At 68.2% G+C, this 43,303-nt stretch carries 47 protein-coding genes, 4 tRNA genes and 1 pseudogene (1 of these 52 only partly in view); 17 read left to right on the top strand and 35 right to left on the bottom strand.

Annotated elements, in window-relative coordinates; all coding sequences use genetic code 11:
- Positions 1–574, top strand: a pseudogene (locus tag HLH34_RS11770) (ABC transporter substrate-binding protein); the annotation flags it as partial.
- Positions 575–603: 29 nt separating this feature from the next.
- On the opposite strand, the gene HLH34_RS11765 reads toward HLH34_RS11770, so the two are convergent.
- The 15 genes from HLH34_RS11765 to pdxH all read right to left on the bottom strand — a co-directional run bounded on the left by HLH34_RS11765 (position 604) and on the right by pdxH (position 15,821).
- Positions 604–957, bottom strand: a complete 354-nt coding sequence (locus tag HLH34_RS11765; RefSeq protein ID WP_183119760.1) for a hypothetical protein — start codon at positions 955–957, stop codon at positions 604–606.
- Positions 958–1,177: 220 nt separating this feature from the next.
- On the bottom strand, positions 1,178–2,110 hold the full coding sequence (locus tag HLH34_RS11760; protein WP_244959890.1) for a lysophospholipid acyltransferase family protein: 933 nt from the start codon (positions 2,108–2,110) through the stop codon (positions 1,178–1,180).
- Complete coding sequence (gene lpxK / locus HLH34_RS11755) at positions 2,107–3,090, bottom strand: tetraacyldisaccharide 4'-kinase (RefSeq protein ID WP_183119759.1); 984 nt, start codon at positions 3,088–3,090, stop codon at positions 2,107–2,109. Before lpxK ends, HLH34_RS11760 begins: the two co-directional genes overlap by 4 nt.
- Positions 3,090–5,051, bottom strand: a complete 1,962-nt coding sequence (locus HLH34_RS11750) for a glycosyltransferase N-terminal domain-containing protein (RefSeq protein WP_183119758.1) — start codon at positions 5,049–5,051, stop codon at positions 3,090–3,092. The genes lpxK and HLH34_RS11750 overlap by 1 nt, the downstream gene beginning before the upstream one ends.
- A gap of 85 nt (positions 5,052–5,136) precedes the next feature.
- Positions 5,137–5,640, bottom strand: coding sequence for a DUF934 domain-containing protein (locus HLH34_RS11745; protein ID WP_183119757.1), 504 nt, complete (start codon positions 5,638–5,640; stop codon positions 5,137–5,139).
- Entirely contained in the window at positions 5,627–7,330 is a 1,704-nt protein-coding gene (locus tag HLH34_RS11740) for a nitrite/sulfite reductase (RefSeq protein WP_183119756.1), read from the bottom strand. The genes HLH34_RS11745 and HLH34_RS11740 overlap by 14 nt, the downstream gene beginning before the upstream one ends.
- On the bottom strand, positions 7,320–7,658 hold the full coding sequence (locus HLH34_RS11735) for a DUF2849 domain-containing protein (RefSeq protein WP_183119755.1): 339 nt from the start codon (positions 7,656–7,658) through the stop codon (positions 7,320–7,322). Before HLH34_RS11735 ends, HLH34_RS11740 begins: the two co-directional genes overlap by 11 nt.
- A gap of 132 nt (positions 7,659–7,790) precedes the next feature.
- Entirely contained in the window at positions 7,791–8,885 is a 1,095-nt protein-coding gene (locus HLH34_RS11730) for a sulfate/molybdate ABC transporter ATP-binding protein (RefSeq protein WP_183119754.1), read from the bottom strand.
- On the bottom strand, positions 8,882–9,700 hold the full coding sequence (cysW, locus tag HLH34_RS11725) for a sulfate ABC transporter permease subunit CysW (RefSeq protein WP_183119753.1): 819 nt from the start codon (positions 9,698–9,700) through the stop codon (positions 8,882–8,884). The genes HLH34_RS11730 and cysW overlap by 4 nt, the downstream gene beginning before the upstream one ends.
- The gene (gene cysT / locus HLH34_RS11720) at positions 9,697–10,578 is read right to left on the bottom strand and encodes a sulfate ABC transporter permease subunit CysT (RefSeq protein WP_183119752.1); all 882 of its coding nucleotides are present in this window, start codon (positions 10,576–10,578) and stop codon (positions 9,697–9,699) included. Before cysT ends, cysW begins: the two co-directional genes overlap by 4 nt.
- A gap of 78 nt (positions 10,579–10,656) precedes the next feature.
- Positions 10,657–12,540 carry an adenylyl-sulfate kinase gene (gene cysC, locus HLH34_RS11715; RefSeq protein ID WP_183119751.1) on the bottom strand — a complete coding sequence of 628 codons (1,884 nt, stop codon included), beginning with the start codon at positions 12,538–12,540 and terminating at the stop codon, positions 10,657–10,659.
- 25 nt (positions 12,541–12,565) lie between these two features.
- Positions 12,566–13,360: a sulfate adenylyltransferase subunit CysD gene (gene cysD, locus HLH34_RS11710; protein WP_183119750.1), complete on the bottom strand. Its 795-nt coding sequence runs from the start codon at positions 13,358–13,360 to the stop codon at positions 12,566–12,568.
- Positions 13,361–13,407: 47 nt separating this feature from the next.
- Positions 13,408–14,091 carry a phosphoadenylyl-sulfate reductase gene (locus HLH34_RS11705; protein ID WP_264784404.1) on the bottom strand — a complete coding sequence of 228 codons (684 nt, stop codon included), beginning with the start codon at positions 14,089–14,091 and terminating at the stop codon, positions 13,408–13,410.
- Positions 14,092–14,259: 168 nt separating this feature from the next.
- Positions 14,260–15,144, bottom strand: a complete 885-nt coding sequence (locus HLH34_RS11700) for a universal stress protein (protein WP_183119748.1) — start codon at positions 15,142–15,144, stop codon at positions 14,260–14,262.
- Positions 15,145–15,221: 77 nt separating this feature from the next.
- Positions 15,222–15,821: a pyridoxamine 5'-phosphate oxidase gene (gene pdxH / locus HLH34_RS11695; protein WP_183119747.1), complete on the bottom strand. Its 600-nt coding sequence runs from the start codon at positions 15,819–15,821 to the stop codon at positions 15,222–15,224.
- A 166-nt stretch (positions 15,822–15,987) separates the two neighbouring features.
- On the opposite strand from pdxH, the gene fabI reads away from it, so the two are divergent.
- Entirely contained in the window at positions 15,988–16,827 is an 840-nt protein-coding gene (gene fabI, locus HLH34_RS11690) for an enoyl-ACP reductase FabI (RefSeq protein WP_183119746.1), read from the top strand.
- Positions 16,828–16,851: 24 nt separating this feature from the next.
- Positions 16,852–17,955, top strand: a complete 1,104-nt coding sequence (aroC, locus tag HLH34_RS11685) for a chorismate synthase (RefSeq protein ID WP_183119745.1) — start codon at positions 16,852–16,854, stop codon at positions 17,953–17,955.
- On the opposite strand, the gene HLH34_RS11680 is transcribed toward aroC, so the two are convergent.
- On the bottom strand, positions 17,927–18,358 hold the full coding sequence (locus HLH34_RS11680; protein ID WP_182943863.1) for an OsmC family peroxiredoxin: 432 nt from the start codon (positions 18,356–18,358) through the stop codon (positions 17,927–17,929). The genes aroC and HLH34_RS11680 overlap by 29 nt on opposite strands.
- Before the next feature lie 268 nt (positions 18,359–18,626).
- Between HLH34_RS11680 and metX the strand changes: the two genes are divergently transcribed.
- The 5 genes from metX (at position 18,627) to HLH34_RS11655 (ending at position 23,562) form a co-directional block, all read left to right on the top strand.
- The gene (metX, locus tag HLH34_RS11675; RefSeq protein ID WP_183119744.1) at positions 18,627–19,787 is read left to right on the top strand and encodes a homoserine O-acetyltransferase MetX; all 1,161 of its coding nucleotides are present in this window, start codon (positions 18,627–18,629) and stop codon (positions 19,785–19,787) included.
- 3 nt (positions 19,788–19,790) lie between these two features.
- A complete protein-coding gene (metW, locus tag HLH34_RS11670; RefSeq protein ID WP_183119743.1) occupies positions 19,791–20,396 on the top strand; it encodes a methionine biosynthesis protein MetW in 606 nt (201 codons plus the stop codon).
- A 3-nt stretch (positions 20,397–20,399) separates the two neighbouring features.
- Positions 20,400–21,320 (top strand): BadF/BadG/BcrA/BcrD ATPase family protein, encoded by a 921-nt coding sequence (locus HLH34_RS11665; RefSeq protein WP_183119742.1) that lies wholly within the window; start codon positions 20,400–20,402, stop codon positions 21,318–21,320.
- A 6-nt stretch (positions 21,321–21,326) separates the two neighbouring features.
- Positions 21,327–21,959, top strand: coding sequence for a nitroreductase family protein (locus HLH34_RS11660; protein WP_373318624.1), 633 nt, complete (start codon positions 21,327–21,329; stop codon positions 21,957–21,959).
- Between the two features lie 325 nt (positions 21,960–22,284).
- The gene (locus tag HLH34_RS11655) at positions 22,285–23,562 is read left to right on the top strand and encodes a DEAD/DEAH box helicase (RefSeq protein WP_183119741.1); all 1,278 of its coding nucleotides are present in this window, start codon (positions 22,285–22,287) and stop codon (positions 23,560–23,562) included.
- Positions 23,563–23,863: 301 nt separating this feature from the next.
- On the opposite strand, the gene HLH34_RS11650 is transcribed toward HLH34_RS11655, so the two are convergent.
- Positions 23,864–24,091: a hypothetical protein gene (locus HLH34_RS11650; RefSeq protein WP_183119740.1), complete on the bottom strand. Its 228-nt coding sequence runs from the start codon at positions 24,089–24,091 to the stop codon at positions 23,864–23,866.
- Between the two features lie 89 nt (positions 24,092–24,180).
- On the opposite strand from HLH34_RS11650, the gene HLH34_RS11645 reads away from it, so the two are divergent.
- Entirely contained in the window at positions 24,181–24,435 is a 255-nt protein-coding gene (locus tag HLH34_RS11645; RefSeq protein ID WP_183119739.1) for a hypothetical protein, read from the top strand.
- Positions 24,436–24,515: 80 nt separating this feature from the next.
- On the opposite strand, the gene HLH34_RS19435 is transcribed toward HLH34_RS11645, so the two are convergent.
- The 3 genes from HLH34_RS19435 to HLH34_RS11630 form a co-directional block, all read right to left on the bottom strand.
- Positions 24,516–25,094 carry an MAPEG family protein gene (locus HLH34_RS19435; RefSeq protein ID WP_204738786.1) on the bottom strand — a complete coding sequence of 193 codons (579 nt, stop codon included), beginning with the start codon at positions 25,092–25,094 and terminating at the stop codon, positions 24,516–24,518.
- 115 nt (positions 25,095–25,209) lie between these two features.
- Positions 25,210–25,299 (bottom strand) — tRNA-Ser (locus HLH34_RS11635).
- 111 nt (positions 25,300–25,410) lie between these two features.
- The gene (locus HLH34_RS11630) at positions 25,411–26,751 is read right to left on the bottom strand and encodes an MFS transporter (protein WP_183119738.1); all 1,341 of its coding nucleotides are present in this window, start codon (positions 26,749–26,751) and stop codon (positions 25,411–25,413) included.
- A 69-nt stretch (positions 26,752–26,820) separates the two neighbouring features.
- Here HLH34_RS11630 and HLH34_RS19195 point away from each other — a divergent pair, with 69 nt between their 5' ends.
- The gene (locus tag HLH34_RS19195) at positions 26,821–27,030 is read left to right on the top strand and encodes a hypothetical protein (protein ID WP_220792147.1); all 210 of its coding nucleotides are present in this window, start codon (positions 26,821–26,823) and stop codon (positions 27,028–27,030) included.
- 449 nt (positions 27,031–27,479) lie between these two features.
- Here the strand turns inward: HLH34_RS19195 and HLH34_RS11625 are convergent.
- From HLH34_RS11625 to HLH34_RS11600, 6 genes are all read right to left on the bottom strand, one after another.
- Positions 27,480–27,556, bottom strand: a tRNA-Arg gene (locus HLH34_RS11625).
- A gap of 31 nt (positions 27,557–27,587) precedes the next feature.
- Entirely contained in the window at positions 27,588–27,893 is a 306-nt protein-coding gene (locus HLH34_RS11620) for an ETC complex I subunit (RefSeq protein ID WP_183119737.1), read from the bottom strand.
- Positions 27,894–27,916: 23 nt separating this feature from the next.
- A tRNA-Pro gene (locus HLH34_RS11615) sits at positions 27,917–27,993 on the bottom strand.
- Between the two features lie 61 nt (positions 27,994–28,054).
- Complete coding sequence (locus tag HLH34_RS11610; protein ID WP_183119736.1) at positions 28,055–28,981, bottom strand: N-acetylmuramic acid 6-phosphate etherase; 927 nt, start codon at positions 28,979–28,981, stop codon at positions 28,055–28,057.
- 19 nt (positions 28,982–29,000) lie between these two features.
- On the bottom strand, positions 29,001–29,483 hold the full coding sequence (gpt, locus tag HLH34_RS11605) for a xanthine phosphoribosyltransferase (protein WP_183119735.1): 483 nt from the start codon (positions 29,481–29,483) through the stop codon (positions 29,001–29,003).
- On the bottom strand, positions 29,483–29,848 hold the full coding sequence (locus HLH34_RS11600) for a tRNA-binding protein (protein ID WP_183119734.1): 366 nt from the start codon (positions 29,846–29,848) through the stop codon (positions 29,483–29,485). Before HLH34_RS11600 ends, gpt begins: the two co-directional genes overlap by 1 nt.
- 119 nt (positions 29,849–29,967) lie before the next feature.
- On the opposite strand from HLH34_RS11600, the gene HLH34_RS11595 reads away from it, so the two are divergent.
- Positions 29,968–31,251 carry an MFS transporter gene (locus tag HLH34_RS11595; protein WP_183119733.1) on the top strand — a complete coding sequence of 428 codons (1,284 nt, stop codon included), beginning with the start codon at positions 29,968–29,970 and terminating at the stop codon, positions 31,249–31,251.
- Between the two features lie 77 nt (positions 31,252–31,328).
- Here HLH34_RS11595 and HLH34_RS11590 read toward each other — a convergent pair.
- Positions 31,329–31,404: transfer RNA gene (locus tag HLH34_RS11590), tRNA-Asn, on the bottom strand.
- Between the two features lie 93 nt (positions 31,405–31,497).
- Here HLH34_RS11590 and HLH34_RS11585 point away from each other — a divergent pair.
- Complete coding sequence (locus tag HLH34_RS11585; RefSeq protein WP_264784171.1) at positions 31,498–32,619, top strand: ABC transporter substrate-binding protein; 1,122 nt, start codon at positions 31,498–31,500, stop codon at positions 32,617–32,619.
- Positions 32,620–32,627: 8 nt separating this feature from the next.
- On the opposite strand, the gene HLH34_RS11580 is transcribed toward HLH34_RS11585, so the two are convergent.
- The 6 genes from HLH34_RS11580 to pncA form a co-directional block, all read right to left on the bottom strand.
- Entirely contained in the window at positions 32,628–33,503 is an 876-nt protein-coding gene (locus HLH34_RS11580) for an aromatic ring-hydroxylating oxygenase subunit alpha (protein WP_183119732.1), read from the bottom strand.
- Positions 33,504–33,512: 9 nt separating this feature from the next.
- Positions 33,513–34,451, bottom strand: a complete 939-nt coding sequence (locus tag HLH34_RS11575; RefSeq protein WP_183119731.1) for an ABC transporter permease — start codon at positions 34,449–34,451, stop codon at positions 33,513–33,515.
- The gene (locus HLH34_RS11570) at positions 34,448–35,518 is read right to left on the bottom strand and encodes an ABC transporter permease (protein ID WP_183119730.1); all 1,071 of its coding nucleotides are present in this window, start codon (positions 35,516–35,518) and stop codon (positions 34,448–34,450) included. Before HLH34_RS11570 ends, HLH34_RS11575 begins: the two co-directional genes overlap by 4 nt.
- On the bottom strand, positions 35,518–37,038 hold the full coding sequence (locus tag HLH34_RS11565) for an ABC transporter ATP-binding protein (RefSeq protein WP_204738810.1): 1,521 nt from the start codon (positions 37,036–37,038) through the stop codon (positions 35,518–35,520). Before HLH34_RS11565 ends, HLH34_RS11570 begins: the two co-directional genes overlap by 1 nt.
- Before the next feature lie 61 nt (positions 37,039–37,099).
- Positions 37,100–38,230: a BMP family ABC transporter substrate-binding protein gene (locus tag HLH34_RS11560; protein ID WP_183119728.1), complete on the bottom strand. Its 1,131-nt coding sequence runs from the start codon at positions 38,228–38,230 to the stop codon at positions 37,100–37,102.
- Between the two features lie 59 nt (positions 38,231–38,289).
- Entirely contained in the window at positions 38,290–38,895 is a 606-nt protein-coding gene (gene pncA, locus HLH34_RS11555; protein ID WP_183119727.1) for a bifunctional nicotinamidase/pyrazinamidase, read from the bottom strand.
- Positions 38,896–38,996: 101 nt separating this feature from the next.
- Here pncA and HLH34_RS11550 point away from each other — a divergent pair, with 101 nt between their 5' ends.
- From HLH34_RS11550 to HLH34_RS11530, 5 genes are all read left to right on the top strand, one after another.
- Positions 38,997–39,716: a Rieske (2Fe-2S) protein gene (locus tag HLH34_RS11550; protein ID WP_183119726.1), complete on the top strand. Its 720-nt coding sequence runs from the start codon at positions 38,997–38,999 to the stop codon at positions 39,714–39,716.
- Positions 39,713–40,342: a glutathione S-transferase family protein gene (locus HLH34_RS11545; RefSeq protein ID WP_183119725.1), complete on the top strand. Its 630-nt coding sequence runs from the start codon at positions 39,713–39,715 to the stop codon at positions 40,340–40,342. Before HLH34_RS11550 ends, HLH34_RS11545 begins: the two co-directional genes overlap by 4 nt.
- Before the next feature lie 240 nt (positions 40,343–40,582).
- Positions 40,583–41,035, top strand: coding sequence for a cupin domain-containing protein (locus tag HLH34_RS11540; protein WP_183119724.1), 453 nt, complete (start codon positions 40,583–40,585; stop codon positions 41,033–41,035).
- Positions 41,036–41,152: 117 nt separating this feature from the next.
- Positions 41,153–41,710: a VOC family protein gene (locus HLH34_RS11535; RefSeq protein WP_373318560.1), complete on the top strand. Its 558-nt coding sequence runs from the start codon at positions 41,153–41,155 to the stop codon at positions 41,708–41,710.
- On the top strand, positions 41,710–42,225 hold the full coding sequence (locus tag HLH34_RS11530) for a cupin domain-containing protein (RefSeq protein WP_408870988.1): 516 nt from the start codon (positions 41,710–41,712) through the stop codon (positions 42,223–42,225). The genes HLH34_RS11535 and HLH34_RS11530 overlap by 1 nt, the downstream gene beginning before the upstream one ends.
- Before the next feature lie 24 nt (positions 42,226–42,249).
- Here the strand turns inward: HLH34_RS11530 and HLH34_RS11525 are convergent, their stop codons facing one another.
- Together HLH34_RS11525 and HLH34_RS11520 are read right to left on the bottom strand one after the other, a co-directional pair.
- Positions 42,250–43,065: a site-2 protease family protein gene (locus tag HLH34_RS11525; protein ID WP_183119722.1), complete on the bottom strand. Its 816-nt coding sequence runs from the start codon at positions 43,063–43,065 to the stop codon at positions 42,250–42,252.
- A 136-nt stretch (positions 43,066–43,201) separates the two neighbouring features.
- On the bottom strand, positions 43,202–43,303 hold the 3' portion of the coding sequence (locus HLH34_RS11520) for a hypothetical protein (protein WP_220792146.1). 456 nt of this gene lie beyond the right edge of the window; 102 of the gene's 558 nt are visible here — the last part of the coding sequence; its start codon lies off the right edge, out of view; the stop codon is at positions 43,202–43,204.

Genomic DNA, 43,303 nt, shown 5'->3' with positions numbered 1-43,303 from the left:
AGCCGCCCCGCCGCCGCCCCGGCTGGGGGCGCCGCCGTTCGACGCCCTGTTGCTGGCCGATACCGGCCTGCAGCTGGCGATGGTGATCGACGCGCTGAATACGGTGCAGGTGGCCGGAACCCCGGCGGGGGCATCACCGGTTGCGGGGTCGCCGGCCGGCCCGCCGCAGGTTCGCCTGCTGGGATCGGAATTGTGGGGGGTGTTTGCCGGAAAGCTCGGCCGGTTGCAGGGGGCATGGTATGCGGCGCCCGATCCCGCCAGCCGCCAGCGCTTCATCCAGATCTTCATGGCGCGCTATCACCATATGCCCACGCCGCTGGCCGACCTGTCCTACGATTCTGCGGCGCTGGTGGGCGCGCTGGATCGCGCCCGGGCCGAGGGACAGCCGAACGGTTATACGGTCGAAGCCCTGACGCGGCCCGACGGATTTTCAGGGGTGGATGGGGTGTTCGGCCTGATGCCGGATGGTCGGACGCGGCGGGATATGGCGATCTTCCAGATCCAGCCCGGCGGCGGTGGGCGGATCGTTGTCCCGGCGGCAGGACGCCTGGCGCGGGACGGAAGCCAAAGCTGACCGCCGAAGGGGGCGGTCGCGCGGGGCGGTCAGGCCGCCGCCGTCGCCCCGCAGGCCAGGACCGGGCGAATGGCGTACAGCGCGGCCTCGAAGCTTTTGAACGCGCCCAGGCGATGGTCGCGCAGATGGTCGATCAGGACCCAGGTCATGCCCTCGGGCCGCACCAGATAGGCGGGATCGGCGTTTTCGCGGACCCAGACCAGCACATGTTCGATCAGGCCGTCATCCGACCGGGCGGCGACATCGACGTCGCACAGCCCCATGCAGGCGCCGGCATCCAGCCACCGCATCAGATATTCCCGATGCCGGGGCAGGAAACTCAGACGCAGGGGAATCACGTTGCAGGAGCTGGTCGGAGACGGGGTGTCAACCTTCCGGGTCATTGCCATGGGCATCTGAATGTCCTCGCGGTGGGGAGCGTGGAGGAACGCTAATGCGCGCCGGACGACCTTGCCAAATTGAATCTGAGCGGCAGCGCCGCACAAACAGGCAGAACTTTAACGATGTGGCAAAAAAACAATGCTCTGTTACGCATTAGCCTTAATGTTGAGCACGAAACGGTGCAATTGCTCATGAACTGTTAAAAACTGGACCTGCCGATCATCAGGCGCGTGTCTGGAACAGGGTCTTGGGCCAGCGGCGATGCAGCCATAACCAGCTTCCCGGATGGGTGCGGATCCAGTGTTCCAGCCGGTCGTTGACCGCTTGCGTCAGGGCCAGGACATCGGCCTGGCGGTCTCCGGTGTCGGGCAGGGGCAGCGGTGCCTCGACATGGATGCGCAGGCGCGCGGGACCCAGGCGTTCGACATAGCCGGGGATGACCGGGCAGCGGTAACGCAGCGCCATGGCGGCCAGGGCCGGCGCGGTCATCGCGGGGTGGCCGAACAGCCGGGCCTCGATCCCGTCGTTCATCTTCTGGTCCACCAGCATGCCCAGCCGCCCGCCCCGGGCGACGTGGGCCAACGCGCCCCGCGCCCCGCGCGCGCCCTTGGCGAACAGCGGCACCGATTGTTCCATCGCCTCGTCGCGCAGGGTGCGGATCATCCGGTCGATCAGGGGATTTGCTGCTGCGCGATAGAAGGATGCGAACGGCAGGCCACGATGCGCCACGGCCGGCGGCAGCATTTCCCAGTTGCCGATATGGCCCGAAACGAAGATCGCGGCCCCTCCGCGCGCCACCTGGGCAGCCAGGTGCTCGCCCCCCGTCATGTCCCATCCCGGGCCGTGGGCCGGGTCGCGGGGCAGGCGGGACAGATGAGGAAATTCGCCGACCGTCCGGCCCAGATTGTCCCATACGTCGCGAATGATGGCGCGCCGCGCCGCCCGGTCCAGCCCCGGCAGGGCAAGGCGCAAATTGGCGTCGGCCACCCGCGAGACCGGCAGGCGCGGGCCGATCGCGCGGCTGATCGCCCCGCCGACATCGGACGCCCGGACCGGCCCGAGGCGGCGCAGCAGCCCCAGCGCCACCCGCGCCGCCAGGGCTTCGAGCCGCATGAGCATCGTGACGCGCGGTCCGCAGTTGCCTCTGTCGGTCATTGCCGCCCCCCTTCCAGCCAGAGATCGAGAAGCCGGTCGGGGGCCGACGGATCGGCCCAGGCCAGCCGGACATCCATGGCCCGGACCTGTGACCGGAAAGCCACAGGCAGGCGGACGGCGTCCTTGGGCGTGGTCAGCAGAATGGCGTCATGCCCGCGGGCGGCGTCGCGCAGGCGGCGTAGATCGTGGTCGCGATAGGGGTGATGGTCAGGGAAGGGCAGGCAGGCGGCAAGGGGCACGCCCTGCCGGCGCAGGCCGTCGAAGAATTTGTCCGGCCGTCCAATGCCGGCGAAGGCGACGGCCGAGCGTCCGTCCAGCAGCCACCCGGCATCGTCCATGTCCAGCCGCGCGCGCAGGACCGGCAGCCTCTCCGGCAGGGCTGCCGATGCCCCGGTCAGATCGTCCCCGATCAGGACGACGGCACGGGCCCGGGCCGCGCCGGCCGCCACCGGCTCGCGCAGGGGGCCGGCGGGCAGCACGTACCCATTGCCGAACCCGCTGGCCCCGTCGACGACCAGCAGCGGCATGTCCTGATACAGGCCGGGATTCTGGAAACCGTCATCCATGACCAGGCAGTCGGCCCCCGCCGCAATGGCGGCGCGCGCGCCGGCCGCGCGGTCGGCGGCAACGATGCACGGAGCCACGCGCGCCAGCAGCAGGGCCTCGTCCCCCACGGTGGCGGCGGTGTGGAGGGCCGGATCGACCCGCACGGGGCCGCGCACCCGCCCGCCGTAGCCGCGCGTCAGGAAATGCACCGTGCGGCCCCGCGCGACCAGCCGGCGTCCCAGATCCAGCGCCAGGGTCGTCTTGCCCGCGCCGCCGGCCGTCAGGTTGCCGCAGCACAGGACCGGGACCGGCGCCCGCCATCCCGGCCGCCGCACGCGCCGGGCGGTGCCCAGCGCATAAAGCGTGGATGCCGGCGCCAGCAGGCGTGCGATCCAGCCGCCGTCGGGCTGGGACCAGAAGCGTGGCGGGTGCATCAGCCCCCCGCCATGGCCAGCAGGCGCGCGGCAATCCGGTCCGGCAGGTCTGGGTCGCCCTCGACGGGGCCGGCGCGGCGACGGGACTGCGCCAGACGCGCGGGGTCGGACAGCAGGCCGTCCACCCACTCGGCCAGGGCGGCGGGATCGGCGACGATGGCGATGGTGTCGCCCAGCCGGGCGAAGGCCTCGGTGAAATTGTCCGTCAGCGGGCCGGACGCCAGGGCCGCGCCCAACCGGGCCGGTTCCATCGGGTTATGGCCCCCGCCCCGCCCGGGGCCGGGCAGGCTGTTGCCGATGAAGACGATCGGCACCGCCCTGTAGAACAGGCCCAACTCGCCCAGCGTGTCGCAGACCCAGAACCGGTCGGTCGGGCCCGGGGTCGCACCCAGCGCACGGCGGGGGACGGGAGGTGTCTCCAGCCCAGCCGCGATGGCGGCGCCGCGTTCGGGGTGGCGGGGGACGATGACGGTCAGCAGGTCAGGATGGCGCGCGCGGATCACCTGGTCGGCCTGGGCGATCAGTTCTTCCTCGCCGTCGTGGGTCGAGGCGGCCAGCCAGACGGGGCGGCCGGAGATCGCGTCCACGATCCCGGCCAGTTGTGCCGGGTCGGCCGGAAGCGGGGCGGCGGCCTCCTTCAGGTCGCCGGGCACGTCCATCCGCGTGGCACCCAGCGCGCGCAGCCGGGCAGCGTCCTCGGCCGAGCGCGCGGCGATCCAGCCGAAGCGCGACAGCATGCGCCGCGCCAGCCCCGGCACTCTGCGCCAGCCGTCACGCGAGCGGTCGGACAGGCGGGCGTTGATCAGGGCGAGGGGCACGCCGGTGCGATGGCAGGCCTCGATCAGATTGGGCCACAGTTCGCTTTCCGTCAGGGCTGCGGCGTCGGGGCGCCAATGGCGCAGGAATCGGCCGATCCAGCGCGGCACGTCCAGCGGCACGAACTGGTGGATGACCCGCCCGCCCCATGCCTCGCCGGCCAGGCGGCGGTCCAGCAGGTCGGCGGCGTTGACCGTGGCCGTCGTCAGCAGCACATGCAGCCCCGCATCGCGCGCCATCATGCGGTCGATCATCGGCAGGATCGACAGGCTCTCGCCCACACTTGCGGCGTGCAGCCAGATCAGCCGGCCGGCGGGGCGCGGGCGGCCCGTCAGGCCCATGCGTTCGCGCAGGCGGTCGCGCCGTTCCTTGCCGCGCGCCAGCCGGCGCCGCAGCAGCAGGATCAGGGCCGGGGCCAGCAGGGTGGCCAGCAGCGCCCACAGGCGTGAAAGGCCCCCGGCAGGCGGGGGGCAGGCGGCTTCGGTCGCGGCGTCGAGGGCATCGCCGATGCGCTGCGCCGCGGCCGCCCGGTTGCCGCGCGCCGGGATGACCGGCGCGCCGCAGACCACGCGGCCGCGTCCGAACGGCAGCGGAATCAGCATCCGGTCCCACGTGCCCAGTCGCCAGGACCGGCACCACACCCCCACCGGCACCACCGGCGCGCCCGACAACACGGCCAGGCCCGCGACCCCCGGTTGCGCATGGCGGCGCGGACCGCGCGGCCCGTCGGGGGTGACGGCGACCAGGCTGCCGTCGCCCAATTGGCCCAGCAGGCCGCGCAATGCCGCGGCGCCCCCCTTGTTCCGGCCCGTACGTTCCGTCGATCCGGCGATGACGTCCACCCCCCAGGGGGCGACGATGTCGGCGATCATCCGCCCGTCACGGTTGCGGCTGACCAGAACATGCATGCGCAGCGCGGGGTCGCGCCGCGCGGCCCACCACCACAGGGCGGGGGTCAGGACCAGTGTTTCATGCCAGAAGGCGATCAGCGCGGACCGTCCGTCGCGGGGCGTCAGCACCGGCAGGGCGTCGGGGTGAATGTCGAACGTCCAGCGCGTGGTGCGCAGCGCCAGGACCAGATAGGAGCGCAGCATCCCGATGGCCAGGGCACGGCCCCGCCCACCTGCCAGCAGGCGTTTCAGCATGTCCGGCCCTGGAGGGGGAAGCAGCGTGTCATGCGCCTGCCGGTAGCATGGCAGGCCGGCGGGCGGAAGGGGACGGCGCCGCCGGTCAGTTTGCCGCTTGGCCGAGGAAACGACGCAGCCCGAACCCTTCGGCGCGCTCGTCGCGCACCGAGGGCTGGTAGGCGGTGGTGAAGCGTTCATGCGCCTGCGCCCACACGGCCGGGTCCGCGCCGTCGGGCAACTGGACGGTCGAGGCGCCGCAGCGCAGCAGGAATTCGTACTGGTCGGGCAGCGGCCGGCCGGTGACGCGGACCTCGCCGGCAAAATCCAGATGCTCGCGCAGGGCCCGCGCCTGGCTGAAGGCGCGTCCGTCGCGGAAGGTCGGGAAAGTCACGGCGACCAGCGCCAGGCGCGGCAGCGCCGCGCGCAGCACGGCGACGTCGGCGTCCGAGGGCAGGGCGACGCCCAGCTTCTCGCCGGCCGGGCGGGCCAGCCCGTCTTCCAGCCGGTCCAGCGGCACGATCACCGGGCCGGTGGTGGGCAGGGTGTCGTCGCTGCCGACCGTGGTCCAGCGATCTTCGACGAGGCGGCCATTTTCAAGCAAGGGCATAGACGGCATCCTTGAACAGCGCGGCGCCGAGCCGCCGATAGGTGTCGAGGAAGCGCTCCCCGTCGGTGCGATGGACCAGATAGGCATCGACCAGATGGGCGATCGCGTCCACCGTCGCATCCTCGGGCAAGGCCGGGCCCAGGATCTGGCCGATGGCGGCATCGTTGCCGGCCGAACCGCCCAGCGTCAGCTGGAAGAATTCCTCGCCTTTCTTGTCCACCCCCAGGATGCCGATATGCCCGGCATGGTGATGGCCGCAGGCGTTGATGCAGCCCGAGATCTTGATCTGCAGGTCGCCGATCCGTTCCTGCAGAGCGGGGTTGGCGAAGCGGGCGCTGAGCTTCTGCGCGATCGGGATCGACCGCGCGTTCGCCAGCGAACAGTAATCCAGACCCGGGCAGGCGATGATGTCGCCGATCAGCCCGATATTGGCGCTGGCCAGGCCCGCGCGGCCCAGTTCCTGCCACAGCGCATGCAGCTGGTCCTGGCGGACATGGCCCAGGACGATGTTCTGCATGTGGCTGATCCGGATCTCGCCGAACGAGAAACGGTCCGCGATGTCGGCGATGGCGTCGATCTGCGCCGAGGTCGCATCACCGGGAATGCCCCCATCGGGCTTGAGCGAGACGACGGCCGAGATATAGCCCGCCGCACGGTGCGGATGGGTGTTGGTGCGGACCCAGCGGTCGAAGAGCGCATCGGTGCGCCGTGCCTCGGCCAGGCGGTCGGCGGCGTCGGACGGGGCGTCCAGCACCGGCGTGCCGAAGCGGGCGCGGATGGCGGCCACCGTTTCGGGCGGAAGGCGATAGCGCGCGCGGTCCATCGCCGCGAATTCGGCATCGACCTTCTCGCGATAGCCTTCGGCGCTCAGCGCCTGGACCAGGATCTTGATGCGCGCCTTGTAGATGTTGTCGCGGCGTCCGTACTCGTTATAGACGCGGACCATCGCCTCCAGATACGCCAGCAGGTCTTCTTCGGGCAGATTGTCGCGCAGGTGCACGCCCACGACCGGGGTGCGGCCCATGCCGCCGCCGACGAAGACGTCGAACACCGTACCATGGCGCCCGGGCTTGGCCACCAGTCCGATATCGTGGAAGCGCGCCGCCACACGGTCGTTGGGGCTGCCGCTGATCGCGATCTTGAACTTGCGCGGCAGGAAGGAAAATTCCGGATGCAGCGTCGACCATTGCCGCAGGATTTCGGCATGCACGCGCGGGTCCAGCAATTCGTCCACCGCGGCGCCGGCGAACTGATCGCAGGTGATGTTGCGGATGCAGTTGCCGCTGGTCTGGATGGCGTGCATGTCCACCGCCGCCAGCCGCGCCAGGATATCGGGCGTATCCTCCAGGCGGATCCAGTTGAACTGGATGTTCTGGCGGGTGGTGAAATGGCCGTAATCGCGGTCGTATGTCCGTGCGATATGCGCCAGTTCGCGCATCTGGCGGGAATCGAGGATGCCATACGGAATGGCCACCCGCAGCATGTAGGCATGCAATTGCAGGTACAGCCCGTTCATCAGGCGCAGCGGCTTGAACTCGTCCTCGGACAGGGCGCCGGACAGGCGGCGGGCGACCTGGTCGCGGAACTGCTCGACCCGGTCGTGCAGGAAGGCGCGGTCCACCTGGTCGTAGGCATAATGCCCGACCGGCGCGGCACCGGTGTCGGGGGTGGCGAGGATCTCAGCGGACATCGGGCGGGCCCTCGGTCAGGGTGGCGAATTCCGGGTGGACGGTGGGGCCGAAAGCGCGGATGCGCTCGCGCACCGTGACCGGCACGGGCGTCGTGCTGTCGTCGCCGATCTGCACGCCATAGACGCCGACGACGCCATCGGCCTGCTGGCGCCGCGTGGCGGTGTCGATCACGGCCTCGATCCCGTCATTGGAAAAGACCTGGGCGGCGTCGATGCGTCCGGACCACGCGCCATCCTCGGCCAGCCAGACGATCCGTCCGTCCAGCAGCCGGTTGGCGGTCACGACGCTCGACCCGCCCGCCTGGCGGCGGTTGTTCCTGACATCCACTCTGATTTGTCCTCTGTCAGCCGGCAAACCTGTTTCACCGGGTCATTAGGGGATTAACTGGGTGTGCACAAGGATAATGCACAATAATAAAATGTATAATGATCCATCCTCACCCGGATGGCGTGCGGGCCTTCATGCCACCCGGCTGGCGCCTGCATCGGTGTCGCAGGCCGCCAGGCCGTGGAACAGCGACCGCCCGTCCCGGAACAGCCTTGCGGCCGAGATATCGAGCCCGTAGCGCGCCTGCGGCCCGTACTCGCTTTCGTCCGCGGGACGCATGATGGTGACATGGCGTTCGCCGATGGCGATGTCCAGATGGGCGTAGCCGCCGCGCGTGTGGTCGAGGGCGGCCCGCGCCTGGCCCATGCCGGGCCGCAGAACGGCGTCGTAGGGGCGGATCATCGCGGTCGCCCGTCCATCCGGCGCCTCGGCGGGGAAGGGCAGGACGTCGCCGTCGTCCGGGACCATGCGGCCCCGGCGCACCACGCCTTCGAACGCCAGGCATTCGCCCAGGAACTGCATGACGAAGGGGGTCGCGGGGTCGCGTTCCAGCACCGGCGCCGGCGCCGTCTGCACGATGCGCCCGTCCTGCATGACCACCAGCCGGTCGGCGATGTCCATGGCCTCGTGCTGGTCGTGGGTGACCAGGATGGTGGTCAGGCCCAGCCGGTCATGCACGCCGCGCAGCCAGGTGCGGATCGATTTGCGGACCATCGGGTCCAGCGCGCCGAACGGCTCGTCCAGCAGCAGCAGGCGGGGCTGGGTGGCCAGCGCGCGGGCCAGCGCCACGCGCTGCCGCTGGCCGCCCGACAATTGCGCGGGATAGGCGCCCTCCATCCCCGGCAGGTGCATCAGCTCCAGCAGTTCCGCGACCCGCCGTGCGATCTCGGCCCGCGCCGGGCGCTGCCGGCGCGGCAGGATCCGCAGGCCGAAGGCGATATTGCCGGCCACGGTCATGTGCGGGAACAGGGCGTAGTTCTGGAAGACGAAGCCGATATGCCGCTCGCGCGCCGGACGGCCTTCCATGGGCGTGCCGTCCAGGCTGATGGCGCCGCCCTGGTGGAAATCCAGCCCCGCGACCACGCGCAGCAGCGAACTCTTGCCCGCGCCGGACGGGCCGACCAGGGCCACGAATTCGCTGTCGGCGATGTCCAGCGACACGCCGTCCAGGATGGGGCGCGCGCGGCCCGCGACATGCCGCACGATATCCGTCACATGCAGGCTCATGCCCAGTCCTCCGCCTTGCCGGCTCCCGCCTTGTCGGCCTGTCGTTCCAGAATGCCGCGCAGGGCGACGGTGGTCATGGCCATCAGGGCCAGCAGGGCGGCCATGGCGAAGGCCGCGACCGTCTGATAGCCATTATACAGTGTCTCGATATGCAGGGGCATGGTCTCCGTCAGGCCGGGAATGTGGCCCGAAATGACCGAGACCGCGCCGAATTCGCCCATCGCCCGGGCGGTGGTCAGCAGGATGCCCGACAGCAGCGCCCAGCGCGCGCCGGGCAGGGTGACGCGCCACAGGATCTGCCAGAAACCGGCGCCCAGCAGCAGGGCGGCCTCCTCGGCGTCGCGCCCCTGGCGCTGCATCAGCGGCAGCAACGTCCGTGCGACATAGGGGAAGGTCACGAAGATCGTGGCCAGCAGGATGCCCGGGGCGGCGAAGGCGATGGTGATGCCGTGCCGGGCCAGCGCCGCGCCCCACCAGCCCTGGCTGCCGAACAGCAGCAGCCACACCAGCCCCGCCACCACCGGCGAGACGCTCAGCGGCAGTTCGATCAGCACCAGCAGCACGCCGCGCCCGGGAAAGGTGAACTTGGACAGCGCCCAGGCGGCGAGGATGCCGAATGTGGTATTCACGGCGACCGACAGCGCGGTCATCTCCACCGTCAGCCAGATCGCCGCCTGCGCGTCGGGGTCGGCGAAGGTGGCCAGCGCCGCCGGCAGGCCCTGCCGCAGGGCCTCGACGAAGACCAGCGTCGGCGGCAGCAGCAGGACGATGGCCACGATGGTATAGGTTGCAAGCCCCAGCAGGATCCGGCTCATGCCGCTTCGCCCCCGCCCAGGCCGCGCGACAGCCGCCGCCGCAGGGCCGAGATGACGGCCAGCGACAGGAAGGCCGCCAGCAGCATGATGAACCCGACCGAGGTCGCGCCGGCATAATCGAATTCCTGCAGGCGGATGACCACCAGCAGCGGCGCGATTTCGCTGCGGAAGGGCTGGTTGCCGGCGATGAAGATGACCGAACCGTATTCCCCGATCCCGCGGGCGAAGGCTAGGCCGAAGCCGGTGGCCAGCGCCGGCAGCAGGGGCGGCAGCAGGACGCGCGTCACGATCTGGCGGCGATGCGCGCCCAGCAGCGTGGCCGCTTCCTCCAGTTCCGGCGGCAGGTCGCGCAGCACCGGTTCCAGCGTGCGGACGACGAACGGCAGGCCCACGAACGCCAGCGCCAGCATGATGCCCAGCGGCGTGAAGGCGACGCGGACGCCCAGTTTCGCCAGCGGCGCCCCCAGCCAGCCATGCGGGCCATACAGCGTGGCCAGCGTGATGCCGGTCACGGCGGTGGGCAGGGCGAACGGCAGGTCGATCAGGGCATCGACGACCCGACGGCCCGGCAGCCGGGTGCGAACCAGCGACCAGGCCAGCAGAAGCCCCAGCGGCAGGTTGACCAGCGCCGCCAGCGCGGCGCTGCCGAAGCTGAGCTCCAGCGCCGCCAGCATCCGCCGGTCGTGCAGGGCGGCCAGCATCGGGGCCGCGCCGTCCTGCCACGGGCGGATCGCCAGGGCCAGCAGCGGCAGCACCACCAGCAGCCCGACCCACAGGATCGTCGCCCCCAGCGCCAGATGCAGCCCCGGCAACGCGTCCCGCCGGGTGCGGGCGCGCGGACGGGGCCACAGCCCCGGCAGGCGGGGGGCGGAAGGCATGGGGCCGTTCACCACGTCACCGTGCGATCGGCGCCGCGGCGGCCCGATCGCCGGCGGGTGGCGTGCTCAAGCGGGTGCTCAGGACCGCTGGCGGGACTGGTCGCCCAGGACGACCGCACCGGTGATGTGCGACGCCAGGCGGCCGGCCGCATCCTGGACGCTGTCCTGGCCGGTGGCCAGGCGCAGGTCGGGATTGGCGGGTGCCTCGTAGGGGGCGTCGATCCCGGTGAAGCCGCTGATCCGCCCGGCGCGGGCGGCGGCATACAGGCCCTTGGGGTCGCGGGCCTCGCAGACCGTCTGGTCGGCGTCCACGAAGATTTCCTGGAACCCGTCGCCCACGATCTGGCGGGCCAGGTCGCGGTCGGCGGCGCGCGGGGAAATCAGCGCGACCAGCACCACCTGCCCGGTTTCGGCCAGGATGCGCGCCACGGCGGCGGCCCGGCGCACGTTTTCGGTGCGATCTTCCTCGGAGAAGCCGAGATCGGCGCACAGCCCGGCCCGCAGCGTGTCGCCGTCCAGGACCGACACGTCGATACCCTGGGTGAACAGGCGGGATTCGGCCGCGCGGGCCAGCGTGCTCTTGCCCGCGCCGGGCAGGCCGGTCATCCAGAAGACGCCGCCGCGATGGCCGCGCGCCTGGGCCCGGTCCCACAGCGATACAGTGCTGTCGGTGGGGTGGATGGCCTTGGTGCCGCTGGCGATGGCCGCCGGGCCGATCAGCGGTGCGCCGCCGACGATGCGCTGGTGACGGTCGACCAGCACGCCGCGCCCGTCGGTGGTGCCGGGGGCGAACGCGTCGAACAGAATGCTTTCTGACGCCGCCAGCGTGATTTCGGCAAAGCCCTCGGGCGGGACGTGGTCGGCGGGGTGCTCGGTCAGGTCGTCCAGCCGGACGACGGAATCGATCGAGGCCACCGTCACCTGATGCTCGGCGGTGCCCAGGCGCAGGCGGAAGCTCTCGCCGACGCGCAGCGGCTCCTGCCGCAGCCAGAACAGGCGCGAGCGGATGCGCGCGGCGCGAATCGGCGTTTCGCCGGGCTGGTGCAGCAGGTCGCCGCGATCGGGGATCACGTCGGGTTCCAGCGTGATCGCCACCGACTGCCCGGCGACGGCGGAAATCTGCGGGGCGGTGTGCCAGCTTTCGATCGACGCGACCCGCGCCACCGTGCCGTGCGTGCCGATCACCAGGCTGTCGCCCACCTTCACGCGCCCGCGCTCGATCCGGCCGACGACGACGCGCTTGGTGTCGAAGCGGTAGACGTCCTGCACCGGCAGGCGCAGCGGCAGGTCGGCGCGGCCCGACGGCGCGGGGACCAGGGCCAGCGCCTCGGTCAGGGTCGGACCCTGGTACCAGCCCATGTGCGGCGAACGGCTGGCGATATTGTCGCCTTCGCGCGCCGAGGCCGGCACGAACAGGCTGACCTCGATATCCAGCTGCTTCAGCAGGGCGGCGACGGCGCGCTCGGTCTCGGCGATGCGGGCCGGGTCGTAATCCAGCAGGTCCACCTTGTTCATCAGGACGATGACATGGCGGATGCCGATCAGGCGCAGCAGCATCGCGTGGCGGCGCGTCTGTTCCTGCGCGCCCTCGGCGGCATCGACCACCAGCACCGCGGCCTCGGCGTCGGCCGCGCCGGTGATCATATTGCGCAGGAATTGCCGGTGGCCCGGCGCGTCAACGATCACGAACTCGCGGTCGCCCAGCCGGAAGGGGATGCGCGTGGAATCGACGGTGACGCCCTGGTCACGCTCGATCTGCAGGCTGTCGAGCAGGAAGCTCCATTCGACCTTCAGGCCGCGTTTCTTGCTGGATTCGACGATCTGGGCGACCCGGCCCTCGGGCAGGTTGTCGGTATCGTGCAGCAGGCGGCCGATCAGGGTCGACTTGCCATGGTCGACATGGCCGACGATGACGATGGGGGTGGCCGCATCCTGACGGGCGGCGGCGGGGACGTTGCTCATGATGATGTTCCGGTCCGTCCGTGGGTCAGAGATAGCCAGCGACGCGAAGACGCTCGAACGCATCCTCGGATTCATGGTCCATCGCGCGGCCGGCGCGTTCGGACGTGCGGCTGGTCCGCAGTTCCGCGATCACCTCGGCGACGGTCGCGGCGTCGCTTTCGATCGGGCTGGTGATGTCCTGGTCGCCCAGCGAGCGATAGCGCAGGCCGTTCTTCGAGAAATACAGATCGACCAGCGGAATGCCCTCGCGCTCGATATAGCGCCAGATGTCGATCTCGCGCCACGACAGCAGGGGATGGACGCGGATATGCACGCCCTCTTCATGCGGGGTGGCGTACTGGTCCCAGAATTCCGGCGGCTGGTTGCGCACGTCCCATTTGTGGCTGGAACCGCGCGGGCTGAACACGCGCTCCTTGGCACGGGTCGCCTGCTCGTCGCGCCGGATGCCGGCGATCACGCCCTCCAGGCTGTATTTCTCGATCATCGCGGCCAGGCCGGCGGTCTTGCGCGCGGCGGACCGGGCAGCCGGCGGCAGCGTCGGGTCGATCTCCTCGACCGGCGGGCAGTCGCCCAGCAGCAGGTCCAGGTTCCATTTCCGCACATATTCGTCGCGGAAGCGGTACATCTCGGGGAATTTCTTGCCGGTATCGACATGCATCACCGGGAACGGCACACGGCCCAGGAAGGCCTTGCGCGCCAGCCAGAGCATGACGTTGGAATCCTTGCCCAGCGACCACAGCATCGCCAGCGGCTTCAGGTTCCGGTACGCCTCGCGCAGGATATAGATGCTCTGGGCTTCAAGCTGATCGAGATCGTCCATGACGGGGGCTTCTTTCGGAAACAATGGAATGACGAGGGGCGGACAGGTCAGGCGTGGATGCCGCATTCGGTCTTGGACAGGCCCGCCCAGCGTCCGGCGCGCGGGTCCTCGCCCTCGGCCACCGGGCGCGTGCACGGCGCGCAGCCGATCGATGGATAGCCCCGCAGGCTCAACGGATGGCGCGGCAGGTCGCGCCGCGCCATTTCGGCGTCCAGCTCGGCCGGGGTCCAGCGGGCCAGGGGGTTGATCTTGATCCGGCCCTCGGCCGCCTGCTCGATGACGGGCAGGGCGGTGCGGGTTGCGGCCTGCGATCGCTTGCGGCCGGTCAGCCACGCGTCGAACGGGATCATGGCCTCGTCCAGCGGTTCGACCTTGCGCAGGGCGCAGCAGGCGTCGGGGTCGAAGGCCCAGAGCTGGCCGTCGGGGTCACGGTCGCGGATCTGCCGTGCCGCCGGTTGGATGCTGCGGACGTCCGACAGGCCCAGATGCGCGACCAGCCGGTCGCGATAGGCCAGGGTTTCGGGGAAATGCTGTCCGGTATCCAGGAACAGGACCGGCGTCGCCGGGTCCACATCCGCCACCATCGCCAGCAGCACCGCCGATTCCGACCCGAAGGACGACACGGTGGCGACGCGCCCGCGCAGGCCGCCGGTCAGCACGGTCCGCAGGATGGCCTGCGCCGTGTCGCCGGCGTCGTGGATAGCGGTCAGGATCGACGGGTCTATACGCACTGTCAGGGCCCACATTCCTCATTGCACGAAAAATTATCGTGCTTTGAGGTCGATGTAATCGTTCTCCCCGGGAGATTCAAGGGGAATATACATCATGAGAGCGTGGTAATAATCATACCATCCATGCCGAATGGGTCTGATTTCCGTCGAATCGGCCGCGTGGCCGTATTATCGGCTCATCAACACGGGTAATTCGGCATTTTCCAGAACGTGGCGCGTCACCCCGCCCAGAATCAACTGGCGCAGACGCGAATGGGAATAGGCCCCCATCGCCAGCATGTCGGCGTTGAACGCGCGACAGGCGGCCAGCAGGGCGGCGCCCACCGTTTCCTCGGGGTTGCTGAATTCCACCAGGTCGGCGTCCACCCCATGGATGGCCAGGTACTCCGCCGCGTGGCGGGCTTCGGGGCCCCGGCGCTGGTAGTCGCCGGAATAGAGGATGCGCACCGCCTCGGCCTCGGAGACCCATGGCAGGATATGATGCAGCGCCGCCGTGGCTTCGGACGTGCCGTTCCAGGCGATGCAGATCCGCCGGCCGGCCGTGGCGGGGGGCTGGCGCGGGGCTATGACCACCGGGCGGCCGCTATCGAACAGGATGGCGTGCAGCGTCTCGGATGACGAGACCTCTTCGCCGGAGTCGGGATGCGGGACGACGGTGACGTCGGACAGGCGGGCGCGGAAGGTGACGACCTCGTGCTCGCGCCCCGTCATGGTGACGAAGCTGGCCGTGGCGGTGCCGATAGGATTGCCGTGGAAGGGGGGAATGGGGCCGGTGACGGTCACGCCGTTGCTGGCGGTGAAACGGTCGAATATCTCGCGCACCGCAAGGGCGCGGCGGGCGCCCTCGCGCTCGGCGGCGGACATCATTTCCTCGACCATCGCGCCCGACAGGCCCTCGCCGGCCAGGGGGGCGACGTCGCGGCTGTCGGCCCGGACATGCAGGGCAGAGATGTGTCCGCCGAATTGCCGGGCGAACAGCAGGCCGGTGGCCAGGGCGGCCTCGGCATTGGACGTTCCGTTTAGCGGCAGCATGATTTTTTGTATGTTCTTCAATTTTTTCATCTCCAGCTTTGTTGGAACGTCAGGGCAGTTCGGCGCCCCACGGTGTCTGCCTTGGGGGCGCCAGGCCGTCAGGGGTAAAGTCGTGTCGTCTCCCATGTCGTGCCCGCACGGCGCCAGACGGCGCGGTCGTGCAGGCGGTGCGGCCGATCCTGCCAGAATTCGATGGCGTCGGGGACCAGCCGGAACCCCGACCAGTTCGCCGGACGGGGAATCGTTTCATCGGGATAGCGATCTTCCAGTTCCGCCAGGCGGTGCTCGAAGATCGCGCGGTCGGTCAGCGGCCGCGACTGGTCGGACGCGATGGCCCCCAGGCGGGAGATGCGCGACCGGCTGGCGAAATAGGCGTCGGCTTCGGCGTCGGTCACGGGTTCGACCGGGCCTTCGATCCGGATCTGGCGGCGCAGGCTCTTCCAATGGAACAGCAGGGCGGCATGCGGGTTTTCCCGCAATTCACCCGCCTTGCGGCTTTCGAGGTTGGTATAGAAGACGAAGCCCCGCGTGTCGGCGCCCTTCAGCAGGATCATCCGCACCGACGGGCGTCCGTCCGGCGTGGCGGTGGCCAGCGCCATGGCGTTCGGGTCCGCAGGTTCGTGCGCCTCGGCCTCGCGCATCCAGGCGGCGAACAGGGTGAAGGGGTCTGCCCCAAGGTCGATCAGCGCGGCGGTCATTCGTTATTCCGTCCAGTTTCTGCGGCAGGCGGTGCGCAGCGTCATGGCCCGCCACGCAGGCGGCGAAAGCGGGGGGCGTCGCGTAACCCGGATCTTGTCCCACGCGCCGGCTTGTGCAACCACGACCCCAACCCGATCATGCCATTTCCAGACCAAGGATCCTATCATGTCAGACGGCACGTCCAAAGTCCCGGCCACGGGCACGCTGATGAAGGGCAAGCGGGGCCTTGTCATGGGTGTCGCCAACGATCGGTCGATCGCCTGGGGCATCGCCAACGCGGTCGCGGCGCAGGGCGGCGAGCTGGCCTTCACCTATCAGGGCGAGGCCCTGGGCAAGCGGGTCCGTCCGCTGGCCGAGCGCGTGGGCTCGACGCTGGTGCTGCCCTGCGACGTGAGCGACGACGCCGCGATGGACGCGACCTTCGCCGAGATCGAGGCGCAGTGGGGAAAGCTGGACTTCCTGGTCCATGCCATCGGCTGGGCCGACAAGCAGTATCTGCGCGGCCGCTATGTCGACACCCCGCGCGATGCGTTCCTGACCGCGCTGGATATCTCGTGCTATTCCTTTACCGCCGTCGCACGCCGGGCGGCGCGCCTGATGACGTCGGGCGGATCGCTGCTGACCCTGTCCTATCTGGGGGCCGAGCGCGTCATGCCGCATTACAACGTGATGGGCGTGGCCAAGGCGGCGCTGGAGGCCTCGGTGCGCTACATGGCGGCCGACCTGGGGCGCGACGGGATTCGCGTGAACGGCATTTCGGCTGGTCCGATCATGACGCTGGCGGCCAACGGCATCGGCGATTTCCGCTATATCCTGAAATGGAACCAGTACAACGCGCCGCTGGAGCGCAACGTGTCGCTGGAGGAGGTCGGCGGCGCCGGCCTGTACATGCTGTCCGACCTGTCGGGGGGCGTCACCGGCGAGATCCATCACGTCGATTCCGGCTATAACATCGTGGGAATGAAGAACCCCACGGCGCCCGACATCACCGTCTCGGGCGACTGACGGCCGCGAAGGGGATGCCGGGTCATGTCGCACAATAGTTTCGGCCATCTGTTCCGGGTCACGACCTGGGGCGAAAGCCACGGGCCGGCCATCGGCTGCGTCGTCGACGGCTGCCCGCCGCGCCTGGCGCTGTCGGCGGCCGACATCCAGCCGTGGCTGGACCGGCGGCGCCCCGGCCAGTCGAAATACACCACCCAGCGCCAGGAACCCGACGCGGTCGAGATCCTGTCGGGCGTGTTCGAGGGCCGGACGACCGGCACCCCGATCGCGCTGCTGATTCACAACACCGATCAGCGGTCGCGCGATTACGGCGACATTGCCGAGCGCTATCGCCCGGGCCACGCCGATGTCACCTACGACCTGAAATACGGCATCCGCGACTATCGCGGCGGCGGCCGGTCGTCGGCGCGGGAAACCGCGATGCGGGTGGCGGCGGGCGCGGTGGCACGGCAGGTGCTGGGCGGGGGGGTGCGTATTTGCGGCGCCCTGACGCAGATCGGCCCGCATCGTGTCGATCGTGCCCGCTGGGATTGGGAGGCCGTGGACACCAACCCGTTCTTCTGCCCCGACCCGGAGATGGTGCCGGTCTGGGAAGATTATCTGGGCGCGGTGCGCAAGGCGGGATCGTCGGTCGGCGCGGTGATCGAAATCGTGGCCGAGGGCGTGCCGCCGGGGCTGGGCGCGCCGATTTACGGCAAGCTCGATTCCGACCTGGCGATGGCGTTGATGAGCATCAACGCGGTCAAGGGCGTCGAGATCGGCGAGGGTTTCGCCGCCGCCGCCCTGACCGGCGAGGATAATGCCGACCCGATGCGGATCGAGGACGGCCGGCTGACCTTCGCCTCGAACCACGCGGGCGGCATCCTTGGCGGGATTTCCACCGGGCAGCCGGTGATCGCGCGCTTCGCCGTCAAGCCGACCAGTTCGATCCTGACGCCCGTCGCCTCGGTGACGCGATCGGGCGAAAATGTCGAGGTGGCGACCCGGGGCCGGCACGACCCCTGCGTGGGCATTCGCGCGGTCCCGGTGGGCGAGGCGATGATGGCCTGCGTGCTGGCCGATCATCTGCTGCGCCACCGGGCGCAGGTCGGCGAGAGCGTCACGCCGTCAGCGTCGCCTCCAGCGTGATGGGCGCGTTCAGCAGTTTCGAGATCGGGCAGCCGGCCTTGGCCTTGGCGGCCAGGTCCTGGAACTGATCCTCGGTCGCGCCGGGGATGGTGGCCGTCAGGGTCAGGTGGGCCGCCGTCACCGCGAAGCCGTCGGGCTGCTTTTCCAGCGAGATGACCGATTTGGCGTCCAGCGCGGTCGCCGTCAGGCCGGCTCCGCCCAATACGCCCGACAGGGCCATGGCGAAGCAGGCGGCGTGCGCCGCCCCCACCAGTTCCTCGGGGTTGGTGCCGGCCACGCCTTCGAAGCGGGTGTTGAACCCGTAGGGCAGTGCCGACAGCGCGCCGCTCTGGGTGGAGACGGTTCCCTTGCCGTCCTTCAGGCCGCCTTGCCAGTGCGCGGTGCCGAATTTGGTGATGGTCATGGGTTGGTTTCCTCCTGCATGTGCCGTCCCGCCTGGGGCCGGCAGGGTCCGACCATAACGTCGTGCCATCCGGGGCGAAGCGCACAAGGTGCACACGATACGGTGAGAGGGGGGGCGGCGGCCCCCCGCTTTTCCCAGTGGGGCATGCAAACTGTTGCGTGTGGCGGATGCCGGTGTCATACGACGTCGCGGTCGTGACAGGGTATCGTCTGCAACGCTGTCCTGTCCGCGCCTTGCAATCGTTCACGACGGAATGCCGGCCCGCGCGATGGATCAGACCGTACCTGCCCTGCTTCAGCACGAATGCGTGGTGTTCCCCGAGGGGCTTCATCTGGAATGCGGGTTCCATCTGGCCCCGGTGCAGATCGCGTACCGGACCTATGGCACTCTGTCGGCGGCGCGCGATAACGCCATCGTCGTGTGCCATGCCCTGACCGGCGACCAGTATCTGGCGGACACCCAGCCCCTGACCGGCAAGCCCGGGTGGTGGAGCCGTATGGTCGGGCCGGGCCTGCCGATCGACACCGACCGCTTCTTCGTCATCTGCATGAACGTGCTGGGCGGCTGCATGGGCTCGACCGGCCCGCGGTCGCCGCGCTCGGGGGCGGGGGCCGACGGGACCGAGCCGTGGGGCACCGATTTCCCACCCGTCACCATCCGCGACATGGTCCGCGCGCAGAAGCTGCTGGTCGACCGTTTCGGCATCCAACGGCTGTTCGCCGTCGTCGGCGGGTCGATGGGCGGCATGCAGGTGCTGGAATGGGCCGCGACCTATCCGGACATGGTGTTCGCCGCCATGCCCATCGCGACGTCGCCGTTTCACTCGGCCCAGAACATCGCGTTCAACGAGGTCAGCCGCCAGGCGATCTTCGCCGACCCCGACTGGCATGGCGGACGGTACTGGGAACGCGATGCCGTTCCGGCCCGGGGGCTGGCGGTCGCGCGGATGATGGCGCACATCACCTATCTGTCCGAGGAAGCCCTGACCCGCAAATTCGGCCGGCGCGTCCGCCGCGACCCCTATGGCGATAACCCGCTGTCGCTGTTCGGCGAGATGTTCGAGGTCGAAAGCTATCTGCGGCACCAGGGGTCGTCGTTCGTGCACCGGTTCGATGCCAATTCCTATCTGACGATCACGCGGGCGATGGATTATTTCGATCTGGGCACCGAGCATGACGGCGATCTGTCCCGGCCGTTCCACGGCACGCGCACGCGCTTCTGCATCGTGTCGTTTTCCTCGGACTGGCTGTTCCCCACGTCGCAGGCGCGCATGCTGGCCCGCGCGCTGAACCGCGCCGCCGCCAACGTCTCGTTCGTCGAGATCGAAAGCGACAAGGGCCACGACGCCTTCCTGCTGGACGAACCCGATTTCGACCGCACGGTGCGCGGCTTCCTGTCCGGCGCCGCCGAACATGCGCGGATCGGCTGACCGGTGCGGCTCGACCAGCGGCTGATCGCCGAAATGATCCAGCCCGGCACCCGGGTGCTCGATATCGGAAGCGGCGACGGCGCGCTGCTGGATTATCTGTTCCGCACCCGCGGCTGCGACGCCCAGGGCATCGAGATCGACATGCAGGAGGTCACGCGCTCGGTGGCGCATGGGTTGCCGGTGATGCATGGCGACGCGGATCACGACCTGGCGCATTACCCCCGGCACGCCTTCGATTATGTGGTGCTGCAACGCACCTTGCAGGCCGTCGAACGCCCGCGCGAGGTCTTGCGCCAGATGCTGCGGATCGGGCGCCATGCTATCGTCTCGTTCCCCAATTTCGGGCACTGGCAGTTGCGGCTGAAGCTGCTGACGACCGGGCGGATGCCGATGACGGCGGTCTGGAACACGCCGTGGTACGAAACGCCGAACATCCATCCCTGTACGATTCTCGATTTCCTGATGCTCTGCCGGGAAGAGGGCTACGTGGTCGAGGAATGGATGGCGGTGGATGAGGACGGCGAGCGCGCGCCGTGGCGCCGCTCCATCCGTCTGGCCAATCTGTTCGGCGAGCAGGCGTTGTTCCTGCTGCGGCGGCGGGGCGGCTGATCCATGGCGGTAGGCCGCGCGCCGGCCGAAGACGCGCGCACCGTGCTGGTCGGCATCGACGGCGGGGGAACGGCGACGCGCCTGCGCCTGGCCACGCCGGACGGAACGATCCTGGGCACGGGGCAGGGCGGCCCCGCCAATATCGCGACGGATGCCGAATGCGGATGGCGGTCGGTCCGCGATGCGCTGGACCAGGCCATGGCGCAGGCCGGGCTGTCGCCGGTGGGGTGCCGACTGGTGGCCGGCGCGGGGCTGGCGGGGGCCGAGGTGCCGGAGGCGCGCGCGCGTTTCATGGCCCTTCCGGCGATTTTCACGGATATTGAGATCGTGACAGATGCCTATACGTCCTGCGTCGGGGCGCATGGCGGACAGGATGGCGCCATGGTCGCCGCCGGGACCGGCACGGTGGGATATGCCGTGGCCGGAGGCCAGACCCGCCGGGTCGGCGGATGGGGGTTTCCGCAGGGCGATGAGGGCGGCGGCGCCTGGATCGGGCTGGAGGTGATACGCCTGATGCTGCGCGCAGGCGACGGCCGTACCCCCCGCACGGCGCTGACCGAGGCGATCCGGAACCGGGCTGGGGCGGATGGCGGCGATCCGATGATCTGGGCGGTCGGAGCCCGGCCTGCCGACTTCGCGTGCCTGGTGCCACAGATCGTCGCCGCCGCCGGGCAGGGCGATGCACAGGCGCGGGCGCTGCTGGCCCGGGCGGGGGCCGAGATCGATGGCCTGATGGCCGCGTTGCTGGAGGGTGACGGGTTCGGGGGCCTGCCCTGCTGCCTGGTGGGTGGTCTGGCGGACGTGTTGCGGCCCTGTCTGTCGCCGTGGAGCCGAAGCCGCCTGTCCGAGCCGCGGGGCGGTGCGATCGAGGGCGCGCTGGTGCTGGCGGGACGGTTGCATTCCGGGGCGATCGGTCGAGAATAACGACCGATGACCAAGGACAAGGATATCCGCCCCATGGAAACACTGGACGCCATCCGGACACGCCGCGCGGTCAAGCAGTACGATCCGGACCATCGCATCCCCGACGCCGACCTGGACACGATCCTTTCGGCGGGCATGCTGGCCCCGACCGCCTTCAATATCCAGCACTGGCGCTTCGTCGTGGTGACCGATCCGGCGTTGCGGCGGCAGATCCGCGCGGTGGCGTGGGACCAGGCGCAGGTCACCGATGCCTCGGTGCTGATCGTGATGTGCGCGGACATGCAGGCCTGGCGCAAGGACCCGGCGCACTACTGGGCCGACGCGCCGCAGGATGTACAGGACCTGATGGCGGGCCTGATCAACCAGTATTACGAGGGACGCCCGCAGGTTCAGCGGGACGAGACGATGCGGTCCTGCGCCCAGGCCGCCCAGACGATGATGCTGGCCGCCGCCAGCCTGGGCTATCAGTCCTGCCCGATGGACGGGTTCGATTTCGATGCGGTGGCGAAGCTGATCAACCTGCCGGACGACCATGTGATCACCATGTTCGTCGCCCTCGGCAAGGGCACGCAGGCGGCACGGCCCCGGGCCAGTCGCCTGACGCTGGAGCAGGTGCGCGTGCGCGACCGTTTCGCCTGATGCGACGGGTGCCGCCGGCATGCCGATGCCGGTGGCAACGGCCATCCTTGGGAAAAGGCTTGCGGGACAGGCCTTGACCGGGTAGAAGCCGCCCGTGGATGGCCCGCGCCTGTCCCGCATGCTGACTTGTACGCACGTGCCTTGTTGACGCGGGGGGCACGGACTGGACGGACAAGCGTATCTTCCCTTTCCCAGACGGCTTGCGGTGACTGACAGCGTGCCCTGCGATGCAGGGTCGCGAACCGTGTTTCGTATTTTTCAAGACATTCCGGATGCTCATTCTGTCGTGAGGGTTCCGGCCATTTTGGTGCCGGGAGGCGCTTTCATGACGACATTCTCCGACCTTCAACTTGCCGAGCCCTTGCTGCGCGCCCTGAATGAGGAAGGCTACACGACCCCGACCCCCATCCAGGCCGGCGCGATCCCGCATCTGCTGGCCGGGCGCGACCTGCTGGGCCTGGCCCAGACCGGCACCGGCAAGACCGCGGCCTTCGCGCTGCCCATCCTGCACCGGCTGCTGACGCATCACGGGCGCGCCCACCCCAAGGGCGCGCGCGCCCTGGTGCTGGCGCCGACGCGCGAACTGGCGTCGCAGATCGACGAAAGCTTCAAGGCCTATGCCCGCCACATGCGGCTGAGCCATGCCGTGATCTTCGGCGGCGTCGGCCAGGGGCGGCAGGTCGAGGCGATGCGCCGCGGCGTCGACGTGCTGGTGGCGGCCCCGGGCCGCCTGCTGGACCTGATGGGTCAGGGGCATGTCGATCTGTCCGGCCTGGAGGTCCTGGTGCTGGACGAAGCCGACCGCATGCTGGACATGGGCTTCGTGCGCGACATCCGTCGGATCGTCGCCGAACTGCCGCGTGATCGCCAGACGTTGCTGTTCTCGGCCACCATGCCCAAGAGCATCTCGGATCTGGCCCACGGGCTGCTGCGCGACCCGGCCACCGTGCAGGTGACGCCGCCGTCCAGCACGGTCGACCGGATCCGTCAGGCCGTCATGTTCGTCGATACCGAGAACAAGCGCGACGCGCTGAAGCTGCTGGTGGATTCGCCCAAGGTCGAGCGCGCCGTGGTGTTCACGCTGATGAAGCATGAGGCCAACAAGGTCGCCGCCTTCCTGAACGATCATGGAGTCGTTTCCGAGGCGATCCACGGCAACAAGTCGCAGGGTGCGCGCGAACGCGCGATGGCGGGTTTTCGCTCCGGCGCCGTGAAGGTGCTGGTCGCGACCGATATCGCCGCGCGCGGCATCGACGTCGATGACGTCACGCATGTCTTCAACTACGACCTGCCGAACGTGCCCGAAAGCTACGTGCACCGGATCGGCCGCACGGCCCGCGCCGGGCGCGAAGGCTGGGCGGTGTCGCTGTGCGATGCCGAACAGCGGGCGTGGCTGCGCGATATCGAGAAGACGATCGCCAAGAAGATCCCGGTTGTCGTTGAACATCCGTACCATTCCGAAACCGCTTCCAACTCCACCCTGCGTCCGCCCGTGCTGGGCGGTGGCGGCGGCCGTGGTCGGGGCGGCGGTGGCGGCGGACGCCCGCAGCAGCGCCAGGGCGGCGGCGGCCATCGTGGCGGCGGCGCGCGTCGCGTCGCCTGAAGCACATATCCTGCCGGCGCCGTACGCGGCGCCGGCAGGTTGGGCTGCCCTGGTCAGGCCGGGCTTTGCCCGAACCCACCAGGGCCTGAGGCCCTGGACCCCGCGCCGTCCAGACGCGCCCGAACGCGTGGCACGGACGTCAGGGCGGTAGCGAATGCCTGCGCTCTGGCCGTCAGTTCGTCATCAGGATCGACGACCGTAAACCAGCGCTGACGTTGCACGTAGAAGCGCGATCCCGCTGTGCGCGGCAGGGAAACGTTCGTCCGAAGAGTGATGGCGTTTCCAGCATCCGTCTCGACCATCAATCGCTCGTGCAGTCGCTGCAGAAACGCATCGTGCTTCGGCCTGGGAAGGTGATGAAGGCGATGGCGCGTTCGGGTTTGCGGAGCTGCCGAATTTCCGAGAAGGTCGCATGCTTCTCCGTTTCCCCTCCGATGCCGTTGTCCGGGTCGAGAAATATGATGTCCGCACCATCGAGGATGCTGCGCTTGCGTGTGCCCCACGCATTCCGCTCCACACGCGGCGGCATCGGCTCACGATGAAATAGGGCCCCCTGGGCCAGATCGTTGCCTGTTCAAGCGCGGCAGGGCTGCGTTCCGGAAGCCTGGCGAGCCCCGCGTGAAGCTCTTCATCGAGAAGACGCCATGCTGCCTCGTCGCGCCATTCGAGATGCCGTCCATCCTGCCGTCCGTCCTCTTCCGGCGCATAGTACCATGCGATGCCGAGCATCCGGTCCGCGCCCGCGAGCGCGCGCAGGAACGCGAATTTGAGAAGATCGCTGACGTCGCCAGCATACTGATCGCGCATTTGGTCCCCACGTTCGTCGTCGTCACATATCCATCCGAGGAAACGAGAACGATGGGCGTGGCGTGATTGATGCCGGGTAAATGACGGTGGTGCCGGTGGCTTCCGGGACCGCTTACGTCATGGATTTCGCGGTTGTCCGCCGGCAGTCATCCGAACACCAGTGCGTACAGCACCAGACCAAGACCGACGAGGCTGACCAGAAAGACGATGGAGCGGATCTTCTCGACCCCGAAGGCGTACAGCGGCAGGTACAGGAGGCGCGCAGCCAGCCAGATCCATCCACCGATTGCGCTCAAATCACTTTCACGCCCTGTTACCACCACGCCGATCAACGCCACGATGGCGATCGGAAAGGTCTCCTGGAAATTGGCTTGCGCCCGCGCCAAGCGTGCGATGACGGGATTCAGCGGCGGCATGGTCTCGTCGCGCGGGCCGGTATTCCAGTCGATACCGTATTGCCGGGTCTTCAGGGTGGAGGGGATAATGATATGCACGAAGAGCAACATCGCTCCCGCCGCCAGGATCATGATTTCTGTTTGCATCGGCTGCTCCTGTGAGTGGGCGTGCGGCCCGGAAACCCCGATGACGGCAAGCCCGACCTCTACCCGGTCGATGAGGGGGGGGCGTTGGGGGAATACGTCGTGCAGATGCAGTGCGGTATCGTGGAAGAGGAAGCGGGCTTCCCGGTGACCGACTCTATATAGGCGGCCAATCGCGAAATTCACTCACCTGGCCGTGCAGGTTCACGCCGTGTTCGTCGTCGAAACCCGGATGCAGAGCTTTGCGCGCCCTTGAAATTCGGCGGGAAGCCATTCGCAAATAATGTCAATTTGACCAAAGTGGCGGAGAGGGTGGGATTCGAACCCACGGTACGCTTGCACGCACGGCGGTTTTCAAGACCGCTGCCTTAAACCGCTCGGCCACCTCTCCGACGGGGCATTCTTATTCATGGTTTTGGTCGGGGATGCAACTGGGCAGACACCCGGCCTTCCGTGAGGAAGGCCGGGGCTGGGCGTGCAGATGATGCCGGCCTGGGTTGGATTAGTGCAGGACGGGGGTTTCGCCGTACATGCCGTCCGTGTTCCGGTCGGCGCGCCGATCCTTGCGCTGGGGCGTGGAGGCGGCCTCGCGGGCATGGTCGGGAACGGAGAGGTACAGGGTCAGGATGCCGGCGAAGGCATAGAGGCCGGAGAAGATCCAGATGATGCCCTCGATCCCGTGCCAGCCTTCGAACCAGGTGACGATGGCCGGCCCAACCCAGGTGCTGGCGCCGGCGCCCAGGCCCAGTGCGGACAGGGCGGCCGCCTTTTCCTTCGGGCAGATCTGCGGCACCAGGCCCGACAGCGGCACGAAGGCCGCGACCGTCGCGCCGTAGAAGATGCCGGCCAGTGACGCGACCAGGAAATTGCCGTGATAGGCCATCGGCACGTAATAGAAGACCGGCACCGAGATCGCCGCCCCCAGGCAGCCGGCGATCGATACCACCGTGCGATGTCCCAGACGGTCGGCCAGCATCCCCGACACCAGGTTGAACAGGATGTTGCTGAGGAACACGATCGACAGCAGCTGCAGCCACTGCGACAGGGTGAAGCCGACGACCTTCATGAAGAAGGACGGCATGATCACCAGGAAGGCGTATTCCGACGCCGTGTCGATGGTGCGCACGATCATGGCCACGAACGTCTTGGGCTCGCGCCACAGAATGCTGAGGGAACCGAAGAAGATTCCCTTCACGGAGACGTGCTGCGGGGCCAGACGGGTGGCGCCCGTGGGTTCGCGCGTCAGCAGCAGCGCCACCAGGCCGCCGGCGACCACCAGGCCCAGCGACGACCAGAAGGTGGCGAGTTCGCCGATAACAGGAATGGAGAAGCTGGCGAACAGCGAGCCCAGCGTCGGCAGGCCGCCCGAAAAGGCGAACCAGAACCAGCCGGCGGCGGAGCCAAGCTGGCGCGGCGGGGTCGCGGCGGCGATCCAGACCAGGAAGCCATAGGCGAACAGCGGATAGCCCAGCCCGCGCAGCGTATAGGCGGCAACCATCATCGGGAAGCTGGCGACCTGCAGGCCCATGACCAGGAAGGCCACTTCGAACACGCTCCAGATGGCCAGGCCGATCCACATGACCCGCTTCGGCCCCCACAGGTCGGACAGCGGGCCCGACAGCCAGGAGGCGATGGAGACCGCGACACCGTAGACCGTGAACAGGAACGCCACGTCGCGCGCGGATTGGCCGTGATTTTCAAGATAGGGCGCCAGATAGCCGGCCTCTACGCCGTCGCCGATCATGAAGAGCAGCAAGCCCACAAAACCCCAGAGAAGAGGTCGTGGAATGCCGATCCTGTCGGTCAGGGAGGGGCGGTCGGACAGAACGTCTGTCTGCGTCAAGGGGAGATACTCCTCTTTAACAGGCAGCCAACATAACTATGAGGGGCTTCGCCTCATTACGAAGCATCGATGCAAGCTGCATTCGAAATCGTGGCCCATGGGACGCAGCAATTTCGAAATCATCATGTAGGGATGCGCGCCATAGGCGCTGAAGCAGATCCGGTGCCCGATAGTTCTGTCCAATGGTCGGACAATAAAGGCACAGGAAGAAATCGCCATGAAAGAGTCATGGACGAGCATTCAGGCATTATGGGCCTGAAAGAGAACAAAGCGCACTAACGGTGCGATTTTGATACGAATAAAACTGAAAAGTTCAACCTGTCCTTTCGTTTTGATATTCAGATGGAATCTTTCATACAGAAAGATACCCTATAATGGAAGAAAAATATTCCTGAATTTTGACGAAAATATGATTTATGTTGAAATTTATACTTAAAAATCCATGGTAAATTCGATTTAAATTGTCAGTTCGTCATTTGATTTCGAATTGTTCTATATTGTATAGAGATTTTATTTACAATAACGATAAATTTTATTCATATCTTCGTCCGGGAGTATGGCAGTATCCGGAACGAAAAAAAATATGGTCCGCCAAGGCCGGATGGCTGGGTGGACCGTGCCGGCCGGCGAGGTGGGGGCGCCCGGAGGAATCGACGGATTTGGATGGGGGCTGGCAACGACCCACGGCAAAGCAGGTGCAACCTGTTTGCGTATGCAATGCCGGAAAATGGCGCGCCCTGCTGGATTCGAACCAGCGACCCACAGCTTAGAAGGCTGTTGCTCTATCCGACTGAGCTAAGGGCGCGCGGGGCCAGCATTCCTATGCCGGAACGGGGTCAGTGGGTCCAGTTCTGGACCCGGTCGTACCGGAAATTGTCGGCATAGACCTTGGGCTTGCGGACGCGCGCGACGGGCAGTTCCAGGTCGTACGGCACCGCGTGGCGGTCCGCATAGGCAATGGCGGCGTCGCGGTCGGGGAATCGCAGGCGGATCTGCGACCGCGTATCACGGCTTCCGGTCCAGCCCATCAGCGGATCCTGCTGCCGGGGCTGCGTCTGGCCGTATTCCAGAATCCAGTCATGGGTGTTCGCCTGGCCGGACTGCGTGGCGGTCTTCGCTTCCTTGTAGATTCGGGCCCGCATGGAATGGAACTCCTTCTTCCCGCTGGTCGGGGCGCCCGGACTCGAACCGGGGGCCTCGTGTACCCAAAACACGCGCGCTACCAGGCTGCGCCACGCCCCGAACCTGCGGGGGAAGCTATGAGTCCTTGCGCGCTCTGGCAAGCGCCCGCGTGAAAATTTCGTCACCCGCCGCCAGGGCCCGCCGTCACGGAACGGAGAGCCGCCCGCAGCCGTCCGTCATGGCGCGCCAGGGCCGAGGCGGCGTCGCCTGGCGTCAGGCCGTGCACCACCAGGACGGCGGGCTTGACCCGCCCGTCGGTGCCGGCCAGGGCGGCCACGGCCGCCTGTTCGGTGCAGCCGGTCAGGTCGCGCACCATGCGCACGGCGCGGTGGCGCAGCTTTTCGTTGCGGGCGCGCATGTCGACCATGCGGCCGGCATGGACGCGGCCCAACCCGACCATCATCGCCGTCGACAGCAGGTTCAGCACGATCTTCTGCGATGTGCCGGCCTTCATGCGGGTCGATCCCGCGATCGCCTCCGCGCCGGTCTCGATCAGGATCGGATGGGCGGCGAGGTCCAGCAGGGCGGAACCTGCGCTGTTGGCCACCCCGATGGTCAGCGCGCCCGCCGCCGTCGCCGAACGGACGCAGGCCAGGGTGTAGGGGGTGCGGCCGCTGGCGGCCAGGGCGATCAGGACGTCATCGGGCCCGACCCGCGCCGCCTGCATGTCGCGCCGCGCGCTGTCGGTGTCGTCCTCGGCGTTCTCGACCGCCTCGGTCAGCGCGCGGGGGCCGCCGGCGACCAGCAGGATGGTCCGGCTGGCCGGCCAGTCGAACGTCGGTTCCAGCTCCGCGCCGTCCTGCGCGGCCAGCCGCCCCGAACTGCCGGCCCCGGCATAGATCAGGCGGCCGCCGGCGCGCAGGCGGGGCAGGGCGGCCTCGACCGCCGCCGCGATGGCGGCCAGCGCGGGGCGGATGGCCGCCACCGCCGTCATCTGGCCTTCCCACAGCGACGCGACCTGCACCGGGACGGCCCAGGTGTCGAGGTCGGCGGTCGCCGGGCTGAAGGCCTCGGTCGCGGGAACGGCGGGGGGCGCGGCGGGGGGCATGGCGGTGTCCGGCCTGATGTCAGCCCGCGGTCTCGGACTTGCGGGCCAGCGGCGGGATGAACAGCGGCGCGGTATCCCACGGGAACAGCACCCAGGTTGCCTGCGGGACCTCGACGACGAACAGGTCGGTCAGCGGCTTGCCCGACGGCTTGGCGTACAGACAGGCGAACAGCGCCTTGGGCAGCAGTTGCCGCACGACCTGCGCGGTGACCCCGGAATCGACCAGATCGTCGATGATCAGGAACCCTTCGCCGTCGCCGGCGGCGGCCGGGGCCTTGACGACCTGCGGCTTGCCCTGATGCTCCTCGTCATAGGTGACGACCGATATCGTCTCGATCAGGCGGCAATCCATTTCCCGCGCGATGATCGCCGCGGGGATCAGTCCGCCGCGCGTGACGGCGACGATGCCCTTGAACGGGCCGCGCGGGATCAGGGTCTCGGCCAGAAGGCGGGCGTCGCGGTGAAGCTGGTCCCAGGTGACGGTTGCGTAGGTGGTGGCCATCAGAATAGCTTTCCTCCATCAGGCACGGTTTGGTCGGGTCGGATCAGGACGACATCGCCCTTGTCGTCGGGCATGCCCAGCGTCAGTACCTCGCTGCGGAACGGGCCGATCTGCCGGGGCGGAAAATTGACCACGGCGCAGACCTGGCGGCCGATCAGCAGATCGGGCGTGTAATGGGTGGTGATCTGCGCCGACGAGCGCTTCACGCCGATCCGGGGCCCGAAATCGATCCACAGCTGGTACGCCGGCTTGCGCGCGGCGGGAAACGGCCTGGCGTCCACGACGGTGCCGACGCGGATGTCCAGGCGCGCGAACGTCTCGATATCCGTGGCAGGGGACGGGCCGGACGGGTCAATGTCTGTCATGTCACGCTTTTGCCCGCGCGGCGGCCGTTTTGCAAACGGACGTTGGCGGTTCCGTGACCGGGAATTCGGCATCCATAGCGGGTGGAAAAGGTGCGGCGGACCGCTATTGTTGCCGCATCATGCATGCTCCTTCCGAAACGCAGGCCGTATCCGGCGGCCAGGCCGACGATCCTCCGCCTCCAAGCTCCTCGCGGCCCCTCGATCATCCGGGTTTTGTCGTCTTCCTGACGGCGCGGACCCTGTCCTCGTTCTCGTCGCAGGTCCAGGCCGTGGCGGTCGGCTGGCAGATCTATATGCTGACGCACAGCGCGCGGTCGCTGGCGTGGGTCGGCCTGGCGCAGTTCCTGCCGATGTTCTGCCTGACCCTGGTGGCGGGGCATGTGGCGGACCATTTCAACCGGCGCATGATCGTCGCGACCTGCCAGGGGATCGAGGCCTGCGGGGCGCTGCTGATGGCCATAGGTTCGTTCGGCCACTGGCTGACGCCGCCGATGATCTACGTGATGGTCGCGCTGTTCGGCACCGCTCGCGCGTTCGAGATGCCCAGCCAGCAGACTTTCCTGCCCGCCCTGGTGCCGCCATCGGTCTTTCCGCGCGCGGCCGCATTGTCGTCCTCGCTGTTCCAGGTGGCGTCCATCATGGGGCCGTCGATGGGGGGGCTGTTGTACGGAATCGGGGCCGGGTTCTGTTACAGCACCTGCGCCATGGGGTTCGGCCTGGCCATGATGGGCACGCTGGCCATGACGCTGGAGGCGCCGGTGCGGGTGCGGCGTCCGATGACCCTGGCGACGGTGCTGGGGGGGCTGCATTTCATTCGCGCGCAGCCCGAGATGCTGGGCGCGATCTCGCTGGACCTGTTCGCGGTGCTGCTGGGCGGCGCGACGGCGATGTTGCCGCTCTATGCCAACGACATCCTGCATGCCGGCCCGATCGGCCTGGGGTTGCTGCGGATGTCGCCGGCCATGGGTGCGCTGGTCTGCGCGCTGGCCTTTGCGCGCTGGCCGCTGAATCGCAACGCGGGGATGTGGATGTTCGTCGCGGTCGCGATTTTCGGCATTGCGACGATCGGTTTCGGCCTGTCGACGTCGATGCCGCTGTCGATTCTGGCGCTGGCGATCCTGGGCGCGGCCGATGTGGTCAGCGTGGTGGTGCGCGGCGCGCTGGTGCAGTTGCGCACGCCCGACGAGATGCGGGGACGGGTCTCGGCGGTGAACATGCTGTTCATCGGATCGTCGAATCAGTTGGGCGAGTTCGAGAGCGGCATGCTGGCCAGCCTGATCGGCCCGGTGGAGGCCGTGGTGCTGGGCGGTGTCGGGACGATCGCCGTGACCCTGGTGTGGATGCGCCTGTTTCCCGGCCTGCGGCGCCTGGACCGGCTGGATGATATCCGGCCCGCGCAATAGCGCATGAGGTCGTCGGCGGAGGCTGGCGACCGCGGCATGGCCGGTGAATCGGCCTGTTGCTATATGCAGGAAAAGGGTGGCTCCCGAAGTAGGACTCGAACCTACGACCCAGCGATTAACAGTCGCTTGCTCTACCAACTGAGCTATTCGGGATCAGCGCCGGGGCACCGTATAGCGGAGGTCCGGTTTGGACGTAAACCCCCTTCCGGATGTTTTTTTTGACGGGTAGAGGAGGGCGCCTGGCAGGTGAGAAAACGAGTGGGGCAGAACGGCATGGGCGAAGGCAGCGGGCATTCCGAACGGCTGATGCTGCGTCGTCGCACTTTGATCGCGGGGGCGGGCGTGGGGGCGGCGGTGACGGCCGGCCTGGTCATCCGCAACCAGTTCCGCCACCCGCCGGCCTACTACAAGGCACAGTTGGACGGCCGGTTCCGCCGGCTGGTCCTGTCATGGCCGACGTCCAACACACTGGTCTTCGCGGTGGCGCGGGCGCGTTTCTTCGAGCGTTACAACCTGGATGTCGTGCCGGTCGAGGGTGCGCGCACGGGGCGCGGCACCATTGCCGACCTGCGGGGCGGCCACTGCGTTGGCGCGGTGGCACCGCTTCTGACGTGGCTGGACGTGTTTCGCGAAGGGGGGCTTCAGGCGCGAATCGTCGCGGGCATGCAGTCGGGGGCGTTCAGGCTGCTGTTGCGCCGGGGGGTGAAGGTGACGCGCCTGGACAATGTCGCGGGCCTGCGAATCGCCTTCACCGACCGGGACATGGCTGACCGGCTGTTTTTTTCGGTGATGATGCGGCGCAAGGGCATCGACCCCGAAAGCGGGGTGCAATGGGTCGTCATCTCGCCCGACCATGTCCTGGACGCGGCCCGCGGGGGCGAAATCGACGCGGTGGTCGCGCACGACCCGTTGGCGTGGCAGCTTCTGCACGGGCCCAATCCGCTGTTTTCGGAACTGGCGAACAGCACGACCGGCCATTATGGCGAACGCACGAACCTCGCACTCGGCCTGTCGGACGCCTTCCTGCAATCCGACCCGGCGGCGGCGGTGGCGCTGGTGATGGCGTTGCGCGCGGCGTCGGGCTGGATCCAGGCCCAGCCGGACCAGGTGGCCACCCTGCTGGCCGGGCAGATCGCCGGCATGGGGGCGGACGAGTTGCGCGCGATGCTGCGGCACGAGACGCTGGGCGTCAGCCCGGTGGGCGCCGACCTGCGGGTGCAGGTGGCGCAATATGTCGACGAAATGAAGCTGCTGGGGCGGATGCCCGACACCGTCGGGTCGTCGGCCTATGCCCGCAAGATCTGCTTCAACGTCCTGCAGGCCGAGGCGCCGGGCCAGTACTGGTCGCTGCCGGTGGGGCCCACCTGACCTGCCGGCTATGTGTGGACGGCGCCGTAGCGCACCTGTTTTTCCTTCAGCCAGCGCCGATAGGCGACCGACAGCGAATCGGCGCGAGTGGGGATTTCGGCGCGCGGGTCCAGCGGCAGCAGGCGCGGGCGCTGGTTTTCCAGGATGATGCGGTCCTGCAGGAAGATGCGTTGCTGGAACTGGATCAGGTCCGCCTGGGGCGACACGTCGTCGATCAGGAACATTACCGGATGGGCGCGGCAGCGATCCGGCGCGGTCGGCTGGACGAACAGGGCGATCACGTCGGGGCGCACGGGGTCGTTCGGGCAGGATTTGTATAGCAGCGTCACGAACGGCGACGCGACACGGTAGACATACTGCGCCTCGACACCGGTGTGGGAGGAATGGGCGGCCTGCGGTTGGTGAAAGCGGCATTCGGTCGCCCAGACTTCGTCCACGTCGCGGCGGATTTCGGTGTGATAGCGGGCCACTTCGGTCTGGGGCTCGGCCCCCAGGATGCCGGTATGGACGAAGGGAAAATGCGCGATGTCGAGGAAATTCTCGATCACCCGCAGGCCCGAGGCATGGACTTCGACCGATCCGCAGCAGACCAGGCGGCGGTCGGGTTCGTCGGCGTCGGGGATCGACAGCGGGGCGGCGGGGGGCGTGCCCAGGCTGGTCCACAGGCAGCCGTAGCGTTCGGCGACCGGCAGAGGGTCGCTTCGTCCGGCGGCGCCCACCACGATCGCCCCGTCGCGATGACGCCGCGCCGTCAGATCGACGCCCAGCAGGCGCGTGTGTGTGCGGTGGGCGCCGATGCCGTCCAGGAAGCCGATGGGGTGCCAGCAATCCAGCACCGCGCGGTCGTCGGGATCGGCGAGGTCGGGGTGGCGGGTGTCGGTCATGCGTTCCACCTATCTGATGTCGCGGTGGTAGGGGACGCCCAGCGCCGCTGGCGCGGCCATGACGCGGCGCATCCGGTGCCAGACGACGACCGGGACGATGATGAAGGCGATGGTGCCCAGATAGGGCAGCATGTTCAGGATCGCGGGCGCGATCGGCCAGTTCCGGGCCTGCCCGACGAAGGACAGCGCGGTGATCAGGCCGAACAGCAGGCCGGACAGCGTGGCGGCGAACGGGCGGTAGCCGGCGAAGATCACCAGCGCCAGCGCGATCCAGCCGCGCCCGGCGATCAGCCCTTCGGACCAGACGGGCACGTAGGTCAGGGTCAGGTAGCCGCCGGCCGCCCCCGCCAGGCCCGCGCCCAGCGTGACGTACCAGAACCGCATGGACGTGACGGCGATGCCCGCCGCGTCGGCCGCCGCCGGGTTTTCGCCGACTGCGCGCATGTTCAGCCCATGCCGCGTGTGGAACATCACCCAGTGCGCCGCCGCCGGCAGCACCAGATAGATCAGGTAGACCGGCAGATTCTGCGCGAAGATCGCCGGCCCGACGACCGGCAGAGCCGACAGCACCGGGATGGCCACATGGCCGAAGGTGGCGGGCGAGGGCATGCCGGCATAATCGTGCCCGATGGTCGCCGACAGGCCCAGCCCCATGAACGCGACGGCCAGCCCGCACAGCACCTGGTTGGCGCGCATGATGACGGCGGCGAAGGCGAAGACCATGCCGCCGGCCGTCCCCGCCGCCGTGGCGGCCAGCAGGCCCAGCCACGGACTGGGGGTCGCGGCGACGGTGATGATGGCGACGACCGCGCCCAGGGACATCAGGCCTTCGACACCCAGGTTGGTGACGCCGACCCGTTCGGCCAGGACCTCGCCCAGCGCGGCCAGCGCCAGCACGCCGCCCGCCAGCACGGCGGTGGCCAGCATGCCGGTCAGCAGGGCGATCATGGCGCGGCCCCCTTGTTGGTGGAGAGGCGGCTTGTGGAGACAGGGCGGTAATGGGCCAGTTCGTCGCCGATGGCGATCATGAACAGGACCAGGCCGGTAATGGCCAGCACCGTGGAGGCCGTCAGCTGCTGGGTTTGCAGCACGATGCCGGAATCGAGAATGAAGGCCATCAGCAGCGCTGCCGGCAGCACGTTCAGGCACGACCCGCGCGCCAGGACCGCCACCACGATGCCGAAATAGCCGAAATTATTGGCGATGCCTCCTTGCAGGCGATGGACGGTGCCGGCGACCTCGGACACGCCGGCCAGGGCCGCCAGCGCGCCCGACAGCAGCATGACCGCCACGATGCGCGCCCGCACCGGTATCCCGGCGTAGCGCGCGGCCTCGGGGTTGGCACCGCTGATCCGGACCTCGTAGCCCCAGCGGGTGCGGTCCAGCGTCGCCGCCAATGCCGCCACCACCGCCAGCGCCAGCGGGAAGCCCCAATGCACGACGCCCCAGAGGTCGGGGATTGCGACGGGCAGCCGCGCGGTCGACGCCAGGGCGCCGGTCACGCGGTCATGCCACGGCCCGACCGCCAGATAGGATGTCAGCAGCGCCGCCACGAAATTGAGCAGCAGGGTGGTGATGATCTCGTTCACCCCCGCATAGGCCCGGGCCAGGGTCGGGACCAGGATCCACGCCATGCCGCACAGCACGCCGCAGACCGTCATCAGCGGCAGGACCAGCAGGGCCGGCCCATGCACGAACAGGCCGATCCCGGCGGCGCCGATCGCCCCGGCATAGAACTGGCCTTCCGCCCCGATATTCCAGATGCCGATCCGCCCGGTGACGGTGACGGCGGCGCCGGTCAGCACCAGCGGCGTCATGAACAGGGCCAGATCCTCCAGCCCGAAGCGCGACCCCACGGTCGAGCGCACGACCAGTTCGGCCAGCAGCGCCGGGTCGCGTCCCGACAGGGCGAGGAACAGGGTGGTCAGCAGCAGTGCCGCGATGACGGCGCCCACCCGCCACGCCAGGACGCGCCCCGGCGAGACCGACGGCAGGCGCTGGACGATGCGGGCCATCAGATTGCCCCCCCGGTCTGCGCGGCGGTGCGGCCGCCCATCAGCAGGCCGATGGTTTCCATGTCCGCCGTCGCGGCGTCGATGGTGGCCATCAGGCGGCCCTGGAACAGGACGCCGATCCGGTCGGCCACATTCAGCAGTTCCTCCAGATCCTCCGACACCAGGACGACGGCGACGCCCCGGTCGCGCAGGTCGGTCAGGTAGCCCAGCACGGTCGCGATGGCCCCGATGTCCAGCCCCCGGCTGGGGTAGGCGGCGACCAGGATGCGCTCGGCGATCCGGATTTCGCGCCGGGCGACCAGGCGTTGCTGGTTGCCGCCGGACAGGTTGCGGATGGGCATGGCGTAATCGGGAATGCGGACGGCGGCCGCGTCGGCGATCCGGCGCGCCAGGGCCTGTGCCGCGTGTGGAGCGTAGCCGCCGCGCCCGCCGATCGGGGGGCGGTCATATTCACGCAGCGCCATATTGTCGGCGATGCCCAGCGACGGGGCCAGGCCGCTGCGCAGCCGGTCCTCGGGGATATGGCCGATGCCGGATCGGGCGAAATGCGCCGGGTCGGGTGCGCCGACCGGCACGCCGTCCAGCAGGACGTCGCCGGCGTCCGGGGGGAGCAGGCCCGTCAGCACCTGCGTCAGTTCGCGCTGGCCGTTTCCCGCGACGCCGGCGATGCCCAGGATTTCCCCGCCGTGAAGGTCCAGCGTCACGTCGCGCAGGGTCTCGACCCCCCGTTCGTCGCGGGTGGTGACGTGGCGCAGGCTCATGACCGGCCGGACCGCCACGGGGGCGGCGCCGGGTGGGCGGGCGCGCAGGTCGCGGCGGACGATGTCGCGCCCCACCATGGTCCGGGCCAGCATCGCGGGCGTGCAGTGCGCCGTCGCGAAGGTGCCGATCTTGCGGCCGCCGCGCAGGATGCTGATCCGGTCCGAGATGTCCATGACCTCGTCCAGCTTGTGGCTGATGAGGATGACGGCGTTGCCCTGGGCGCGGAAGGCGCGCAGGGCGCGGAACAGGTCGCGTGCCTCGGTGGGCGTCAGGACCGCCGTGGGCTCGTCCAGGATCAGCAGCCGGGCCCGGCGTGCCAGCACGCGCAGGATTTCGACCCGCTGCTGCTCGCCGGCCGACAGGTCCGCGATCCGGGCATCGGGCCGGACGGCGAAGCCGAACCGTTCGGACAGGGCGCGGGTCCGGGCCTCCAGCGCTTTGGTCGAGGCCCGGGCGGGCGTGTCGCGCCAGCCCAGATGGATGTTCTCGGCCACGGTGAAGGCCTGCACCAGCTTGAAATGCTGGTGCACCATGCCGATGCCGGCCCGGATGGCCTCCTGCGGCGAGGCCAGGTGGCGGGTGTAGCCGTCCAGCACGATCTCGCCCGCGTCGGGCTGGTAGATGCCGGTGACGATGTTCATCAGCGTGGACTTGCCCGCGCCGTTTTCGCCCAGAAGGGCGTGGATTTCGCCCGGGCGGACGTCCAGGCTGACATCCGCGTTGGCGATCACGCCGGGGAAATATTTCGAGATCCCCATAAGCTGGAGGAGAGGCGGCGTGCCGGGCGGAAGCGGCGGCGCTTCGCCGGGGGCGGGTGCGTCAGTCAAGGCCGCTGACCCCTTCCACCGCCCAGTCCCACTGGTAGATATGGTCGTCGTCCATCGTGGTGCCGGCGGGCACCCTGATCCGCCCGGCGGCATCGCGGATCGGGCCCTGGAACGGGTTGTAGCCGCCCAGGATGCGCGTACGCATGGCATCGGCCTGGCGTGCGATGTCGGGCGGCACGCTGCTGCCCCATGTGTCGCGGTCCACGCCGTGGCCCAGCGGCAGGAAGCAGGGCGCCGCCTGCCAGGTGCCCGCCAGACGCCGGCGGACCTGTTCGATATAGAACGAACGGAAATCGAGCATGACCGAGCTGACATAGGCGTCGGGCCCGTATTGCCGCATGTCGGTATTCCACATCGCCGCCTTGATGCCGCGCTGCTGGGCCACGCGCAGATAGGCGGGTTCGTCCATGATGCCGCACAGGAAGTCGCACCCGTTTTCGGCCAGTGCCGTGCCCGCCTGCGTCGCGGCCTGCGGATCGAACCAGGCGTTGATCGAGATGGCCTGCAAACGCACCGCCGGATTGACCGTGCGTGCGCCCAGCAGCACGGCATTGGCCCCGGCATAGACCGAGGGAATGGGGAACGAGCCGACGAAGCCGATCCGGTTGGTCCGGGTCATCAGTCCGGCGGCGATGCCGATGATGTAGCTGGCGTACCAGTGGGTGATGTAATGCCAGCCCAGATTGCCGGTGACGGTGTGGCCGTCGCATTCCATGAAGGCCACTTCGGGCGCGCGGTCGGACACGTCGCGGATGAAATCGCCATAGTTCGAGGTGGCGATGACCATCTGCGCGCCCTCGGCCACGAACTGGCGGAAGATGCGCGTCGCATCGGCGGAATAGGGGATGCTTTCGACATAGACGGTGCGCAGGCGCGGAAAGGCCTGCCGGACGGCCAGCACGCCCTGGTTGTGCGCGGCGGTCCAGCCGCCGTCGGTGATGGGGCCGGTATGGCCGAAGGCGATCAGCGCATCGGCCTCGGCCACCGGCGGCAGCAGGCGTGGCGCCCCTGTGGCCCGTCCCGAAGCCGGGCGCAGCAGGGCGGAGCCTGCCGCCCCGGCAGCCAGCCCCAGCATGCGGCGTCGCGGTGTCAGAAGCCGCCCCCGCGGCATCCGGCCGGTCATGCGCGATCCGGAACGATCATCTGTTGGTCTTCCCCCGTTTGCAGTGCGCGCCGGTCTGGTCAGGCCCCCGCCAGATCGCCGGAGCGTACGCGGTGGATGCCGTGCCCGCCCAAGGTGCGCCAGGTGGCGTCGGGCGCGGGGGCGATCCCACGGCAGGCATCTTCGACCACGAACGTATCGAAACCAAGGGTCTTTGCGTCGATGGCGGTGAAGGCCACGCAATAATCCAGCGCCAGGCCGGCGACGAAGACGCGGCGTATCCCCAGGCCCGACAGCCAGTATTCCAGGCCGGTGCGCGTGACGCGGTCGTTGTCGAGGAAGGCGGAATAGCTGTCGACATCCGGCGCGCGGCCCTTGCGGACGATCAGCCCGATGCGCGTCTGGTCCAGACTTGCCGCCAGTGCCGCCCCACGCGTGCCGGCGATGCAATGGTCGGGCCAGGTTCCGGCCGGGGCTGCGCCTTTGGGATGGGCGCCGGCAAAGGACGCGTGGCCGGGCGGATGCCAGTCCTGGCTGGCGGCCTGCTGGCCGAAAGGCAGGCGGGTCAGATGATTGATGACCGGAACGACGGCATCGCCGTCCGGCACCGCCAGCGGGCCGCCCGGCAGGAAATCGTTCTGCACGTCGATGATCAGAAGGGCGTCGTGACCGGTGATCTGGATCATTGTCGGCCTCCTGCGGATTGTGGCGATGGGATAGGGATGGCACGGTTTTGCCCGTCCGGCTATCGGGGGACGCAACGGACGGGCGTGGAAGGATGCGGGGGATGGCCGAACGGGTGCAGCCGGCGCACGGGGGCGCGCCGGCAGGAGAGACGGGCGAGGGGGCCACCCGGGGGGATGGCTGGTACCCGCTGATGCTGTCGATGGATCTGGAGCCGGGAACGGTGGCCGGCTGTACCGTGCTGGGCCGCGACCTGGCCGTCTGGCGCGATGCCGACGGGCGGGCGCATGTCTGGGACGATCGCTGCCCGCATCGGGGCATGCGCTTCAGCCTGGGGGTCGTGCGCGCCGGCGCGCTGGCGTGCCTGTATCATGGCTGGCGGTTCGGGCCGGATGGACGATGCGCCCATATTCCCGCTCATCCCGACCTGTCGCCCCCGGCGACGTTGCGCGCTGCGCCGCTGGTCGCGGCGGAACAGGACGGGCTGGTCTGGGTGGCCCTGGGCGACACGCCCGCGCACGGCCCCGCCACCGGCGTTGCTGGACAATGCGTGCCCGTGCGGTCGCTGGCGATCGGGGCCCCGGCGCGGCAGGTGGCACAGGCCATCGGCCTGCCGGCCGGCAGCCGGGCGGGCGGGCTGGACCGTGACATCGACGGGCTGGTCCTGGCGGCGGTGCTGCCGGTCGATCGGGCGCGCTGCATGCTGCATCTGCTGGTGGCCGGGCCGGGAGGCGCCGATGCCGACCGGGACCGAAGGCGGCGGGTGGCGGCCTGGGGGCAGGATCTGCGCGACCGGGTCGAGGGCGCGGAGGCGGCGGCATGACCGACCTTGTGCTTCATGACGACGTGCTGGACGAAAATTGCTATCGCGTCCGCCTGTTCCTGTCGCTGCTGGGGCGTCAGGCCCGAATGGTCGCGGTGAACGTGGTGCCGGGCGGTGCGCAGGACAGCCCGGCCTTCCGCGCTATCAGCCCGGCGGGCGTGCTGCCCGTGCTGCGGATCGCCGGGGTGGAGGTCTGCGGGGCAGGGGCGGCGCTGCTGGCGCTGGCGCATGGAACGCAGACATGGCTGCCGCGCGATCCGGGCGGTTTTGCCGAGGTCGCGCACTGGCTGGAATTCGCGGGCGGGCCACTGGCGGCGGCGACACGGGCACGCCGCATCTTCCTGTTCGGCGAGCCGGGCGACCGCGATGGATTGCGCCGTCAGGGGGCGGCCGCGCTGCGGATCATGGAGGATCATCTGGCCCTGCGCTGGCTGGACGGCAGCCCGTGGTTCGTGGGCGACGGCCCGACGGTGGCGGATGTCGCCCTGTTCCCGGCCTTCGCCCTCAGCCGCGACTGGGAGGTCGGGCACGAGGCCTTCCCCGCCCTGCGGCGCTGGATGCGCCGAATGCTGGCGCTGCCGGGCTTCGTCACCATGCCCGGTATTCCGGACCTGGGAGTGGTTTGAAAAGACGGTTATGCCGTTTGCAGATTCAAGAATGCCGATGAAAATGCGGTGACGGGAAAGCGGAGCATCGAAGATATTAAGAATTTTTCCATGCCGCAGCAGTAATTTCCAGAGACTGTCATCGAACAATCAGCAACGCGCATGGCTGCCATAAGAAACCGTTCGCCGGCCTCGTGCGTCAACGACGGGAGTCCTGATCCTGTCCACATGGACGCACCAATCCTGTAGCGGAGACATTTCATGCGCTTTCTGCCCGCCCTGGCTGCGACTGTTCTGCTGAGCACCCCCATTCTGGCCCATGCTGCCGGACCGGAGTCACAGACGGCCTCGGGGCATGCCGACATTCTGGTCAAGAGCGACCATTCCTGGAACGGCGTCGCCTATCAGCATTATCCGACCACACCCCCGCAACTGACGGTCCTGCGCCTGACCATCCCGCCGCATACGGCGCTGCCATGGCATGTTCACCCCTCTCCGAACGCGGGCTATGTTCTGGCAGGCCAGTTGACGATTCAGGATCGCGCGACGGGCAAGCAACAGACGTTCCATACCGGCGAGGCCTTCACCGAGAGCGTGAACGACCCCCATCGCGGCGTCTCGGGCGACGAACAGACCGTCGTGATCCTGACCTATTCCGGCACGAAAGGCACGCCGACGTCGGTGCCGCTCAAGGGAGAGAAATCGGAGTATTGACGCCGGGATACCGACGGCCGAATGACGGATTCGAAAAGCCCTCGCAGTATCCGCAGGATTCCATGATCGGAACCACCATTCATCCGGCTCGTTGTTTCTGGGCATGGAGTGGGAGAGATGATGATGGAAGACCCAGACGATCGTTCCGGTCTGCCACGCGGTATAGATCATGTCGGCGTGACGGTTCCTGACATTGATGATGCCCTCCGGTTTCTTGAGCGGGCCTTCGGCGCGGTGCCGCTTTACCGCAACGTCACGCCCGATCATCCGCAGAAAGGGCCGGAGACGGAAAAGATTCTCGGCCTTGCTGCGGGGACTGTCGTGCGTGAAATGTGCATGGTGGCCCTGGGTAACGGGCCTTGCATCGAACTCTTTGAAATGCACGGACCGGATCAGCGGTCCGCCGTGCGTCCATGCGATTTCGGTGTTCAGCATTTTGCCGTGTACGTCGATGACATCGAGGCCGGGTGCAGGCGTTTCACCGAGGCAGGCGGCACGTTGTTGACCGAACCGCAGAAGCAGCCTTCCCTTGAGGAAGGTCCGGGAAATTTCTTCTGTTATGGACAGACGCCATGGGGAATGATCGTCGAACTGCTGGCCACGCCCAGTCGCGCACGTTTCGATGCGGTGTCGCCGGAGAAACGCTATCAGCCGCCGCCACGGCACGCAGGGTGATACGTTTTGCCGTTTTTGCCGGGCTCGTTTCCTGTGTCGGGACGAGTGGGGGCGCTCGCGCCGATACCCCTCCGCCCCGCCCGACGATGTGGTACTGGCATAACTGGACGGACCATGCCGGCATCAGCCACATGACGAAATGCCCAGTTCGCGACTTCGATCTCAAGACCATGTCGAAACCTGCCGGTCCCCAATGGCAGGACAGGCTGAAGAACGACCATGGGCAGGTGGTCTTTACCGTGCAGCCGGCGCACTGGAATGGCGCATGGCATCCCGACCCGAAGGTACAGTGGATCATTCCGCTCAGGGGCACGTGGTATGTCACGGCCATGGACGGCCACAAGGTCGTCATGGGGCCGGGAGACGTGTCCCTGGGGGAAGATCAACTGAGCCGGAAAGACCAGCAGGGTCACATCGGGCACGATGCCGGAAATGTCGGTGATGGACCGGTGGAGTTGATCGTCGTTCAGACGGATGAGACGCCCACGACTGATCGGCCCTGCCGATTCAGGTAGACAGTGCGCTATTTTTCTGTGCCGTCACAGGCGGCGCCGGCCCGCCTGCATCGAGATTTCGGCGGAGTGCCCTTGCCCGGCCAGCAGTGCCGGCAGCAGCAGGAACAGGCTGGCCATATCCATCAAAGCCGACCAGACGCCGTAATTGCCGCCGAGCCCACTGACGGAGAAGAATCCGAGACTCACAGCGAGCACCGTCATGCTGAGCGTCAGACGCTGGTCATCGGGGTAAAGGCTAGCTTGTACAGTTGGCAGTGCGCGGTAGGACATCCGATAGACGAGCCAGCCCGCATAGGACGTGACAAGCGGGAAAAGCAGCCAGACCGATATGCCCAGCCCTTGCGCCAGCAGCGCCATATCCGCATGGGTTGTCAGGGTGCGCAGCGGGGCGTAGCTCCACACGTTGCACGTCGCGAAGGCGTCGATCCATATAAGCCACCAAAGCGACGCGGCCGTAACGGTTCCGCGGCTCGTGGAGCGACCGGCCCTTATGGTCCCTACCCTCATAATCAACGAATGGCAGATGAGGGCTGTGCCTCCGTTCGCAAACAAAGGCCCCGCCGCCGCAATGAGGGCGGCTTGCCAGCCGTGATGGCTCGCAAAGATTGGGCCGTACTCCACGTTCTCGTCGATCTGCTGCTGGAAAAGAATGTTGTCGATGCTGGCCGTTCCGTAATTCAGTGCGAACGGGTCACGTTTCCAACCTAAAATCCATGCCATGAATGAGTGGGCGTATTCGTGCAGAAGGTAGTCAATGGCGTGTACCACCAGAATGGAGACAAGGACGAGGAAGCCAAACTGCAATGGTCGATCGGCCCTTGGAAAAAAGGGTCTTTCCATTCCAACAGCCCTTTCAACAATATTTCTCGACGTTCTTTAGAAGTGATAATATTTACGATATAGAAACGTTTTCTTCTGGAGCATGCAAGACAGCCATGGGGTGGCCGGACGACTGCTCGTTGTCCAGCTTATGGACTCATGATGGCCCGGTCGCACACTCTGCCCTGGCAAGGGAATATCCGGCAAAGCGTGTCTCCTTCCCTTTGTCGTCCCGCGCGGCAATGTCCCAGGTCAGTCG

The organism is Gluconacetobacter azotocaptans (genome assembly GCF_014174355.1).
GTDB classification, from domain to species: Bacteria; Pseudomonadota; Alphaproteobacteria; order Acetobacterales; family Acetobacteraceae; genus Gluconacetobacter; species Gluconacetobacter azotocaptans.
This window is presented reverse-complemented; position numbering and strand designations above follow the sequence as displayed.

Bases quoted from the DNA above. Each gene is read 5' to 3' on its own strand.
- HLH34_RS11525 (WP_183119722.1), bottom strand. From the start codon at position 43,065: ATGGAAAGACCCTTTTTTCCAAGGGCCGATCGACCATTGCAGTTTGGC.
- aroC (WP_183119745.1), top strand. From the start codon at position 16,852: ATGTCGCACAATAGTTTCGGCCATCTGTTCCGGGTCACGACCTGGGGC.
- HLH34_RS11610 (WP_183119736.1), bottom strand. From the start codon at position 28,981: ATGCCCCCCGCCGCGCCCCCCGCCGTTCCCGCGACCGAGGCCTTCAGC.
- HLH34_RS11540 (WP_183119724.1), top strand. From the start codon at position 40,583: ATGCGCTTTCTGCCCGCCCTGGCTGCGACTGTTCTGCTGAGCACCCCC.
- cysD (WP_183119750.1), bottom strand. From the start codon at position 13,360: ATGGACGATCTCGATCAGCTTGAAGCCCAGAGCATCTATATCCTGCGC.
- HLH34_RS11665 (WP_183119742.1), top strand. From the start codon at position 20,400: ATGGCGGTAGGCCGCGCGCCGGCCGAAGACGCGCGCACCGTGCTGGTC.
- HLH34_RS11600 (WP_183119734.1), bottom strand. From the start codon at position 29,848: ATGACAGACATTGACCCGTCCGGCCCGTCCCCTGCCACGGATATCGAG.
- HLH34_RS11570 (WP_183119730.1), bottom strand. From the start codon at position 35,518: ATGGCCCGCATCGTCCAGCGCCTGCCGTCGGTCTCGCCGGGGCGCGTC.
- HLH34_RS11535 (WP_373318560.1), top strand. From the start codon at position 41,153: ATGATGATGGAAGACCCAGACGATCGTTCCGGTCTGCCACGCGGTATA.
- HLH34_RS11660 (WP_373318624.1), top strand. From the start codon at position 21,327: ATGACCAAGGACAAGGATATCCGCCCCATGGAAACACTGGACGCCATC.
- HLH34_RS11740 (WP_183119756.1), bottom strand. From the start codon at position 7,330: ATGTCCGCTGAGATCCTCGCCACCCCCGACACCGGTGCCGCGCCGGTC.
- HLH34_RS11565 (WP_204738810.1), bottom strand. From the start codon at position 37,038: ATGGGGATCTCGAAATATTTCCCCGGCGTGATCGCCAACGCGGATGTC.
- pncA (WP_183119727.1), bottom strand. From the start codon at position 38,895: ATGATCCAGATCACCGGTCACGACGCCCTTCTGATCATCGACGTGCAG.
- HLH34_RS11575 (WP_183119731.1), bottom strand. From the start codon at position 34,451: ATGATCGCCCTGCTGACCGGCATGCTGGCCACCGCCGTGCTGGCGGGC.
- metX (WP_183119744.1), top strand. From the start codon at position 18,627: ATGGATCAGACCGTACCTGCCCTGCTTCAGCACGAATGCGTGGTGTTC.
- HLH34_RS11595 (WP_183119733.1), top strand. From the start codon at position 29,968: ATGCATGCTCCTTCCGAAACGCAGGCCGTATCCGGCGGCCAGGCCGAC.
- pdxH (WP_183119747.1), bottom strand. From the start codon at position 15,821: ATGACCGCCGCGCTGATCGACCTTGGGGCAGACCCCTTCACCCTGTTC.
- HLH34_RS11650 (WP_183119740.1), bottom strand. From the start codon at position 24,091: ATGCCGCCGCGTGTGGAGCGGAATGCGTGGGGCACACGCAAGCGCAGC.
- gpt (WP_183119735.1), bottom strand. From the start codon at position 29,483: ATGGCCACCACCTACGCAACCGTCACCTGGGACCAGCTTCACCGCGAC.
- lpxK (WP_183119759.1), bottom strand. From the start codon at position 3,090: ATGCACCCGCCACGCTTCTGGTCCCAGCCCGACGGCGGCTGGATCGCA.
- HLH34_RS11765 (WP_183119760.1), bottom strand. From the start codon at position 957: ATGACCCGGAAGGTTGACACCCCGTCTCCGACCAGCTCCTGCAACGTG.
- cysT (WP_183119752.1), bottom strand. From the start codon at position 10,578: ATGCCTTCCGCCCCCCGCCTGCCGGGGCTGTGGCCCCGTCCGCGCGCC.
- HLH34_RS11580 (WP_183119732.1), bottom strand. From the start codon at position 33,503: ATGACCGACACCCGCCACCCCGACCTCGCCGATCCCGACGACCGCGCG.
- fabI (WP_183119746.1), top strand. From the start codon at position 15,988: ATGTCAGACGGCACGTCCAAAGTCCCGGCCACGGGCACGCTGATGAAG.
- HLH34_RS11655 (WP_183119741.1), top strand. From the start codon at position 22,285: ATGACGACATTCTCCGACCTTCAACTTGCCGAGCCCTTGCTGCGCGCC.
- HLH34_RS11550 (WP_183119726.1), top strand. From the start codon at position 38,997: ATGGCCGAACGGGTGCAGCCGGCGCACGGGGGCGCGCCGGCAGGAGAG.
- HLH34_RS11560 (WP_183119728.1), bottom strand. From the start codon at position 38,230: ATGACCGGCCGGATGCCGCGGGGGCGGCTTCTGACACCGCGACGCCGC.
- HLH34_RS11750 (WP_183119758.1), bottom strand. From the start codon at position 5,051: ATGCTGAAACGCCTGCTGGCAGGTGGGCGGGGCCGTGCCCTGGCCATC.
- HLH34_RS11730 (WP_183119754.1), bottom strand. From the start codon at position 8,885: ATGAGCCTGCATGTGACGGATATCGTGCGGCATGTCGCGGGCCGCGCG.
- HLH34_RS19195 (WP_220792147.1), top strand. From the start codon at position 26,821: ATGCAAGCTGCATTCGAAATCGTGGCCCATGGGACGCAGCAATTTCGA.
- cysW (WP_183119753.1), bottom strand. From the start codon at position 9,700: ATGAGCCGGATCCTGCTGGGGCTTGCAACCTATACCATCGTGGCCATC.
- cysC (WP_183119751.1), bottom strand. From the start codon at position 12,540: ATGAGCAACGTCCCCGCCGCCGCCCGTCAGGATGCGGCCACCCCCATC.
- HLH34_RS11760 (WP_244959890.1), bottom strand. From the start codon at position 2,110: ATGACCGACAGAGGCAACTGCGGACCGCGCGTCACGATGCTCATGCGG.
- HLH34_RS11745 (WP_183119757.1), bottom strand. From the start codon at position 5,640: ATGCCCTTGCTTGAAAATGGCCGCCTCGTCGAAGATCGCTGGACCACG.
- HLH34_RS11545 (WP_183119725.1), top strand. From the start codon at position 39,713: ATGACCGACCTTGTGCTTCATGACGACGTGCTGGACGAAAATTGCTAT.
- HLH34_RS11620 (WP_183119737.1), bottom strand. From the start codon at position 27,893: ATGCGGGCCCGAATCTACAAGGAAGCGAAGACCGCCACGCAGTCCGGC.
- HLH34_RS11680 (WP_182943863.1), bottom strand. From the start codon at position 18,358: ATGACCATCACCAAATTCGGCACCGCGCACTGGCAAGGCGGCCTGAAG.